This window comes from Adlercreutzia muris (genome assembly GCF_008831045.1).
GTDB lineage: Bacteria > Actinomycetota > Coriobacteriia > Coriobacteriales > Eggerthellaceae > Adlercreutzia > Adlercreutzia muris.
In genome coordinates this window covers 1-46,483 of record NZ_WAJS01000023.1, presented here as the reverse complement: position 1 = coordinate 46,483, position 46,483 = coordinate 1, and the positions used below count along the sequence as shown (strand labels likewise).

At 65.4% G+C, this 46,483-nt stretch carries 40 protein-coding genes and 1 other RNA gene; 12 read left to right on the top strand and 29 right to left on the bottom strand.

The features are described 5' to 3' along the window. The 4 genes from F8D48_RS08095 to arcA form a co-directional block, all read right to left on the bottom strand. On the bottom strand, window positions 1–761 hold a 761-nt coding region (locus F8D48_RS08095; RefSeq protein ID WP_151431077.1), incomplete at its 3' end, for a serine/threonine protein kinase. A 322-nt stretch (window positions 762–1,083) separates the two neighbouring features. Further along, the gene (gene arcC, locus F8D48_RS08090; RefSeq protein WP_151431075.1) at window positions 1,084–2,040 is read right to left on the bottom strand and encodes a carbamate kinase; all 957 of its coding nucleotides are present in this window, start codon (window positions 2,038–2,040) and stop codon (window positions 1,084–1,086) included. A 206-nt stretch (window positions 2,041–2,246) separates the two neighbouring features. Continuing rightward, window positions 2,247–3,245 (bottom strand): ornithine carbamoyltransferase, encoded by a 999-nt coding sequence (argF, locus tag F8D48_RS08085; RefSeq protein WP_135971391.1) that lies wholly within the window; start codon window positions 3,243–3,245, stop codon window positions 2,247–2,249. Window positions 3,246–3,439: 194 nt separating this feature from the next. Then, complete coding sequence (gene arcA, locus F8D48_RS08080; RefSeq protein ID WP_151431072.1) at window positions 3,440–4,663, bottom strand: arginine deiminase; 1,224 nt, start codon at window positions 4,661–4,663, stop codon at window positions 3,440–3,442. A gap of 704 nt (window positions 4,664–5,367) precedes the next feature. On the opposite strand from arcA, the gene F8D48_RS08075 reads away from it, so the two are divergent. Further along, on the top strand, window positions 5,368–7,050 hold the full coding sequence (locus tag F8D48_RS08075) for an amidohydrolase (RefSeq protein ID WP_151431069.1): 1,683 nt from the start codon (window positions 5,368–5,370) through the stop codon (window positions 7,048–7,050). On the opposite strand, the gene mazG is transcribed toward F8D48_RS08075, so the two are convergent. Further along, window positions 7,047–7,922 (bottom strand): nucleoside triphosphate pyrophosphohydrolase, encoded by an 876-nt coding sequence (gene mazG, locus F8D48_RS08070; RefSeq protein WP_170272777.1) that lies wholly within the window; start codon window positions 7,920–7,922, stop codon window positions 7,047–7,049. The two genes, F8D48_RS08075 and mazG, sit on opposite strands and share 4 nt — an antisense overlap. Before the next feature lie 345 nt (window positions 7,923–8,267). On the opposite strand from mazG, the gene mihF reads away from it, so the two are divergent. From mihF to F8D48_RS08055, 3 genes are all read left to right on the top strand, one after another. Beyond that, window positions 8,268–8,576, top strand: coding sequence for an integration host factor, actinobacterial type (gene mihF / locus F8D48_RS08065; protein WP_135971030.1), 309 nt, complete (start codon window positions 8,268–8,270; stop codon window positions 8,574–8,576). Between the two features lie 74 nt (window positions 8,577–8,650). Then, window positions 8,651–9,643: a TrmH family RNA methyltransferase gene (locus F8D48_RS08060; protein WP_151431065.1), complete on the top strand. Its 993-nt coding sequence runs from the start codon at window positions 8,651–8,653 to the stop codon at window positions 9,641–9,643. A gap of 105 nt (window positions 9,644–9,748) precedes the next feature. After that, entirely contained in the window at window positions 9,749–10,183 is a 435-nt protein-coding gene (locus tag F8D48_RS08055) for a hypothetical protein (protein WP_205717360.1), read from the top strand. Between the two features lie 417 nt (window positions 10,184–10,600). On the opposite strand, the gene htpG is transcribed toward F8D48_RS08055, so the two are convergent. From htpG to F8D48_RS07980, 16 genes are all read right to left on the bottom strand, one after another. Further along, window positions 10,601–12,589, bottom strand: coding sequence for a molecular chaperone HtpG (gene htpG / locus F8D48_RS08050; RefSeq protein WP_151431063.1), 1,989 nt, complete (start codon window positions 12,587–12,589; stop codon window positions 10,601–10,603). Between the two features lie 392 nt (window positions 12,590–12,981). Then, window positions 12,982–13,194: a response regulator transcription factor gene (locus tag F8D48_RS11990; protein ID WP_276490161.1), complete on the bottom strand. Its 213-nt coding sequence runs from the start codon at window positions 13,192–13,194 to the stop codon at window positions 12,982–12,984. 142 nt (window positions 13,195–13,336) lie between these two features. After that, window positions 13,337–14,704 carry a LuxR family transcriptional regulator gene (locus tag F8D48_RS11985; protein ID WP_240806283.1) on the bottom strand — a complete coding sequence of 456 codons (1,368 nt, stop codon included), beginning with the start codon at window positions 14,702–14,704 and terminating at the stop codon, window positions 13,337–13,339. A gap of 257 nt (window positions 14,705–14,961) precedes the next feature. Further along, window positions 14,962–15,852 carry a 4Fe-4S binding protein gene (locus F8D48_RS08040; RefSeq protein ID WP_151431059.1) on the bottom strand — a complete coding sequence of 297 codons (891 nt, stop codon included), beginning with the start codon at window positions 15,850–15,852 and terminating at the stop codon, window positions 14,962–14,964. 3 nt (window positions 15,853–15,855) lie between these two features. Next, window positions 15,856–16,482 carry a 4Fe-4S dicluster domain-containing protein gene (locus tag F8D48_RS08035; RefSeq protein WP_151431057.1) on the bottom strand — a complete coding sequence of 209 codons (627 nt, stop codon included), beginning with the start codon at window positions 16,480–16,482 and terminating at the stop codon, window positions 15,856–15,858. After that, entirely contained in the window at window positions 16,479–17,234 is a 756-nt protein-coding gene (locus F8D48_RS08030) for a TorD/DmsD family molecular chaperone (protein WP_151431055.1), read from the bottom strand. Before F8D48_RS08030 ends, F8D48_RS08035 begins: the two co-directional genes overlap by 4 nt. Window positions 17,235–17,312: 78 nt before the next feature. Beyond that, entirely contained in the window at window positions 17,313–18,125 is an 813-nt protein-coding gene (locus F8D48_RS08025) for a DmsC/YnfH family molybdoenzyme membrane anchor subunit (protein ID WP_151431053.1), read from the bottom strand. Window positions 18,126–18,138: 13 nt separating this feature from the next. After that, on the bottom strand, window positions 18,139–18,765 hold the full coding sequence (locus tag F8D48_RS08020) for a 4Fe-4S dicluster domain-containing protein (RefSeq protein WP_135971024.1): 627 nt from the start codon (window positions 18,763–18,765) through the stop codon (window positions 18,139–18,141). After that, window positions 18,755–21,466 carry a molybdopterin-containing oxidoreductase family protein gene (locus F8D48_RS08015; protein WP_135971023.1) on the bottom strand — a complete coding sequence of 904 codons (2,712 nt, stop codon included), beginning with the start codon at window positions 21,464–21,466 and terminating at the stop codon, window positions 18,755–18,757. Before F8D48_RS08015 ends, F8D48_RS08020 begins: the two co-directional genes overlap by 11 nt. A 60-nt stretch (window positions 21,467–21,526) precedes the next feature. Further along, window positions 21,527–22,252: a hypothetical protein gene (locus F8D48_RS08010; RefSeq protein ID WP_151431051.1), complete on the bottom strand. Its 726-nt coding sequence runs from the start codon at window positions 22,250–22,252 to the stop codon at window positions 21,527–21,529. 197 nt (window positions 22,253–22,449) lie between these two features. Next, entirely contained in the window at window positions 22,450–24,390 is a 1,941-nt protein-coding gene (locus F8D48_RS08005) for an MDR family MFS transporter (protein ID WP_240806282.1), read from the bottom strand. Window positions 24,391–24,600: 210 nt separating this feature from the next. Beyond that, a complete protein-coding gene (locus tag F8D48_RS08000) occupies window positions 24,601–25,596 on the bottom strand; it encodes an acyl-CoA dehydratase activase (RefSeq protein WP_016310504.1) in 996 nt (331 codons plus the stop codon). After that, entirely contained in the window at window positions 25,593–26,792 is a 1,200-nt protein-coding gene (locus F8D48_RS07995) for a hypothetical protein (RefSeq protein WP_240806281.1), read from the bottom strand. Before F8D48_RS07995 ends, F8D48_RS08000 begins: the two co-directional genes overlap by 4 nt. Continuing rightward, window positions 26,785–27,810: an acyl-CoA dehydratase activase-related protein gene (locus F8D48_RS07990; protein WP_151431047.1), complete on the bottom strand. Its 1,026-nt coding sequence runs from the start codon at window positions 27,808–27,810 to the stop codon at window positions 26,785–26,787. Before F8D48_RS07990 ends, F8D48_RS07995 begins: the two co-directional genes overlap by 8 nt. A gap of 93 nt (window positions 27,811–27,903) precedes the next feature. Further along, window positions 27,904–28,674 carry a DnaJ domain-containing protein gene (locus F8D48_RS07985; RefSeq protein WP_151431045.1) on the bottom strand — a complete coding sequence of 257 codons (771 nt, stop codon included), beginning with the start codon at window positions 28,672–28,674 and terminating at the stop codon, window positions 27,904–27,906. A 12-nt stretch (window positions 28,675–28,686) separates the two neighbouring features. Continuing rightward, window positions 28,687–29,895 carry a putative ABC transporter permease gene (locus F8D48_RS07980; RefSeq protein WP_151431043.1) on the bottom strand — a complete coding sequence of 403 codons (1,209 nt, stop codon included), beginning with the start codon at window positions 29,893–29,895 and terminating at the stop codon, window positions 28,687–28,689. Window positions 29,896–30,035: 140 nt separating this feature from the next. On the opposite strand from F8D48_RS07980, the gene F8D48_RS07975 reads away from it, so the two are divergent. Further along, entirely contained in the window at window positions 30,036–30,452 is a 417-nt protein-coding gene (locus F8D48_RS07975) for a hypothetical protein (protein WP_151431041.1), read from the top strand. Between the two features lie 89 nt (window positions 30,453–30,541). Further along, window positions 30,542–32,140, top strand: a complete 1,599-nt coding sequence (locus F8D48_RS07970; RefSeq protein ID WP_151431039.1) for a hypothetical protein — start codon at window positions 30,542–30,544, stop codon at window positions 32,138–32,140. 129 nt (window positions 32,141–32,269) lie between these two features. Here the strand turns inward: F8D48_RS07970 and F8D48_RS07965 are convergent, their stop codons facing one another. Together F8D48_RS07965 and F8D48_RS07960 are read right to left on the bottom strand one after the other, a co-directional pair. Beyond that, window positions 32,270–33,139 (bottom strand): DUF4013 domain-containing protein, encoded by an 870-nt coding sequence (locus F8D48_RS07965; protein ID WP_151431037.1) that lies wholly within the window; start codon window positions 33,137–33,139, stop codon window positions 32,270–32,272. Between the two features lie 323 nt (window positions 33,140–33,462). Further along, a complete protein-coding gene (locus tag F8D48_RS07960; protein ID WP_151431035.1) occupies window positions 33,463–34,794 on the bottom strand; it encodes an MFS transporter in 1,332 nt (443 codons plus the stop codon). Between the two features lie 232 nt (window positions 34,795–35,026). On the opposite strand from F8D48_RS07960, the gene map reads away from it, so the two are divergent. The 4 genes from map (at window position 35,027) to nrdD (ending at window position 39,382) form a co-directional block, all read left to right on the top strand. Beyond that, window positions 35,027–35,911, top strand: coding sequence for a type I methionyl aminopeptidase (map, locus tag F8D48_RS07955; RefSeq protein WP_151431033.1), 885 nt, complete (start codon window positions 35,027–35,029; stop codon window positions 35,909–35,911). Between the two features lie 364 nt (window positions 35,912–36,275). Continuing rightward, window positions 36,276–37,391: a helix-turn-helix transcriptional regulator gene (locus tag F8D48_RS07950; protein WP_170272776.1), complete on the top strand. Its 1,116-nt coding sequence runs from the start codon at window positions 36,276–36,278 to the stop codon at window positions 37,389–37,391. Between the two features lie 161 nt (window positions 37,392–37,552). Continuing rightward, complete coding sequence (locus F8D48_RS07945; protein ID WP_151431029.1) at window positions 37,553–38,437, top strand: hypothetical protein; 885 nt, start codon at window positions 37,553–37,555, stop codon at window positions 38,435–38,437. Between the two features lie 624 nt (window positions 38,438–39,061). Next, a complete protein-coding gene (gene nrdD / locus F8D48_RS12310; RefSeq protein ID WP_151431026.1) occupies window positions 39,062–39,382 on the top strand; it encodes an anaerobic ribonucleoside-triphosphate reductase in 321 nt (106 codons plus the stop codon). An 84-nt stretch (window positions 39,383–39,466) separates the two neighbouring features. Here nrdD and recR read toward each other — a convergent pair whose 3' ends face one another. From recR to ffs, 5 genes are all read right to left on the bottom strand, one after another. Beyond that, window positions 39,467–40,063, bottom strand: a complete 597-nt coding sequence (gene recR, locus F8D48_RS07935) for a recombination mediator RecR (RefSeq protein WP_151431024.1) — start codon at window positions 40,061–40,063, stop codon at window positions 39,467–39,469. Between the two features lie 24 nt (window positions 40,064–40,087). Next, on the bottom strand, window positions 40,088–40,396 hold the full coding sequence (locus F8D48_RS07930; protein WP_205717359.1) for a YbaB/EbfC family nucleoid-associated protein: 309 nt from the start codon (window positions 40,394–40,396) through the stop codon (window positions 40,088–40,090). Between the two features lie 55 nt (window positions 40,397–40,451). After that, window positions 40,452–42,854 carry a DNA polymerase III subunit gamma/tau gene (dnaX, locus tag F8D48_RS07925; protein WP_151431020.1) on the bottom strand — a complete coding sequence of 801 codons (2,403 nt, stop codon included), beginning with the start codon at window positions 42,852–42,854 and terminating at the stop codon, window positions 40,452–40,454. 3 nt (window positions 42,855–42,857) lie between these two features. After that, on the bottom strand, window positions 42,858–43,523 hold the full coding sequence (locus tag F8D48_RS07920; RefSeq protein ID WP_151431018.1) for a VTT domain-containing protein: 666 nt from the start codon (window positions 43,521–43,523) through the stop codon (window positions 42,858–42,860). A gap of 60 nt (window positions 43,524–43,583) precedes the next feature. Further along, window positions 43,584–43,677: signal recognition particle sRNA small type (gene ffs / locus F8D48_RS07915), an RNA gene on the bottom strand. A gap of 267 nt (window positions 43,678–43,944) precedes the next feature. On the opposite strand from ffs, the gene F8D48_RS11665 reads away from it, so the two are divergent. Both F8D48_RS11665 and F8D48_RS11980 read left to right on the top strand, forming a co-directional pair. Beyond that, complete coding sequence (locus tag F8D48_RS11665; RefSeq protein ID WP_170272775.1) at window positions 43,945–45,705, top strand: ICP22 family protein; 1,761 nt, start codon at window positions 43,945–43,947, stop codon at window positions 45,703–45,705. Between the two features lie 67 nt (window positions 45,706–45,772). Next, window positions 45,773–45,880 carry a tyrosine-protein phosphatase gene (locus F8D48_RS11980; RefSeq protein WP_240806280.1) on the top strand — a complete coding sequence of 36 codons (108 nt, stop codon included), beginning with the start codon at window positions 45,773–45,775 and terminating at the stop codon, window positions 45,878–45,880. Here the strand turns inward: F8D48_RS11980 and F8D48_RS07900 are convergent. Further along, on the bottom strand, window positions 45,834–46,483 hold a 650-nt coding region (locus tag F8D48_RS07900; protein ID WP_205717358.1), incomplete at its 5' end, for a chloride channel protein. The genes F8D48_RS11980 and F8D48_RS07900 overlap by 47 nt on opposite strands.

The following is a 46,483-nucleotide window of genomic DNA, read 5'->3' as shown; positions in this document are numbered from 1 at the left end:
GGGCGCAGCGGCACGAAGGTCGCGTCGATGTGGATCGGGTAGGGGTCGCCCGGGAAGTTCACGGCGTGCACGCGGAACTCGGGGTAGTAGCGCTGGAACCAGTCCATGGCGGCGCGGTTGGTGGTCAGGCCGTGCTGGATGAACAGGTCCTTGCCCATGCGCATCACGTCGGCGGCGTCCCACATGGGCTCAACCTCGGTGGTCACGAAGTCCTTGGCGGCGGTGCGCTCGAGGCGCTCCTCCAGGGTGATCTTCTCGTCGTAGTAGTTGTGCTTGTAGGACTTGTCGGTCAGGCGCGGGCGGGGGGCCTGGGTCCACTTGAAGTCGGGGTCCTGCTCGAAGTACATCTCCATGAGGGGCCAGTAGGCCAGGTACTCGAAGTAGCGGCAGCGGAAGGAGTTGGCGGCGGCCATGATCTCGTTGCCGATGGTCAGCAGGATGTCGCGCGGGGGCATGCAGGTCATCATGGAGTCGTTGCGGAAGTCCGGGGTGCCGATGGCCTGGTTCCACTGCAGCGGGGTCGGGCGGTCGACGACGACGCCGCGGTCCTCGAGGATCTTCACGAGGTTCTCGAGGCACTCGTTGCCGCGCTCGACGGTCTCGAGCGGGCGCAGGCCCCACATGCCGCGCATCTCGGAGTCAACGGGCACCTTCTCGGAGGTGGCGGGCTCCTCCGGCGGGATGACGGAGTTGTCGCAGCGGCCGACGATGACGCGCTTCAGCGGGTCCCAGTCGTTCCAAGAGCTGACGATCTTTGCCATGGTTCATTCCTTTCTTGAGCATGCCTTAACCATGCTCGCGACGATGAGGAATAGGATGAATCGGCAAAGCCAGAAAAGTGATCGGACTGTCTTTGCCGATGCCGTTAATATAGCACCATTTTTGTTCACCTGCAACAAAAAACTTCCCAGTTTGGGAGATATTTTTTTGTTGACTCGTTGTGCATACGAATAAAGCGAGAGAGCGCGTTTTCCACCCTCGCGGAAAACGCGCTCTCTTTCGCTCTTATGGTGGGTCGCGCCGAGGGAGCGACCCTATGGGAGGAGACGGCGAAACGCGGGGAGACGCCGTCTCCGTACAGCTTTAGTCGGCGACGATGACGGTGCCGGTCTCGCCGCGCAGGCCGGCGGCGGCGCACTCCAGCGAGGTGATGAGCGCCCTGCCCTCGGGGAACTTCTCCACGTACTCGATGCAGGCCTCCACCTTCGGCAGCATGGAGCCGGGGGCGAACTGGCCCTGCTCGATGTACTCGCGGGCCTGGCTCACGGTCATCTCGGAGATCTGCTCCTGCTCGGGGGTGTTGAAGTTGACGCACACCTTCTCGACGGCGGTGAGGATCACCAGCATGTCGGCGCCCAGCTCGGAGGCCATGAGCGCGCTGGAGCGGTCCTTGTCGATGACGGCCGGGGTGCCCACGTAGCCGCCCTCGGTCTCGAACACCGGCACCCCGCCGCCGCCGGTGGACACGACGATGTAGCCGCCGTCCACGAGGTCCTTGACGGCGTCGAACTCGACGATGCGCTTGGGGATGGGGCTGGCCACCACCTGGCGCCAGCCGCGGCCGGCGTCCTCCTTCACGGTGATGCCCATGGCCTCGGCCTTGGCCTTGGCGGTCTCCTCGTCCATGAACGCGCCCACGGGCTTGGTGGGGTTCTGGAACGCCGGGTCGTCGGCGTCCACCACGGTCTGGGTCACGATGCAGGCCGTGGAGCGGGGGATCTCGCGGGACTTCACGTCGTTCAGGATGGCCTGGGACAGCTGGTAGCCGATGTAGCCCTGGCTCATGGCGCCGGCCTCGGGGAAGGGCATGTCGGGGGTCTTGTCGTCGTTGGCCGCGGCGTAGGCGAACGCGTTGTTGATCATGCCGACCTGGGGGCCGTTGCCGTGGGACACGACGACGTTGGTGCCCTCCTCGATCATGTCGACGATGTGCTTGGCGGTGTTCTGCACCAGCTCCAGCTGCTCCTGGGGCGTGTTGCCGAGGGCGTTGCCGCCCAGGGCGATGACGACGGTCTTGCCGTTGCCCTTTTCGTAAGCCATTTACTTCACCTCAATCGTTTCGATGAACCGCGTGCCAGCCATAGGTTGCATGTAAGTGAGGCGAGACAGCGGTTACAAGATACATGGAACATGCAACGGATTCGATTCTACGGTGACACCACTTCGGGCATCGTCCCGTATGACGTCCGTTGGCAAACAGTAAGGAAGGGAACGGACCGCACAGGCCCGTTCCCCGCTTAAGCGATTTAGCCGCAGAGGGTGGCGTACATGACCGCCTTGATGGTGTGCATGCGGTTCTCGGCCTCGTCGAAGACCTTGGAGGCCTTGGACTCGAACACCTCGTCCTCCACTTCCATCTCGGTGACGCCGAAGCGCTCGGCGATATCGGCACCGATGGTGGTGTTGGTGTCGTGGAAGGCCGGCAGGCAGTGCAGGAAGATGGCCTCGGGGTCAGCCATGGCCATGACCTCCTTGGTCACGCGGAACTTCTCGAGGTGCTTGATGCGCTCGGCCCACACCTCGTCGGGCTCGCCCATGGACACCCACACGTCGGTGTAGATGACATGAGCACCGGTGCAAGCCTCGGCCACGTCGTCGGTGCACTTCACGGTGCAGCCGTTCTCAGCGGCGATGGCGGTGCAGGTCTCGACGAGCTCGGCGTCGGGCATGTTCTCCTTCGGGCCGCAGGCCACGAAGTTCATGCCCAGCTTGGAGCACACGACCATCAGCGAGCGGGCCACGTTGTTGGCGGCGTCGCCCATGAACACCAGGGTCTTGCCCTTGATGTCGTAGTTGAAGTTCTCCTGCACGGTCAGGATGTCGGCGAGCATCTGGGTGGGATGCCACTCGGTGGTCAGGCCGTTCCACACCGGCACGCCGGCGTTGGCGGCCAGATCCTCAACGTCGGTCTGGGCGAAGCCGCGGAACTCGATGCCGTCGTAGAAGCGGCCGAGCACGCGGGCGGTGTCCTCGATGGACTCCTTCTTGCCCATCTGGGAGGAGCCGGGATCCAGGTAGGTCACGCCCATGCCGAGGTCCATGGCGCCCACCTCGAAGGCGCAGCGGGTGCGCGTGGAGGTCTTCTGGAACAGGAGAACGATGTTCTTGCCCTCCAGGTAGCGGTGCGGGGTGCCGGTGCGCTTGAGGTCCTTGAAGTTCTTGGAGAGCTTCAGCAGGTAGTCGATCTCCTCGGTGGAGAAGTCCAGGAGGCGCAGGAACGGGCGACCGCTGAGATTGATAGGCATGTTGTTTCCTTTCCCGAGAAAAGAGTGAAAGTTATATCGCGCGGGCCCCCTGGGAACCAGGGGAACCCACGCGTCTTTTTCGGCCCAGCGCTGGCTGGCTAGACTGGGCCGGAAAAGCCGTTACAGGATGCGCCCGAGGGCGCGGGTGCACCGGACGTTGGCGCCGGCGCGGGGTGCGCGGCTGTGCGCTAAGCCTACAGGGCCTCGCGCCAGGCCGGCATGGACATGCAGCGCGGGCCGCCGCGGCCGCGGGAGAGCTCGGCAGAGGGCATCTCCAGGCAGTTGATGCCGTTCTTGTACAGCACGTCGTTGGTGACGTTGTTGCGCTGGTACACGACCACGGTGCCGGGGCGGACGCACAGGGTGTTGGAGCCGTCGTTCCACTGCTCGCGCTCCGCGGCGATGCGGTCGCCGCCGCCGCAGGGGATCAGCTGCACGGGCTGGCCGACGTACTCGGAGAGCACCTTCTCCAGTTCCTCATCGCGCTCGCGGATCTTGGTGCCGCCCTTGCCGTCGGGGGTGATCTCGAAGACGGTCAAAGGTCCCATGATGCCGGGGTGGATGGTGAACTTGTCGTAGTCGATCTGGGTGAACACCGTGTCCAGATGCATCATGGCGCGGTTGTTCGGAATGTTGAACGCCAGAATGGTGTCGATGGAGGAGGTCTCATCGTTGAACACGTTGTGGGCGATGGCGTCGATGGCATCGGGCTCGGTGCGCTGGGAGATACCGATGGCCAGCACGTGCTCGTTGATGTTCAGGATGTCGCCGCCCTCGATGTGGAAGGTGTCGTTGCGATCGTAGTAGGTAGGGGTGCCGGCGAAGTCCGGGTGATAGCGGAAGATGTAGTCGCCGTAGATGGTCTCGCGGTTGCGGGTGTGGGCGTACATGCGGTTGATGGACACGCCGTTGCCGATCATCGCGAACGGGTCGCGGGTGAAGTACAGGTTCGGCATGGGGGCGCACACGAGCTTGCAGCGGTCGGACACCATGTCCACCAAGAGGTGGGTGTCAGAACCGGGCAGCTCCTGAAGGTTGATGCCCGCCATGGTCTTCATGACCATGTCCTTGGTACCGGCGTACTCGGCGTTGATGTAATCCTTGATGATGTTCTTGTAGATATCGGTGCGAATGCCGGCCTCGAAGATCCACTGGTCGAGGAACTGCTCGCGCAGCTCGGGGTTCGCGTCGATAACCTCGGTCATAAGGTCCTCGAGGTACACGACCTCGGTGCCCTCGCCGCGCAGGATGTCGGCGAACGCGTCGTGCTCGGCCTGAGCAACTTCCAAGAACGGGATATCGTCGAACAGCAACTCCTCCAGCGTGTTCGGAGTGAGGTTGAGCAGCTCGTCGCCGGGACGGTGCAAGATGACCTTCTTGAGGTTGCCGATCTCGCTCTTGACGTTTACTCCTTGCATGTGACTCTCCAATCCGGCGCGTTGCTGCGCACCATCATAGTTGAGAAGCTGACGGCCTTGAGCCTCAGCCCATCGCGGTCGGCGCGACGGCGCATCCAATGTCTCAGAAACGTCGCCAAAGGGAAGAGGTAAAGTAGGATTAGATGAGGGTATAACTCGTGTTTACAGCCCCCGATGAATCCCTACACCTCGAATAAACGCCCCTTAGAACACTCCCCTGCCCCAGGTCAAGCAAAGCAACCCGAAGCAGATAGATCGGATGACAACCTTGCGCATCGACGATCCCCCGCAGCTCCCCTAGTCTTCTCGGCCGCAGTCGGATTTATCGACGGGTTCAAAGTAACACCATTTTTGTTCACATGCAATAAAAAAATCCCAATCACTTACTTATTCAATCAAATTCTACGAATGGAGCATATTTCCATCCGGCAATGGGGCGTTTGGAAGATATACCAGGTGAGCGGCACAGGCTGATTAACATTTCTCCAGGTCAAGACCGATCTTCCATAGATATAATAGAAATATGGTCATGTTTATTGACAGGGAGGCATTTTGTGAGAATGCATTATCTCGCCCTTCCTGTCTTGCTGCGGTCTTTTTCTTTTCCCAGCCCACAACGAAAAAAGTCGTAGTGCACGTGAACAATTTCGCGTGAGGGCGTATACTTCGTGCCGTAAGCCAGCGCGAGAACAGGAGCGTGAACCATGGACATTCCGTGCCAACCCGTCGACGCGGCCATCGAGAACCCCGCGACGGCGGCCGACTGCATATACGTGAGTAGCGCCGTGTTCACAGGCAGCGAAGAAGCCCCCGCCCGCAAGGCCGTAGCCGTGCGCGGCGACCGCATCTGCTGGGTGGGCAGTCCCGAAGCGCTGCCGGCGGAACTGCGCGGCGAGGAAACGCTCGTGGAGGATTGGGGCGACGCGCTGATCATGGCCGGCTTCCACGATGCGCACATGCACGTCTTCCATTCCGCCCTGTACCTCTCCCCCTTGGCCGAGCGCTTCGTGGGCGACAGCGAGGCCGATGCCGTGGCCCGGTTGGCACCCCTGGCGGCCCGGCGCCCCGCCGGCTCGTGGCTGCTCACTCAGGGCTGGCGCGATTACCTGTGGAGCCCGCCCGTCATGCCGAGCCGCGCCTCCCTGGACGCTGTCTATCCGGACCGGCCCGTGGCCATGTACTCGGGCGATGCCCACACCCTGTGGCTGAACAGCTGCGCCTTGGAGCGGCTGGGCATATCCGAGCAGAGTGAGCCGCCGGCAGGCGGTTCCTACGACCGCGATGGCGAGGGACAGCTCACGGGCATCGTGCGCGAGGCGGCGGCCATGGCGCTCATGCCCCGCATCGTGGCGGAGTTCACGCAGGAGGAGCTGCTGGATGCCTACCGCTCCTTCGAGGCCTACTGCAATGAGCACGGCATTACCGGGGTGTGCGATGTGTCGCTCATGGCCATGCCCGGGCTCGACTTCGTGCGCGACGACCTCTTCGCCGCCCTGGAAGAGGCCGGCGAGCTCACCCTGCGCGTGTCCATGTTCCCCACCCTGCTGGAAGACCGCGGGCGTCTAGCGGCCCTGCGGGAATCCCACACTGGTCCCTTGCTGTCGGCTCGGGGCTTCAAGCAGTTCTTCGACGGGGTGTCCAGCCAGCACACTGCCTGGGTGCACGACCCCTACAGCAACGCCCGCTTCGAGGGCGATTGCGGGCGCCCCACCGTGGATGCCGCGGTCATGGAGGGTCTGGTGGCGCCGGCCGCAGCCGAGGGGGCGCCTGTGCGCATCCACGCCATCGGCGACGAGGCCATCCACCGCTGCATCGACATCTTCGAGCGACACCCTGTGGCCGACGACGGAAGCGATGGGGTGCCGCCCCGCCACAGCATCGAGCATTTGGAGAACTTCCAACCCGCAGACATTGCCCGACTGGCCGCGGCCGGCATCGTGGCCAGCGTGCAGCCCCGCCACATCACCCTGGATCCGGGCGGCCCCGAGCGCGATTTGGGACCTGCGCGCGTACCCTACATGTGGCCTTTCCGCAGCCTGCTGGACGCCGGAGCCGTGCTGGCCTTCGGCACCGACTCCCCTGTTACCGACATCGACCCCATCGCCGCGGTGTACACCGCCGTCACCCGCCGCGACGCCGACAGCCACGAGCCTGAGGGCGGCTGGCTGCCCGCTGAGCGCATCACGCTCGCGGAGGCCCTGCGGGCCTACACGGCCGGCAGCGCCCTGGCGGCTCAGCGGGCCGACGAGGTGGGCCTGCTGGCCCCCGGCCTGTTCGCCGATATGGTGGTGCTGGACCCCAACCCCTTCGCCCTGGCCCCCGAGGACATCCAAAAGTCCCGGGTGCAAGCCACCTACGTGGGCGGCCGCAAGGTGTACGAAGCCTAGCCCTCCAGAGCCTTGGACATCTGCCAGAGACCTTCCATTTCCTCCATGGAAAGATCCTCCACGCGGCGGCCCTGGCCGGCGGCGGCTCCCTCCATAAAGGCCCAACGAGCGCGGAACTTGCCGCACGTGGCCCGCAGGGCCTCCTCGGCTTGCACGCCCATCTTGCGGGCCACGTTCACGAGGCTGAACAGCACATCGCCCATCTCCAGCTCCACGGCGGCCAGGGTCTGCGGGTCGGTGCTACCGTCCACCTTGCCGTTGGCGGACTTAGGAGCGGCAGCGTAGGCGGCCTTGAGTTCGACAATTTCCTCGTCCACCTTGGCCCACACATCGTCAACCGTTTCCCACTCGAAGCCGGCCGAGGCCGCCTTGCGCGAGATCTTCTGGGCCTGCTTCAGGGCCGGGAAGCTTTTCGGCACGCCGTCGAGCAAGCTCGCAGGGGCCGCCCCGGCAGCATCGGCGGCCTCCCTCTCGGCCATCTTGATCTGATCCCACACATCCAGCACCTCATTGGCGTCGCCGGCCTCCATCTCGCCGAAGACGTGGGGGTGGCGCCGCACGATCTTCTCGTTCACCACCCGGCACACATCATCAATGGTGAACTCCCTTGCATCGGCGGCGATCTGCGATTGCAGCACCACTTGCAGAAGCACGTCGCCAAGCTCCTCCAGCATGTGCGGGCCGTCGTCGGCCTCGATGGCGTCCACGGCCTCGTAGGCCTCCTCCACCATGTTGCCGGCAATGCTCCTGTGGGTCTGCTCCCGATCCCACGGACAGCCGTCGGGCGCCCGCAGCGCCTCGATGGTGGCAACGAACTCATCAAAGGCGGGGTGCGGCACAGCTTCCACCTCGGCAACGCGTTTCTCGGTCATGGGGTATCCTTTCCGGAGGGGTTTTCGCGCCATTATAACGCGACGCCGTGGCGCAGCGCGGCAACGAAGCACGCCGCCCAACGGGTCGTTCTTCTTGAAAAATTGTGGCCTTACGGTGTAAATCGAAGCCGATTCGTCACCAAATCCCCATTTCGGGGCCGCAAAAGGGCGCAAAATAGGAAGAAACGACGGCTTTACCGAGAAAAGGGGTGCACAAGCGGGCCTTTTCCTTTATTATCGTCTCTGCTAAAAGCGAGGAACGCTGATGTTGCCCCTGCAATGTCAGCGTTCCTCGAGTGAATGGCCTGGTAATCCTACCGGGACACGAGAAGAAAGAGAAGTGATATGCCCGCACCTACCATGACCCCTGAGCAGCGCGCCGCCGCCCTCGAGAAGGCCCGCATCGTCCGCGCCAAGCGCTCCGAGATCACCAACAAGCTCTCGATGGGTCTCACCACCCCCGCCGAGGTTCTCGACCAGATCGACGACCCGGTCATCGGCCGCATGAAGGTGAAGGCCTTCGTGAACGCCCTGCCCGGCTTCGGCAAGGTGAAGACCGAGAAGCTCATGGAGGAGCTGGGTATTCCGGCCGAGCGCCGTCTGCAGGGTCTGGGCTCCAACCAGATGAGCGCCCTGAAGGCCGCTCTCGCCTAACCTTTCGCCAAAGGCAAGCTTTCCCGTGCCCGTCTATAATGGACGGGCACTTTTGTTTTCCAGAAGGAGCCGGGATGCCCCTCATATACGTAGACACCCTCGACGATGCGCGGCTCGATGTCTTCGCGCGGCTGACCGAAGCGCAGCTGCGCTGCAAGCTGGAGCCGGAGCGGGCGGTGTTCATCGCCGAATCGGAGAAGGTGATCGAGCGGGCCTTCGCCGGCGGCATGGAACCTATCTCGCTGCTTATGGAGGAGAAGTGGCTCCCCGCCATGGCCCCGCTCATCGCGCAGATGGAAGAACGCCGCCGCGCAACAGCATATGCACCCGCCCGCCCGGCCACTAGCGCGCTTGCCTCGCAAAGCACGGCCGGGACATCCCTCGCGCATCTGCTCGACGACCCCGATAGCCTGCCGGTGTTCATAGCGCCTCGCGATGAGCTCGCGCGCCTCACGGGCTTCGAGTTGACCCGCGGGGCCTTGGGCGCCTTCCGTCGCCCCGCGTTGCCGAGCGTGGCCGACGTACTGGAAGGGGCGCGACTCGTGGCCGTGCTGGAGGACATCACGAACCACACCAACGTCGGGGCCATCTTCCGCAGCGCCGCGGCCATGGGGGTCGATGCCGTGCTCGCGAGCCCCGCCTGTTACGATCCGCTGTACCGCCGGGCCGTGCGCGTGTCCATGGGCACGGTGTTCCAGGTGCCGTGGACGCGCATCGGCGAGCTGGATGTGCCTAACCGCCCCGGCGAGGGCACCTGGAGCGCCGAGGGGATCGACCAGCTGCACGAACTGGGCTTCACCTGCGCTGCCATGGCCCTGTCCGATGATTCGATCACCCCCGATGAGCTTGCGGGGCTGCTGACCGAGCGAGAAGCGGCTACGGGCGCGCCCGCGAAGCTGGCGCTCTTGTTCGGCACCGAGGGCGAGGGGCTCGCCCCGGCCACAATCGACCATTGCGACCATACCGTGCGCATCCCCATGGCCCACGGCGTGGATTCCCTGAACGTGGCGGCATCGAGCGCTGTGGCCTTCTACGCCTTCCGTCATTTGAGCCAGCTGGGGAGGTAGCCCGTGAACGAGCCCCGCCCCTCTCGCTCCGCTACCTCCGCGCAAGGCGATGCAGCCACCCGAGACAGCGCGGGCAAGCCGCGCCGACGGAAACCTCCAACCTCCATGGTCGTCGCCACGTGGGCTGTGCGCGTGTGCTTCGCCTTCGTGTTCGTCGTGAACGTGCAGTGCGCCCTGGGATTCGCCCTGACACCCGAGGCCTACATGGGCGCCTACGAGCTGGCCGGCGTGCCGGGGCGCGTGGCCGCCCAGGGCATCGGCGTGGCCTTCCTCATGTGGAACTGCACCTACCCGCTGGTCATTTGGAAGCCACAACGGCATATTACACTCGCAGGCGTGGTACTGGCCCAGCAAGTCGTCGGGCTTATCGGCGAGTCCGCTATCCGCGCCACCCTGCCCGCCGGTCACGATTTGCTCGCCAGCAGCATCGACCTGTTCATCGTCTTCGATGCCGCGGGGCTTCTGCTCATGGGCATCTCGCTTGCCGTGTTTCTCTTCACAAGGAATTTGTGCAGCAAACGCCGCGAGATAGACTCCTGAGTTGAGCCGCAGGCATGTTTCTGCGCAGCCATATCCAACCCTGCCCCTTCTGAACAGGCGTTTCTTGAATAGCCGTTGAAATCATCGCGCCGCATGGCCGCCTGACATCTATTTCGCGGAGTTTACTGCACAGAATCAGCTCTTTCAGACGCAAAGGAGCCGCACCGACGCGGGGCAGCGAAGAAAGACACCGCAGGGGAGGCGAAGCGCAGGGAAAGGACCGGAAGCGCAAAAAAGGGCGGCGGAGGCGGAAGCGCAAGGGCCGAGGAGCAGGGGCCGAGGCGCAAAAAGAGGAGCGGCCCGTCCAACGAAAAGGGGCCGAGGCGCAAAAGAGGAGCGGCCCGCCTAACGAAAAGGGGCCGCGTCGCGGCCCCTTCGAGAGAATTCCCCGTACTCGTCGGCGTCTGTCGGCCACGCCTACTTCATCAGCTCGGCGACTGCCTGGGCGAAGGCGAGCGGGTTTTCGGGCATGATGCCCTCCACGAGCAGGGCCTGGTCGAACAGCAGACCCGCGTAGGTGCGCACCTTGCCGTCGTCGCCGGCCTCGTGGGCCGCCTGCAGGGTGGCGAACACCGGGTGCTTGGCGTTCACTTCCAGCACCAGGTGCAAATCGGGCAGGTCGTCGGCACCGGGCTGGCTCTTGAGCACCTGCACCATGGCCAGCGACACCCCGCCCTCGCTGGTGACCACAGCCGGGGCATCGGTGAGCCGGGTTGACACCACGACGCGCTCCACCTTGCCCTGCAGGGCCTCGCCCATGGCCGCGAACAGCTCGGCGTTGCTCTCGGTGGCCTCTTCGGCCTCCTTCTTCTCCTCCTCGGTGGTAAGCCCCAAATCCTCGGCACCTACGTTCTTGATGAAGTAGGGCTGCTTGCTCTCGTCGTCGCCGTCCACAGCGTGCTCGCCATAGGTGCCCATGGCCATCATGCAGAACTCGTCCACGTCGGCATCACACAGCAGCACGTCGTAGCCCTTGGCAAGCACCGTAGTCACGAGCGGCATGCTTGCCAAGCGCTCGCGGGAATCGCCGGCGGCGTAGAAGATGGCATCAGAGCCGGCCGGCGCATCGGCCAGGTACTCGTCCAACGTGACCATCTTCTGCTGCTTGGCAGAGTAGAACAGCAGCAGGTCGGCCAGGGTGTCCTTGGCCATGCCGTAACTCTGGTAGATGCCGAACTTCAGGGTGCGGCCGAACTGCTCGAAGAAGCGCTCGTAGGCCTCGCGGTCATCGTCGCGCATGCTCGCCAGGTCGGCCTTGATCTTCTTCTCGAGGCGCCGGGCGATGGCGCGCAGCTGGCCGTTGTGCTGCAACGTCTCGCGAGAGATGTTCAACGTGAGATCGGAGGAGTCCACCACGCCGCGCACGAAGCCGAAGTAGTCGGGCAGCAGTTCCTCGCACTTGTCCATGATGAGCACGTTGGCCGAGTACAGGGCCAGGCCGCGCTGGTAGTCCTTCGAGTACATGTCCCAGGGCGCACGGCTCGGCACGAACATGAGCGCGTCGTAGTTGAGCGAGCCCTCGGCATGCACTGAGATGGTGCGGGCCGGATCCTCGAAGTCATGGAAGTCGGTCTTGTAGAACTCGTTGTACTCCTCTTGGCTGACCTCGGACTTCTTCCGCTTCCAAATGGGAATCATGGAGTTGATGGTCTCCACCTCGGTGTAGCTCTCCCACGTCGGCGCGGCAGGCTGCTCGCCCTCCGCCGGCTCGGGAGCCTCTATCTTGCGGCTCTTCGTTACCTCCATCTTGATGGGGTAGCGCACGTAGTTGCTGTAGCGCTTGATGAGCTGGGTAAGGCCGTGCTCGGTGGCGAAGGTGCCGAAGGACTCCTCGTCGGTGTCGTCCTTCAGGTACACGATGACGTCGGTGCCGTGCTCGGCGCGCTCGGCCGGCTTGATGTCGTAGCCGTCGACACCGTTGGATTCCCAGGCCCAGGCTTCATCCGACCCGATGGCACGAGAGACGACGCGCACCTTGCCACCTACCATGAAGGCGGAATAGAAGCCCACGCCAAACTGGCCGATGATGTCCACGTCGGTGAGATCGCCGAGCCCCTTGGCCTCGCCGGGCTCGGTTTCGGCGGCAGCTTCCGCCTGGGCGGCCTTGAACTCGAAGGAGTCGGAATGGGCGATAGTGCCAAGATTGCGATCGAGCTCGTCTTTGGTCATGCCGATGCCGTTGTCGGACACGGTGACCGTGCGGGCTTCGGAATCGTAGCCCACGGTAATGGCCAAGTCATCGCGGCCCACGGCCACGGACGGATCGGTGAGGCTGCGGAAGTAGAGCTTATCCACGGCATCCGAGGCGTTGGAGATAAGCTCGCGCAGGAAGATCTCGCGGTTTGTGTAGATGGAGTTGATCATGAGGTCGAGCAGTTTCTTGCTCTCGGTCTTGAACTTGCGCATCGGGCATTCCTTCTTTCCTACGAGTGGGAGCGCATACCGCCTCAGTGTAGGCCGCGCACGGGCAAGGTCTCGCGGTGCTCAAGCGCTGAAAGGCAGTCGTTGACCTGCGGCGACATCCACGTTAGCAGTCTCCCGTTACGAGTGCTAATAGCACATTGTACGCAGAAGGAAACCTAAGTCAACCCATATCAAGTTTTCCCTACGTTTGGAAAGAGTCGCCACGGCTCAACCGACGGAAATGCGAACTGGGCAAACGGGAAACCGCGCCGCTTACACCGCTGCCTCATCCCGCATGCGGAGATAGGCGAGCATCGTACCCTTCTCATCGGCAACAGGAATAAGGCTTTGGCAGCATTGCCCGGGGCCAGTTACCCAAGCAATTGACAAGCCGGTTACTCTTCGCGGTCGAGAAGCTCCTGGAGCTCTTGGCGGGAATGGACGTCGGCCTTCACATAGATGTGGCGGATGTGGGACTTCGCCGTGTTGAAGGAGATAGTGAGGCTCTGGGCGATGTACTCGATGGAGCGGCCGCGCACGAGCAGGTCGAACACGTCGCGCTCGCGGGGCGAGAGCCCGTAGCGCTCCGCCGCCGCATCGCAGCGCAGCTGGTAGCGGCCGGGGCGACGCGGCTGGTCGATGCCATCCCCTTGCTCCTCCCCTGCAGCGCGCTCGCATCCGTCCGAGACGGCGCCGCCAGGGCAGCCGCTCGCATAGCCCCGTGAGCCCTGCGCGTCGTCGCACCCCGTCTCAGACCCCTCCGAAGCATGGGGGGGAGCCTTCGAGCGGGTAGTTTTCGGAAGCGAGCACGCCTGTTCCCAAATGCGCGGCCCCTCGCCCGGCGCCGACTGGAACGCTCCCGCCTTCGCCGCGGGCTCCACCGACGCGCAGGGCATCCCCAATGAGCCGATCGTTCAACACAAGCATCGAAACTACAAGCAGGGCAAACACCATGGCTACCGAGATGACCTCCAGCGACAGGCTGCCGTCGCCCTGGCTGCGCACGATCTCCAAGCCGCCCATCCAGCCGATAGTTGTACCAAGAGCCGAGGCTCCGCGCCCAAGACCGAACACCAGAATGGAAGACAGGCCCGACGAGTAGCCCACATAGGCAAGCAGGCACCAGATGACGAGCACGAAGCAGTTGTAGGCCACGGTGACGAACTGGCTGCCGAACCCGTTGCCACCCAACAGCGGCGTCACGAGGATGCCGGCGGCCACAGCGATGATGATGGGATAGTACAGGCGACTCACATCGAATTGACGGCGCATGAGGCCCACTATGGCGAACAGGACCGCAGCGACCATGCCCGTGCTGAAGATGACAAGCGAGCCCTCGTCATTGAGGGCGGCGATAGACGAGTGGGGCACCGCGAAGCCGCGGGAAACGCCTACGACGACGGAGAAGACCGCCACCGCTATGAGCAGGCGAACGAAGAACCCCCTGAGCACCCGCGAACCCTCGGGCCGCATCGCAGATCCGATGCCCGCATACTCGGGATTCGTCAACGTGGACAGCACGGCAAGCGCGGGGAGCGCGGCCGTGAACCCCACCCCCACAGGATCGGGAAGCCCCACGGCGACGAAATAGATCATCATGGCGAAGACGAAGGAGGCTGCCGTGTACATGGTCGCCTCGCGGGCCGGCACCTTCGCGTAAATCACACCGAATCGCAGCACGATTGCCGACGTGCCGATGCCGGTCAGCGCCGCGCTGGCGATGAGGAGGGGGTTGCCCTCGACGCCCAAACTCGACGAGGCATACGTGCCCACCGTAGCCAGCCCCACCACCACGGCGATGATGCCCAAGGCACCGTTGCTCGCCACCGCCCTGCGGGCGGCATCGCGGGCGAGGGCCAGCGCGATGAGCGACAGGCCCAGGGCCAGCGTGGACACCAGATAGGTGAGCGACAGGGTGTCGGGCGGCAAATCGTAGGCTGCCGCGGGAGACACGAGCACGTTGCTGTTGTAGGAGACCCAAATCCAGGCGTAGTAGAAGCCGAAGCCCACAAGTTTGAACGCGGGCCATTGCTCCTCGACAGCCATGCCGAGGCGCGTCGGCGCGAGTTCGCCGCTCGAGGCGAAAGCCTCCTGATTATCGCTGAACCGTTTGAACATCTGCCCTCTCAACGACCGGCGGCGGGCAGACCGCCCGGCCGCAACCGTACCCGAGTGGGCGCCCGTTGAGCGCTCCTCCCGCGGCTCCCATTGTATACCCTCGACGGCTGCCACAGCCCCTCCCCTTCTCGTTTTTCAGGGCGGACCGGAAAACCGACCGGCCGCCTTCGACGCTTCTTTTCCGTTGGACGGAATACACGGACGCATAGGGGCGACCGCGCCGCAGATGCCGGCGGATCCCCCCCCCCGACGCCAACCTAGGCCAGGGCCACGGGCTCCTCGTCTTCCGAAAGGCATGCCTCCGCAGTCGAGGGGGATGCGGCCGGCAGACCTTCCGACACCGGCGCCTTCTTACGTGCCAAGAAGGGGAAGCTGATGGCATGGGCCGGGCAGACGTCCTTGCACTCGCCGCATTTGGTACACTCCGCCAGAGAGACCGACTCGGCCGGGTGGTGCAAATCGATACCCTCGGGGCATACCTCGGCGCAACGGGAGCAGGTGCCGCCCGCGCACTGCAGGCATGCGTCTTCGGCCACGGCCGGCCTGAAGGTGCGGTTCAGTCGCGAGATGAGACCGAGCAGGGCCCCCAGGGGGCAGAAGCGATGGCACCATTTGCGCAGCAGCACCACCTCCAGCACCAAGATGAGAGGGAACACGAGAAGCGACAGCGTCACCTCGCTGAACTGGAACACGCGCCACAGGGCGACGAAGGTGGCTACCGTGAGTCCCACCGGGCAGATGAGGCAGAACACCGGGAACCCGAAAGCTGCCGTCGTGAGCACCGTGGCACCGAGAACCCAGTTGCGCGAATCGTTCGCCCCATCGCGCTCAGCCGGCCGGGGTTTGTCAGCCGGCCGCTCCTTCACCCCGAAAACCCGGCGCAGAAGCGGCACCGGGCAGCCCCAAGCGCAAAATGCGCGCCCCACCAGGGCAACCAGGGCCACCACAACGGCAAGGCCGATCAGAAGCGGTGGCACGATGGTACGCGAGGCGATGACCGCCTCGATGCCACCCAAAGGACAGATGGCCGCGATGTCGGCAATGCCCCAGGCAGAGGGCGTCCCCGTACCCGTATGCACCGCCAGCCCCACGCCCACCAGCCCCAGGACGCCGACAGCCGCCAACGTCCGCTTCGTTGCGAGCTTCATGGCCTATACCTCCATCTCGCTGCCGTCTTCCACGACCGTGCGGCCCAAGGCCCCGGCCACATCGGGGGGCACCACCACAATGCCCCGGCGCGTACCGCCGGCGAACGTGCCGTACACGAGCGCGGTGCACTCGAACTCGCACTGCCCGCAGCCGTTGCACAGCACTCCATCCACAACGGGATGCCCATCCACAAACGCAAGGGCCCCGAAAGCGCAGGAGCCCTCGCACACGGTGCAGCCCTGGAACCACGACAGGCAGCGGTCCTTCTGCACCACAGCCACGCCCAGCTTCTCGCTCTCCTCGTTGAAGGGGCGCAGGGCGCCGGTGGGGCAAACCTCGATGCACCGGTCGCAGAAATCGCAGTAGCCCTTGTGGAAATCGAGCACGGGCGTGCGGGCCCGCAGGAACCCATCGCCCACCGAAGCCACGGCGATGGCGCCGGTGGGGCACGCGCTGCGGCAACGGTCGCACTTCAGGCAGGCCGCCGCCAGGTTCCGCTCATCCTGGCCGCCCGGAGGCCGCAGAAGCTCCCCTTCGCCGGCGAAGGCCACGCCGACCCCGCCGACGCCAGCGCAGGCAGCGCAGGCGACGGCAAGACCCACGAAGCTGCGGCGGGTGAGGGCGCTCACGACGCGGCCTCGCCTTCGGCCGCCCACGACGGGCGAACCTCCTCCACCGCATCGCCCAAGTCCAAAAGTTCCGTGATCTCAGCGAAGAACGCGCTCTCGGATTCAACGTAGCCGCGGGTCATGGTTGCCACGGCGCGATAGAAATCCGTCTGGGCAAACTCGTCGACGGCGTCGCAGAATGCCGGCAGCCAGTTGGCCTGATGATGCACGAAGAAGCTGCGCCCGAGATCGACGACCTCGGTCAGGGCCCCTGCATCATCGGCGGCGATGGCCGCGTTCGCCCGGTCCGCCAGCTCGGCGACGAACTGCAACTCGAAACCGAGGTGGTCTTCAGGCGTGGTGTTGTCGGCGGGAAGATCGAGGCCGCCACGGCGATAGTAGCTCACGGCCCCATCGCGAGCATCCTGCATGAGGATGCGTTCTTCGCTGGTGAACACCGACTCGTAGGGCGGCGCCAGGATACGATCGTAGCTGCCGGCGCCGAGGAACACCCGAGCATAGTCGACGGCAAGCTCCTGACGCGTACCGCCATGGCGATGGCGCAGGTACTCGCGGATGACGGCGAGACCCTCGTCGATCGTCGATCCGTCGCCGGCCGGCTCTACGGCGGCGAAGGCCTCGACCTGATCGTCGGTCAGCTCGTAGAGGAACAAGCTGGCAAGGAAGCGGGCGAAAGCGGCCCGCGCATCGTTGGCCGCGCGCATCTCGCGCACCTCGGCGCGCTCGCAAAGCGGGATCGTCATCTCTTCCATAGGACAACTCCTCTTGAAACCTCGGTGACCGCCCGGCCGGATGAGGGAAATGCGGCCGGGCGGCGGGAAACAGTGAGACTAGATGCCCACGCCGAACAGCGACATGAGCGCGACAGATGCCGTCCACATGAGCACGCGGTAGGCAACCGACCCGATGAGCGCGCCGGCGGCAGCCACAACGGCCAACGGCAGGGCGCCCTCGGTCTTCTTCAGGCCCGTCACAGCGCAGGCCAGGGGGGCCACACCGCCGCAGATTACGACGCCCAGCCAGAACAGCACCGAGGCGTCACCGCCCATGACGCCGGAAGCGGCGCCGTAGACCAGAGCCGTCACCAGAGCGGCAACGGAGCCGACGAGGGTCTCGAGGGCGGCGAAGGAGAGGGCCTGGGCCTCTTCGCGGCGCACGGCACACAGCACGTACCACAGGGCGGTGCCGGAGGCCATGGCGCCACCGAGGTAGCCCAAGGGCAGCGCCACGGTGTTCCAGGCCAGCTGCGAGGACATCATGTAGGACGACCCGCAGGAATAGCTGAAGATAGCGGCCATGGCCACGGCCACGACGCCGAGAACCTTGAGCGCCCCAGCTGAGGCCTCGCGCTTGTACAGCACGAGAAACACAGCGGCCACCACCACATCGATGCCGAGGAGCAGCGCCTCCAGGAAGATGCCCGGAGCCGGGTGGGCTAACACGGCCATGATGCGGTCGACGTGGGACAAATGCGTCGCCGAGGCGATGCCTCCCACAATGATGAGCGCGATGCCGCAGATGACGGCCGGAACGACGGTCTTTCTGGCCAAGCCGCGGAAGGCATCGAGGCCGGCGCAGGCCACAAGCCACGCCCCTGCCCCGGAGAGAGCGGTGAACAGTACGAGGGACCATTGAATTTCCATGGGTGCTCCTAACTTACTCGGCCACGGGAGAGGCGGCCGTGTGCGGGTGGCCCTTGGGCTCTACGCGCTCCTGCCACTGCCCGATCATGCTGGTCATGATATAGCGGGTCGCCGGAGCGTTACCCACGTCCTGCAGAGTGTGGATCTCGGCTGCATCGTACTTCGCCAGCTCCTTGGACGCGTCGGAATTCGGGTCGTCCAAGTCGCCGTAGAAACGGGCGCCGGCCGCACAGCTCTTCACGCAGGCAGGAAGCTTGTCTTGAGACGTGAGGTGCCCGCACAGGGTGCACTTCTCGACGCACTTCTCGGCCGTGTTCCACGAGCGCACGCCGTAGGGGCAGGCCATCATGCAGTACTTGCAGCCGATGCACTTCTCCTTGTCCACCAGCACGACGCCGTCCTCGTCGCGATAGCTGGCACCGGTGGGGCAGACCGACACGCAGGGGGCGTTCTCGCACTGCTGGCACATGGTGGGCAGAGCGTAGCGGGTCATGTCGGGATACTCCCCCACAGGCCCCACGGTGAGCACCTTCGACCAGCGCTCGCCCAGGGCCACGCCGTTTTCCATCTTGCAGGCCACCTCGCACCCGAAGCACCCGGTGCAGCGGTCGAGGTTCACAACAATACAATTACGCGCCATAGTCGAACACATCCTCCGTCGCATCGCTGGGGGCGGGCATCCAGGGCTGGAACTGCTCGGGCCTCACCCACACGCTGTCCAAGATCTCGTCGTCGCTGGGGCTCACCTTCACCTGGAAGCCGCGCAGGGTGTAGGTGCCGTACTCCGGGTTGTAGGGCGGGTCGTTCTTAGTGAGCACATTGATGTTCATCACCTTGTAGGCCTGGGCCGGATCGTCGGAATCCAAAAGTTCGGGAGCCCAGAAGCGCTCCTGATACACCACGCCCTTGGCGATGGCCGTGGTCACGTGGGCCATGCCATGGGTCTTGCCGCGTCGGCTCTCGATGTTGACCCACTGGCCATCGGCGATGCCGTACTTCTCGGCATCGGCGGGATGGATCCACATCTCGGGCACAGGGTAAATCTCGCGCAGGTAGGGAATGTTGCGCAGGGTGCCGTGGTGGTACATGGGCAGGCGCCCCTCGGTGAGCACGAGCGGGTACTCGGTATCGGTCAAGGGCGACTCGGCCGGCTCCTCGTAGTAGCACAAAGGCTCGTAGTCGGCGCTCGCCGGAGGCAGCACGAGCGGCTTCTCCTCGGCGCACTGCGACCAGGGGGCACCGGTGCGACCCAAAATGATGTTCGACTCGCAGTACACTTCCAGTTTCTTGGAAGGGGTTCCGAAGCCCTTGGGCTTGCCGGGATTCTCCGGATCCTCGGCCAGATAGGTCTGGTAGGTGCGGTACTCCTCGGGCGTGGCCCACTGGATAACGCCCTGCTCGCAAGCCTCCTCCCAGCTCATCTCCAGCTTGTTCAGGTGCTGCTTCTGCTTCTCGTACTCGTTTTTGTAGAACGGGGTGGTCATGCAGGCCGCCTCGTCGAAGGCCTTCGGGCAGTGCTCATTGCCCAGCTCGGCGCACTTCTGCACAATCTGGGTCCAGATGATGCCCTCTTCCACGGTCTCGAACAGATGGGTGACCGCCTGGCGCATGACGATGGTGTTCAGCTGCGGAATGGTGAGGTTGGTCTCCAGCCACTCGGTGGTGGGAAGCAGCAGGTCGGCGCAGAGCACCGAGAAGGCGGTGGGGTACATGAAGCACTGCACCACGTAGTCCAGCTTCGGCACGATCTCGTCGAGACACGACGAGTTGCCGAGCACCACGTGCTTGTTGCCCGACCGCTCGATCCACATATGGATCTGGTACGGGTCGCCATCCTTCATGGCCTTGAACACCGAGGGGATGTGCGCCATATCCCAGCACAGGATGCCCTTGTGCTCGATGGTGCCGCAGCGCTTCATCACCTTCTCCTTGGAAAGCAGGCGCGGCGTGTTGCCCAGCTGGTCCTTGCAGGGGGCCGGGGCGAACTTCTGGAGCATAGTGCCGGGCTTTTCCACGTTGCCCATGAGGAACTCGAGGTTGAGGGCGCCCAGCGCGCACTGCTGAGACTGCACGTACTGGTCGATGCACACGCCCTGCATGATGCCGGACTGGCCGTTCGGGTCGGTGTATATCTCCAGGGCGCGCTCGATCTGGCCCGCGTCGAGCCAGCAGATCTCGGCGCCCTTCTCGAGCGTCCACTCCTCGCAGGACTCCTTGAGCAGCTGGCCGCCCGTGGGGCACTGCATCCCGTTTACCTCGAAGGTGCCGAACAAAGGTGCGGCCACGCCCTCGTTGAACGGATAGGTCACCACTACCGGCGCGTTGCTCGCCGGATCCCAGATGACATAATCCTCGTCAGTACCGGGAAGGCCGGCCTCGGTGGCCTTCAGCGTGAGACGCGTCTCGGGGTTGATGAGATAGGGCATGTTCGTCCAAGTACGGCAGAACTCCTCGTCGTACTTCTCATTCTCCAGAATCCAGCGCGTCCAGGTGAGCAGCAGGGCGGCATCGGTGCCGGGGCGGATGGGCAGCCACACCTCGGCCTTGGCGGCGTCCAGGGTGTAGCGCGGGTCGATGACAACCGTGCGCAGCCCCTCCGGACGGTTGCGCAGCTCGGCCAGGGCGCGGCCGCCCGTGGCCACCGAGGAATTGGACGGATCGGTACCCCACAGCACCAGGGACGTCACGGGGCTGTCGGTGTAATAGTAGTCCCAACCGTTGGAGTCGGAGAAGGACAGGTTGTTGGGCTTGCCGGCGCCGTAGGCCAGAAGCGATGCGCCCATGCGGGGCAGGTAGCACTGCGAGCAGCCGGGCTCCCACACGTTCGGGGTGTTGATGGCCTCGCCGAAGCGCTTCACGTTCGAGAAGTGCGGGTTTCCGCCGCCGCCCGTGGACACGGAGATGGCCTCAGAGCCGTATTTGTCGGACACCTCGTTGATCTTGGTGGCCACCTCGGTAAGCGCGTCGGCCCAGGAGATGCGCTCCCACTGGTTGGTGCCGCGCTCGCCCACACGGCGCATGGGATACTTGTTGCGGTTGGGATGGTAGAGCGCCTGGATGCCCGCCAGGCCCTTGGCGCACACGCCGCCCTGGGACATGGGGCTTTCCGGATTACCCTCGATCTTCACCACACGGCCGTCACGCACGTGGGCGAGCACGGCGCAGCTGGCAATGCAGGCGCGACACGAGGTCTTGATGATCTTCACCTCGCCGGCCTCATCGGCGTGGGCCGGATCAACCGCCGTCAGGCTGTCGGCAGCGCTGATGCCCAGCGCCGCCACCGCGCCCATGGCTGCCGATGATTTCAAGAATCCTCGGCGCGTAAGCGTGGCTTGGCTCATAAGCCTCCTCCTTCTACTCTCTCTTCTCTCTTGATCTATGTCCCAGAAACGGTGGCGCGGCTAGGCCAGCAGCGCGCGCATGCGCTGGCCCGCCTCAGTCGTGCGCCAGACGCCGTCCCATGAGATACCGTCAACGGTCTCCAGCTTGGAGATGAAGTAGCCGGGATAAACCTGCTTGGGAAACGCGAGGGCGGGATGCCCCGCCAGAGCCGTCTCGATGGCAGCCTTGGAAGCACCCTCCTCGCAGCAGGCGAGCACCGTATCGTAGGCGCTGCGATAGCCCTCGGGCTCGCCGGCCAAAAGCTCGCCGAAGCGCTTGGCAGGCTCGAACTCATCGAGGGCCGCCCGGCCCAGGTCGGTGATGGCCAGCAGGTAGTCGGTGGGCTGGTCGGGAAGATCGCCAGCTTCGGCATGGGCGTCGGCTGCCGCGGCATCGTCCACGGGCGCCTCGGCAATCGCAGTATCGTCCTCGGGCACCGGGATGGATTCCACGGCTCCGCACTTCAGCAAGATGGCGTAGAGCGCATGGGGGTTCTGCATGGTGAGGGCCATGGCGCGCGAGCCTTCCACAGCCGCCTCGGCCTCGCGGAAGGGACGGGCCTCAAGCACCTCGCGCAAGCATCCGAGCAAGGCGAGCGTGTTCGCGCGATTGGCTGTCACAGCCGTGCGCACCTCGGCATAGGTATGGACAACCTCCTCGGCAGTCTCGGCCGGTCGGGCCGCATCGGCGGCAACGGCCTCGGCGGCCCGAGCCTGCGCTTCGTCTATCGTCGTGTTCTCGTTCATGGGGCTCTCCTCGCCTCTTGTGCGTTGCCTGCACTCTACCGAGAAACAATCGGGCCCCGAAACGTCCGCTATTGATGAAAAAGCGGGAATTCATTGGTGAGGGAGACATCAGAAGGGCCATCACCCATGGTTGGTGATGGCCCTTCAAAATGCCTGTTCAAATACTTTAATCGAGGTGAATAACCTCGCGGGCGACCCTACTTCTCCAAAGCGTCGATGGCCTCCACGAGGGAGCGCATGATGTTGCGGCGGGACAGGGTGCCGACGAGCTTGCCGTCCTGCACCACGGGCACCTTCTTGATGCGCTTGGCGGCGAACAGCGAGCACACCTCGTCGATGGGCGTGGCGGCGTCCACGGAGATCACGCGCTTGGTGGCCACGGCCATGACGTTCAAGGCCAGAAGGTCGCGCAGACGGCTGGCCTCTGTCTCGTCGTCGATGTAGCGGTAGCCGTTCAGCAGCGTGGAGTCCAACAGCGCGATCTCGGTCTTGCCCAGATAACTGGCCACGTCGCCGTCGGACACGAAGCCCACCAGATCGCCTGCCGCATTCACCACGGGAAGGCCGCTCGTCTGGTTGGCATCCATCAGGCGAATGACCTCGGCCATGGCAGCAGTGTCCCGTGCGCACACCGGCTCGCGGTTCATCACCTCGGCCGCTGTATAGGTGTGATCCGGATCGAGGGCATCGTCCTCGATCGCATCCACGGTCACGCCGTCGAAGCCGGCAGCGTAGTCGACGGGCTCCTGGCCGCGCTCGGCCGCCGTCGCGGCCACGGCCCCGGCCGCGCGCGCCTTGTCGCGCACGAAGAACAGGATGATCAGCGCCGCCACGCACATCAGCGCGAAGGTGGTGATGAAGGCCATGTGGTCGCCCAGATACGACTGCTCCAGCGCCGGGGCGTCGGGAGCCACGGCCGGGGCAAGCGCGGAAATGGACACGAGCACGGCCGTGCCCATGGAGGCGGCCACCTGGTTCAGGGTGTTCGACACGCCCTGGGCGTGCTGGATGACGCTGTTGGGCAGCGAGTTCACACCCCAGGTGTTCAGCGGCGTCATGGTGAACTGCAGGCCCACCACGAGCACCGTGTAGGTGAGCGTCAGGGTGATGAATCCGCTGTCGATGCCCAGGCGCACCAGGCCCGAGGCGCCCAGCACCGCCACGATCACGCCGGGAATGACCACGCGGCGCACGCCGAAGCGGTCGAACAGGCGGCCCGACACGAGGCCCATGAAGGCGCCGATAAGCGCTCCGGGCAGCATGGCCACGCCCGACATGGTGGCCGAGAAGCCGAGCACGCCCTGGATGTAGAGCGGCGTGATGACGCCCGTGCCCATAAGCGCCGCCTGCACGATGACGATGACGATGACCGAGGTGGCGTACTTGCGCGTGCCCAATATGCCCACCTGCAGCATGGGCTCGGGCAGCTTCAGCTGGCGGCGCACGTACAGCAGGCACAGCGCCAAGCCCGCTACCATGAGCGCCACGGTGACAATCATGTTATCGGAGGAAGCAAAGGTGGAAAGCCCGTAGAGCAGGCACACGAGGCCAGCCGTAGATAGCACTACCGACAGCCTGTCGAAGGGAGCGCGAGCGAAATCGCCGTAGTTCTTCAGCACTGCCACGGCCAGCACGATAACCACGACCGACAGCGCGGTCACAATGGCGAACAGGGCGCGCCAACCCACCGAGTCCACCAGCAGGCCGGCCACCGAGGGGCCCACAGCCGGAGCGAAGCCGATGATGAGGCCGATGACGCCCATGGCCGTGCCGCGCTTCTCGCGGGGGAACACAAGCAGGATCACCGTGAACACCATGGGCATCGACATGCCCGTGCACGCCGCCTGCAACACGCGGCCGAGCAGAAGCACCCAGAAGTTCGGCGCGATAGCGGCGGCCAGACTGCCAGCCGTGAACAGCGCGAACGCCGAGATGAACAGCTGGCGCGTGCTGAACCGCCCGATCAAGTAGGCCGACAGCGGAATGACGACTGCCTCCACGAGCGAGTAGCCGCTCGTCAGCCACTGCACCGTGGTGGCGTCCACCTGCAAGTCGGCCATAATGGCCGGCAGTGCCGGCGACAGCAGCGTCTGGTTCAGCACCGCCAGCAGCACGCCCACCAAAAGCACGCCCACCATAACCAATTCTTTTCTCTCCACGCCTAAAGCCATGCTCGCCCAACCTCTCTCGTCTCGTCCGTGAAAAAAGCGAATGTTCTGATGCTACCGACTCTCCCGAAAAAGAGAAGAGGCCGCTCGGCAAGCGGCCTCTTTGCAATCGGCGGAAATCAACGAGAGAAGATGCGGGGCTCGGACAGCGGTCCCGCCACCCCGCAGATGCCCGCCCGTTTAAGCGGTGGTCTTCACGGCGCCTTTGTCGCAGCGGTTGCCCCAGCTGTCGATGATGTCCTTGTCGCGGTAGACGCAGATGATCTCGCAGTGGTTGGCGCACTTGTTGCACTCCACCTCGCGGGTCTTGAAGTCGAAGTCGAGCATGGCCTCGAAGTCGAAGGTGCCGCTCGCGAACGGGCCCGACTCGGCGCCCTCGATGGGGCCCGCATCGGCCGCCAGAAGCGCCGCGCCGAAGGCGCCCATGAGATGCCCGTCCGGGTCCACCGCCACGGGCATGCCCAGCTGCTCCTCGAAGGCGTGCACCACGCCGGCGTTCTTGGACACGCCGCCCTGGAACACCACGGGCGCGGCGATCTTCTTGCCCTTGCCCACGTTGTTCAGGTAGTTGCTGGCCACGGCGTTGCAGAGCCCCGCGATAATGTCCTCACGGGCGTAGCCCACCTGGATCTTGTGCACCAGGTCGCTCTCGGCGAACACGGTGCAGCGGGCGGCGATGTTCGCCGGCTTCTTCGAGGTGAGGGCCACGTCCCCGAACTCCTCCACCTCCACGCCCAGGCGATGGGCCTGGGAAGACAGAAACGAGCCCGTGCCCGCGGCGCACAGGGTGTTCATGGCGTAGTCCACGGCGATGCCGTCCGATACGCAGATGATCTTGGAGTCCTGGCCGCCGATCTCAAGGATGGTGCGCACATCCGGATGCAGATAGGTGGTGCCCACGGCATGGGCCGTGATCTCGTTCTTGATAACCGAGGCGCCCAGCATGGCGCCCACGAGCCGCCGTGCGCTGCCCGTGGTGCCCGCGCCCACGATCTGGAAGTCATCGCCAGCCTCGGCCAGCTGGGCCTCAAGCTCGCGCACGACGTTCTTCGACGCCTCGGTGGGGTTGCCCTCGGTCCACAGATACGACCGCGCGATAATGGTGCGGTTCTCGTCGATGACGACGCCCTTGGTGGAAATGGACCCGATGTCGATGCCCAGGTAAGCCTTGGTCATTTTCTCTTCTCCTTTTTCATGGCGAGCATGTCGTAGAACGCCTCGAGGCGCGTGTCCAGGCCGGTATCGGAGGTCTGGGAGTCGTAGGTGAGGTACAAAATGGGCACGGCGAAGTCCTCGCTCACCTTCTGCAGCACCGGGATGCAGTCGATCTCGGGGGTGCAGCCCGCCGACTTCGCGTGGATGATCCCGTCGAAGCCGCCCTCGGCGTACTTCTTCGCCGCGAGCACCGTCAAGGTGGAGGTGGGGCCCATGTCGTAGGTGAGGTAGTCCTTCGCGCCCACGCGCAGGTTCGGCTCGTTGTAGCGCAGATAGCGGTTGGTGAAGTTCAGCATGCGGTGCACTTCCACGCCCATGGCCACAAGCTTGTGGTCCAGCCCCAGATTGCTGCGCTCATCGATGGCGGTGAACATCTCCCCCACAATGCCGATGCGGATGGGATCGGCCGGCTTGTCCAGCGGAACGGCACGCATCTCGCCCATGGCGTCGCGATAGGCCTGGGCGATGTCGCGCTCGTCGGTGCAGGCGCGCATGGCATCCATGGCGCGCGCCCAGGCGACGTCGAAGGCCCCGCGCTCGCGTTCGAAGCCGGCATTGGCCAGGTAGAAGTCGCGCAGACTGTCCAGATGGGCAATCATGCGGGCCAGAGCCTTCATCTGCACCACGCCGTGGGGAATGTCCACATCCGGGTTCACGGTCTTCAGCACTTCCTTGGCCCAGCCGATATAGCCCTTCTCGATGCCATGGGCGAAGTTCAGCATGATGAAGTCGTAGCCCATGTCCCGCAAAATGGAGTCCTGCAGCTCGCCGTAATAGCCGAGCCGGCACGGGCCGCCGAACTGGATGAGGATGTCGGCCCCCAAATCGAGCGCCTCGGCGAAATCGCCCAAAATGTGCTTGAAGGGGGTGCACACGTAGTCGCTGGAATTCTGCACGCCCACCTCGCTGGCGGCGCGGGTGGCCTCGGGCAGGGGCAGGTAGTCCACATCGAGCACCTGCTCGCAGAAGAACTTGAAGGCCGGATCATAGTAGCAATAGCGGAAGAAGGCCGCCTTGGTGTACTTGTGGTGCTTGGCCTTGTGGCGGGCGCGCTTGGCCGCCTTGCGGTCGGCGTGCAGGCTCGGCGGACGCAGCCGCTCCCGCTCGACGGACACCTTCGAGCGCACCTGCTCGATCATGGTCTGGGGCTTAGCCACGGACGTAGCCTCCCTTCTGCTGGAAACGCAGGATATCGACGAAGCTCTCCACGCGCGTCTCCACGCCGGCGGTGCCCGACTGCGCATCGATCATCAGGTTCAGGATGGGCGTGCCCTGGATGCAGCGCATGATGGCGTCGTCGGTCATGGAGTCGGGGCCGCAGGGGAACGCGCTGATGAGTACGATGCCGTCGATGTGATCCTCCAGCATGAGGATGGCCCCGATAAGCTCGCGGTTGATAAGCCACGGCATGGTATCGGAGAACTCGAAGCTTTTCTTGTAGGCCTTGTCGTGGTCCACCGCGTCGGCGTAGACCACCGTGGCGCCCAGGTCGGAAAGTGCGTCCACCACCGCGCCCGACAGGTAGGGGTCGTGGGTGATGTAGGGATGGGCCACCACGAGGATACCCAGAGGGGCCGCATCGGCCGAAGCCGCGCCCGCGCCCCCGGCGGCCCCGCGCGCAGCCGCACGGCGCTCGTCCAGGGAGCGCATGAGGCGCACCTGCGCATCGGAGAGGGCCTTGTCGTGGGCCTCCTGGGCATCCCAAGCCGCCTTGAATGCCCGGCGCCCGTCGCGGGGCGACACCCCCATGCGCGCGGCCATCTCCTCGAAGGGACGGCGCACGTCCTTCATCTTGCGGGCGTCGCGCACCTCGCAGGAGACAACGCGCAGGTGCTGATCGCGAAAGGTGCTCTTCACCATATCGGTCGCCGACTGGAACTTCGTGCAGAAGCCGGCGCGATGGTCGCCCGTGGGATAGCTCGGCACGAACACGGCGTCGCAGCGGCCGACAAGGCTCGCCACATGCCCGATGAACACCTTCGACGCCAAGCAGCACTCGTCCACCGACAGGCGCTCGCCCTCGTCGGCGATGGCCTTGTCGGTGGCGTCGCTCACTACGACGGTGCGGCCGATGCCCTCGAAGAACGTCGTCCACAGCACGCCGAACCGGTAGAACAGAAGCGCCCGCGGAATGCCCACCACGCGGACGTCGGCCCAATCTGTCGCTTGGGGCACGAAAACCTCCTCACACGGGAAGCGCCGCGAAGGCGGCGCATATTTCAGTCAATCGCTCATCTTAACACAGGGAAAACAGCCCGAGAACACGCCCTACAGGCAGCACAGAAACGGCTGGCAGAGGGTGGGACCGCATACGGCGCAGCAGCACAACGTGGAGGGATCGCATCCGGCCGAGAAGCCTCGCCGCTCGCTCTCCTGCTGGTAGGCCCGGGCCCGTGCGCCGATGACAGCCTCGGCTTGGCGGTAGTCGGCGTTGGTGGGCTCGGCCTTGCGGGCGGCGCGAATCTGGTCCACGGCGGCCACAGCGTTGCCGGCCCCGTAGTTCGCCAAAGCCGCCAGGTAGTACCACCGCCCGGTGCGCTCGGTCAGGGGCAGAGCCGCCAGCACGGAGAGGGCGGCCTTGTAGTTGGCCGCATCGATGAACAGCACCGCCTGGCGCAGCTCGGCCGAATCGGTGGCCGACACCTCGGGCCGTGGGATGGAGCTCGCCCGCGCCCAGCTGTTGAAGATATCGTCCCAATCCACTTCCACCCACTGGTACTGGTAGCCGCCCGGCCCCGTGCCCGCACCGCCCGCGCCGCCGGCGAAGGGGTTGCCGCCCGCGCCTCCCGGGCCGCCCCAGCCATAGCCGGGGTTGTAGGGCGCGCTATAGCGGCGCCGGGCGTCTTCCCGCGCATACTTCTCAGGGTTCGTGATGCGGTCGTAGGCCTCGTTGATCTTCTTCAGGCGCTCCTCTGCCTGCGGATCATCGGGGTTCAGGTCGGGATGGTTCTCGCGGGCCTTCTTGCGGTAGGCCTTCTTTATCTCGTCGGCCGAGGCGTCGCGCGCAACCCCCAGCACCTTGTACGGGTCGTCTACCATGGTCGTGCGCTCCTAGGAGGACCGGTGGGCCGCACCCGGATCGATGCTCATCGACTCGAAGCGGTGCTCCATCCATTGGTTGTCGAAATGCTCGGCGCAGAACTGCTCGAGCGCGTTATCGGGCGCCGCACCCGCCAGGCGGGAATACCAGCAGTCGAGCGCCACCAGGGTCATCACCCCGTTGAAGATCATGAGCGCGGCGCACACCGCCGTGATGGAGTAGCGCCAGCGCCAGGGAATGAGATTCACCGTATGCAGCAGGGCCGGCAGGGCCAACTTCACCCACACCACCCCGAGCGCGCCCCACATGCACATGAACATGAAGTTGGTGCGCCCGTTGATATTGAGGAAGGTGCCGGTGTAATCCCAGGCCACCGCGCCGAAGGCATATTCCATGAACCAGCTGACGAAGTACTCGAAGGCCCCTCCGATAAGGGCGCTCACCAGAAACACTACGGGAACGGGAGCGTTGTGGAACCGATTGAGCGCAAGCGTCATAAGCAGCGCCCCGAAGCCGTAGATGGGCGAGAAGGGGCCCCACAGAAGCCCGGCGCGATCCTCGTAGTGGCCGAAGTCTACCACGAGCACGTGGTAGATGGACTCGATCACCACCCCGGCCACGCTGGCGATGACGAAGATCCAGAACAAGTTGAAGAAGTCCAGCTCGATGAAGCCGGCCCCTGACTTATCCAGGCCGAGGGTGCCCTCCTCCATTTCCTCCCGCGTTTCCATGAGGCGCAGCCGGCGCTGCAGCTCGCGCTCGTCGGACAGCGACGGATCCACGAACACATGGGCCGCCACCAAGATGAGCGCCATGACCCCGATAAACCACAGGCTCTCGTTCACGCCGTACAGCATAAGGTCGCAAGCGAACGCCACGACTAGGGCGATGGCCATGGCCTCGGCGATGAGCCGCGCCCGGCGCCGGCGCCCGCGCAGCAGACGCACTCCCAGCACCACAGCTGCCACTACGGTGAAGGCCAAGGCGATCACCAAAGCGGCCCACAGCACCATGGTTAGCACCGAGTACTCCCGGCCCGAGCCATCCACGAAGGCCTTGCCCGTGGCGAAGAGCACCACGAGCGTCGAGGGGGCCGACACCAGGCCGCCCACGATCAGCAGCACGCCGAACACCTTCAGGCCCAAAGGCGTGTGCGCCCGACCGCTCCCAATGCCGGGGTCGGGCTGCAAGGGGGTTTGTTGAAGAAGCGTGGAATCCATGGCGCTATGGTATCATGACCCCCGAATTCAGGCCCTAAGCCCACAACATGCCCGCAAGATGCCACCGATTTGACACTCGGCCGATCCGATGGACAGACAGCTCGGGACCGCCCTCCACCCCGAAAGAAGGGAGCCCGCCGGTGACCACAGAGCCGAAGGATACCGCCGTCTGGTATCTCCGCATGTTCTCCTACCTGCTCATCCTCTGCGGTCTGTTCGGCCTCGTCACCGGCGCCGTCGTGCTCTACCAGGCCGTCGCCGATGGGAGCGTCGACGGGATCGTCCTTTCCCTCGGTTCCGTGGCGCTGGGACTCTCCCTCATGGCGGCCAACGCCATCACGCTCGCCGCCGGCCTGCTCGGTCGTGCGACCTCCCGCAACCCACGCCGTACGCCCTCGCTCTTCACCGTGGCCCTGGCCGGCATTGCGGCCACGCTCCTGGGGCTCGGCCTCTGCTCGGCCACCGGAGCCGGCATGCCCACCTCGCTGCTCTTCAACGGCCTCATCATGATTATCGGCGCCGTTATCGCCCATAATCTGCGCAACGGCGCGGAATAAGCGGCAAGACCTAGCCTTTCGCCCCCTCCGTCGGGTACAATGCGTCAATAAGGCCGCGAGGGGTTGCGGCCCGTCATCCAGGAGGATTCATGACTGACCACGATTCGCAGAAGGCCGCACGCGAAGCTGCCGCCGCTTTCATCCAGAGCGCTGCGGAGGCCGCGCCCGAGGGTGCCGGCGCCGCGGCCGCAACCGATACCGTATCGGCCCCCGAGGCCACCTCAGCTGACATGAGCCGCGATGCCGCGGCAGTCCCGGGCGACGACCGCCCCGGGAACGCCCCCGCAGCTTCCACCGTTGCCGCAGCGGCCGCCGATGGTGGCGTCGCGGCCGCGGCCCCCAGCCAGAGCGCTCCCAGCGCCGGCGAGGCTTCCGCGGCCACGGCGAGCGGCCCTGCTCCCGCGGCCCCGATCGCGCCCGAACCGCCCCTGCCCCTGACATCCCCCGCCGTGGCCTACGGCACCGTGGATGCGGCGAAGGCCCAGGGGGGCAAACGAGGCGGTGGTGCCCTGGCCGTGGTCATCACCTTGGCCATCATCGCCCTCGTTGCCACCGGCGCCGTGGCCTACCTCTTCACTTCCGGCTTCTTCGCCCAGGAAGCGCCGACGCAGACCCAGCGCGTCGCCCTGGCCGACAACCGCGTCGAGGCGGCCTTCAACGAGCTGGCCCTGGAGATGCCGGACATCTCCCGCTTCGCCTACGTCTCCCAAGATTCCCTCATCGGCCCGAAGTTCAGCGACATCGCCATCGGCGAGCCGGTCAACCTCGGCGTGAGCGGCCAGACCGTCGTGCAGTGTACCGCCACCGCCACGGCCACCTACAAGAACAAGGGCGTGGAGATCACCATGCCCGTCACCCTGCCCTTCGAGTACTCCGAGACGAGCGAGACCTGGATCCCCGGGGAAGCCACCTGCGGCGAGCAGACGGCCACGCCCCTCACCCCCGCCGCAGCCGGCGACATCATGGACAACCTGAACGCCATCCTGGCCGCCCACGACGCCACCTACAGCGAGGCCATGGCCGGCGCCTCCGTGGTGAAGACCTCCACCGATCTCACCACCGACGGCGGCCCGCTCACCGTAACCCTCTCGAAGCAGGCGCAAACCCAGGTTGACGGGAAGACGGTCAACGAGCAGCGCACATCCGTGGTCACGCTGAACGTGTCCTGGTCCAACAACGAAGGCTGGCACGTGAGCGTCCACAATGCGGGCCAGATCGACTATGACACGGAGCAGCCCGCCGACAGCGAGAACAAGGACGACGAGGATAAGGACAAGGACGATCCCACGGCCGGCAACAGTCCTGCCTCAGTGGACGCGCGGGCCAATACCGCCCCCGACAAGCTCGGCGAGGTGTACTACGGCGACAGCGTGTCGCTGTCCGGCACCCTGCGAGCCCTTGGCTCCTCGAGCGCTCTGGCCCAGGGCAACGGCCACAGCAACGGCAGCCTCAGCGCCGATGCCGACGGCCGCGTACAGCTCGTCCTGGAGCTCGCCCGTCCTCTCGAGCTGAGCATCAACGGCACCGCCTACCGCCTCTCCTATGTGGCCGTGGCCGTGGCCGGTCTCGACGACAACGGCCAGGGCCTCGTCGGACGCAGCGCCGATGTGCAGGGCCCCCTCGAGGAGTCCTTCGCCACGAGCTGGTCCCCCATCGGCATCAAGGCCCTGGAGATCCACGTCGAATAGCGAATAGATCGGCGCTTAAAGCGGGAGCCCCTCCCGCCAAACTCCACCTATTCCGGCACCGAACGAGAACGGACCCGCTCAATGGCGGGTCCGTTCTCGTTCATCCCCGAGGGAAGGGCGCGCCCTTCCCTACTGAAGGGGCGTGCCGGGATTCTGGGGGTAACCGGGGGTGGGCTGCACCGGGGCCGCCGGCATGGCGAGAGCGGTCCACTCCGGCGCGTAGCGGGCCACCCAATGGCCGAGACCGCGCAGCGTGAGGGTCGAGGCCAGCGCCTCCGCAAAGCAGGCGAGCACGCACACGATGAGCGCTGCGAACAGGGTCGGTCCCGCAATAACGCCAAGCAGACCCACTACCTCGCCAAAGGAGGGATCGGACGCCGCCGAAGCGGAAACGGCCATCGGCATCGCAGCGCCCATGGCCAGCAGCATAGCGAAGAGCAAGACCACCATCGACACCACCGCCGCGATGAAGCCGACCGCTACACCGGGCACGAGGGTCACCAACAGCAGCTGGCCCCAGTTGCGCTGAGCCACCGCCCACAGGTCCTTCACGGCGAACCCGTCGCCGATGGTGTAGCCCATGATCATGCGCATCTGCATGAGGCTCGCCGCCACTGCACCGGCCAGGCTCAGCGCCAACGAGACAAGGACACCGAGCAGCGGGATAAAGACCAGGATCATTCCCGCCACGCTGACGACAATACCCACCACCAGACTGATAACGAAGGCATAGAAGCCGTATTCGAAGTTCTTGCCCGTCACATACTTCGGTGGCATGGGCGTACGGCCGCCGAAAGGCACCTCACGCGCCCAGTGCAGCAGATAGCCCGCAACCACGAAGTTCAGGATAGGCACGCACATGATAAGGCCGAGCACCACCAGTTTGCCGACGTAGCCCGGCGTCGCCTTGATGTCGGCCCAGGCGGCGCCGAGGCAGCCCTGGGCGTACACCGGCTGCGTCGGCTGCGGCTGAGGAGCCGTGTAGTTCATTTGATCCATGACGATCCTTTCTCTTCTGCGGGCAGCGCCCGCCTCACCAGGGCGGCGGTCAGCTCGTTTCGCGCGAGAATGCGTCCGTCCGCGTCGTCGCGCCAAATGGCTGGCATCGTCGCGCCCCCATTGTGACAGCCCGAACTTACTGACGCCCAATCAGTAGCGGAATCGTCATCTTTTTATCAGAGAGCGGGGATCGCGGGCGAGCTGAAGCCCGCGGCCCTACGGAGCCTGCCGAGTTCCGTGTCCATGCCGGATGCCAAGCACTTGCAGGGGCGGGTTTCAGCCCGCCCGCTCAACCGCCCGTCGGCCGTCCGCTCGGCCTCCCCTTACGACAGCTCGCGCCTCTCCATAACCGTATAGGCGGGGCGAATGTTGCGCTTCACGATGCGGTAGCACAGAAGCGCGGTTAAGGGCATCCCCAGGCACAGCACGGCACCCACCTTGAAGGAGGCCATGGTGCCGAACAGGTCGATAATGGCCCCGGCCGTAGTGGGCCCGAAGGCCGCGCCGCAGGTGTAGCCGGCATTCAGCCAGGTGATGGCCTCGGTCAGACGGGCGTCGGGCACGGCTCGCTCGCACACGCCGTTGGCCACGATCAGCAGCGGCGAATAGGTGGCCGCCCCGATCAGCGCCACCACCATAAGCGAGGGTGCCGAATTGATGAAGAACATGGTGCCGAAAGACAGCCCCAAAGCGCAGGCGGCCACCACCAGCTGCTTGGCCAGGGGCGCCCGCAAGCGCACCATCCCGAACAAGAACCCCACAACCATGGACACCGCACCAGAGGCCATGAGCACGGCCCCGGCAAAATCGGGGCTGTGCAAATCTTCAGCCAGCGACACCGTCGCCGTGTCGAACAGACCCAAGAAGGCCCCGGCGAAGGCATAGATGATAAACAGCACCCGCACCGCCGGCGACGTGCGCATGAGGCTCTTCTTGGGCACCGAGCGACCCGCCCCCGCGCCCACCGCCGCCGGCTCGCCCTCCACCTCGGCGGCAGCAGCCTCCGCGCCCTCGGCCAGGTTGTCCGACCAGCCGGGCACCGGCTCGGTGGACTTCGACGCGCACAAGAGTGCTACGCCCACGGCAAAGGCGGTCCCACCTGCAATCATGCCCGCCGTCGGCACGATGGCCGCCGCCAGTGCGATGGAAATAGACGGGCTGAAGATGAACGCCATGTCGTCCAGCACGCTCTCGTAGGAGAACATGGTGCGCAGATCGGGAGCCGCCTCGCCCAGCTTCCCCGACCGAATCAGATAGGTCCACCGCGCACGGGCCATGGCCTGGGGGCTCGGGTAGAATCCCACGAGCAGCGCACCCACGAACAGCGGCCACACCGGTCCGTGCACTGCCGTGTTCCCCACCAGAATGACCAGGCCGAGCAGCGACACAGCGGCCGCCTTGGGCACCACGGCCGACTGCCCGCGCTCGTCGATGCGCTTGGACACCCGCGGCGTTACCACGAAGATGGACAGCGCGATCAGCGACGAGGCCAGCCCTGCCGTGAAAAACGAGTACCCCGACAAGGTGAGCATGGTCACCACGCCGATGTTCAGCATGGCGCCGAAGAAGCGCATGAGCAGGCAGGCGATGTCGAAGGCGTAGGCCGATCGCACCTGCAGCACCTTCTTGTACACACCGGGACTCACCGCCGCCATGACCTTCACCTCGCTTTCGTCCGTGCAATCCTCGACAAGAGACGCCCGGCCAACCAGCCGAGCGCACGTTATCAGGGTACCACGCCGCCCGCACCTCGCGGAAGGGAGAACCCGCCAAGAAGCCGGCCGCCCCGTTGGACGCCCCCACAAGAGGACGATCCTAGCCGCCAACTTGTAGTACCATAGGCGGCGAACTTTTCACCGAGCAAGCCTATTTCAAGGAGCATCACCTATGTACGATGGACTGACGAGCCCCGGCCGCAACGACGAATGCTGGTGCGGCAGCGGCAAGAAGTACAAGAAGTGCCACCTCGATTTCGACGAGCGCCTGGAAGGGCTCTTCGAGGCCGGCGAGGACGTGCCGAGCCGCGATCTGCTGAAGACCGCCGCCGACATCGAGGGCGTGAAGCGCTCGGCTGCCGTGAACGTGGGCGTACTCGATTACGTGGCCGAGCGCATCGGGCCCGGCGTGACCACCGAGCAGATCGATACGTGGGTGCACGACTACACCGTCGAGCACGGCGCCATCCCCGCGCCACTCAACTACGAGGGCTTCCCGAAAAGCGTGTGCACCTCCGCCAACGAGGTGGTGTGCCACGGCATTCCGAGCGCCGACGAGGTGCTCACCGAGGGCGACATCGTGAACGTGGACTGCTCCACCATCCTGGACGGCTACTTCTCCGATTCCTCCCGCATGTTCTGCATCGGCAAGGTATCGCCCGAAGCCGCCGACCTGGTGCGCGTGACCAAGGAAGCCGTGGAGGAAGGATTGAAAGCCGTGAAGCCCTGGGGGCATTTGGGCGATGTGGGCGCCGCGGTGAACGAGTACGCGAAGGCCCACGGCTACACGGTGGTGCGCGAGTTCGGCGGCCACGGCATCGGCCTGGAATTCCACGAGGATCCCTTCGTCAGCTTCGTCACGGAGCCGGGAGAAGGCCCCATCATGGTGCCGGGCATGATGTTCACCATCGAGCCCATGATCAACGCCGGCGCCCAGGAGATCGACATGACCGACCCCAACGGCTGGACCGTGCGCACAGCCGATAGGTCGCTTACGGCCCAGTGGGAAGTGCAGATCGTCGTCACCGAGGACGGCTACGAGCTCTTGAGCTGGTAAGGGCCACCGTCGAGCGCGACAGAGGGACGCGATTCCGGGGACGTCTGAGCGCCCCCTGGAGAACGCGATTGCCAGGCAATAGCTTCCACTTCAGCATCAGCGATTACGGGATGGTACCGAGATGCGTGCGTCGTCTTCGCTATTGCCATGATCGCGTTCGGAAGGGGATGAGCGCGAAGTCGGCCACGGAATCGCGTCCCTCTGTCGCGCTCGGCACCGAGTCGCTAGCCTGACCTGGGGTTGGCAACCGCAGGGCGCTTGAAAATGATGCCGCAAGTTGGTGGATTCGGCTCGCCGGCTACCGTAGAGTGGAATGCGTCGATACCGCCTGACCGATCGCATATTCACCCCGAGAGGACCCGCTATGAGTTTCCGAGACAACCTGCAGTATCTGCGCGCCACCCACGCCATGACCCAAGAGCAGCTGGCCATGATGGTAGGCGTGAGCCGCCAATCCGTCACCAAATGGGAGGCCGAGCGCGCCTACCCCGAGATGGACAAGCTGTTGAAGCTGTGCCAGATATTCGACTGCACCTTGGACGAGCTGGTGACGGGCGACCTGACTGCCACCTCCCCCACCCCGCGGGCCCAGGCCGCCGCTGCCGCCATGCGTGAGAACGCCGGCGGCCCACCCCTGGACGTATGCGGCTACGACGAGCATATGCGCGCTTTCGCCACGAAGATCGCCGCCGGAGTCTTCTCCATTCTCCTGGGCGTGTCGCTGCTTATCTTCGTGGGCACCGCCGCCGAGCGCTTCAATCCGAACCTGGAGGCCCTTACGCTCATTCCGCTATTCGTCGGCATCGGCGTCGGCACCGCCCTCATTCTCACGGCCTCGTTCCAGCATGCAGAGTTTCAGCGCAGCCACCCCTACGTCCAGGACTTCTACACCGCCGACGACCGCCGCGCCACCCAGCGCTCCTTTGTGATCAACCTCGTCGCCGGCATCTTCCTCATCTTCGTCGGCATCGTGGGAGCGAGCCTCACCGATGGGAGCGGGAACTTCGTCGAGGGTATCGCGAGCGGCTTCATGATGGCCCTCATAGCGATAGCGGTGTGGCTCATCGTGCGCGCCTCCATCCTGCTGTCCCGCGTGTACGTCGCCAACTACAACGAGGCCCGCGAGCAAGCCATGGCCGAAAGCGACACATGGAAGTACCTCCGCGAATCGGACGCAGCCCAGCTGCGCGGCTTGTACACCGACGAGCAGATCTGCGAGCTGTTGGGCATACCGAACGCCTCGGATGCGGAAATTGCCCGCGCCCGGGCGCGCCTGGAACGACGCCATCGCAAGAGCCAGCTCACGAGCGGCCTGTGCGGCATCATCATGATCATTGCCACCATAGTGGGCATGGCGCTGCTGCTCGTGCCCCAGTGGCACACGGCCTACTTCTGGATGGCCTGGTTCGTCGGCGGCCTTTTGTGCGGCGTGGCCAGCATCTTCGTATCCACCTTCGTGAAGGACGATCCGACAGCGTAAGGCCGGACAACCACCGCGCCCGTCTTCGTCAGAGCGTTTTGCGAAACGGTGGCGGAAATCCTACGGTCGCCATACGATTAGCGCGCCGCTCCGTTTTCGGGGCGGCGCGCTCCTTATGCTGACAGGTGTTCTATCGTCCCCATCCCTGAGAGGAGCTTTCCATGGCTGAGAACACCCATCCTACGCCTGGCACCTCTGCCGGCTACGCCGCCGAGGGCCGCGAGCTCGAGCGTGACTCCCTTGCCCCCACCTACCCCATCGAAGGATCCGATAGCGCCGTCACGGCCGACGAGGTCGTCACCGAGACGATTGCAGTGGCCGATGAGGGCCCCGGCACCATCGACGGTGTTGAGATGGCCGCGGCGGGCGATAGCAGTGAGATGCTCGGCGAGGTCTTGCAGTCCCAGGAGCTGAACCCCGACGAGCCCGCCGTTACCAACGAGCCCGTGTCCCTGGAGGGGGCAGCCCCCGCAGCGCCCGCCACCCCCGTGTTCGATGCTGACGCAGGCCATACCGTGGAAGGCCGGGCCATGGAACGCGAGAACCTCGCCCAGTCCTATCCCGACCAGCCCGCCGCTATTCCCGGTGCAACCGGAGCCGTCGCTAGCCACCAGGCAGCCTACCAGGCGGCCTACGGCGCCCCCCATGCGCCCCAGCAACCGGCCCCCGCACCGCGCCAACCGGAACCGGGCCATGCCGGTACCTACGACCCCCACGCTGCCGTCCAAGCCGCAGCCCTCAAAAAGCAGGCCACAAGCCTCGATCCCGAGCGCGCATTCCTTATCGGCGGCATCGTCGTCGGCTGCATCGTCATCGTGTTCGGCCTCTGCATGCTCGCCTTCTACACGCCTGCCGAGGTAAGCGAGCTCTTCGATGGCTACCGCATGAACGGCGGCCAGGCCTTCTCCGGCACGGGCGCCACGGCCCAACAGATCCTGAAGGCCGGCTTCTCCATGCTGCTCATTGCCATCGGCGCCACCGACGTCTGCGCCTTCGGCGCCAAGCTCGCCCGCAGCCGCAAGCACGACCGTCGCACTCAGCAGTAGGCACCGTCCCCATCCTCTCAATGCTCAGCGCCCTCCCGCCATCAGGCCGGAGGGCGCTGGGATTGTCCCGCGATTCGCTTCTCCCCGACTCCGTGCGGGAGCAGGAACCATTCTATTAGTTAATCGCAGAGACCCCTGCAGTTTACCTCGGTTGAAAAGTAACAGAGAAAGCTTTCGTTTTGCATTTTTTGTGGGGGTTGCTATAATAGTCGGCGACTTACGAGGAAGCTCACCAGCTTCGCATAGATGAGGGTTCTGTTTTTGGAGGGGACAGGACCCTTTGTCTTTTTCTGGAGTGCCTGACACCCTCCGGCTTTTCGCGCCGGGGCCACCCCGGTCGCACCGAGGGCTCAATGACAAGGGAAGCCCCACGATCTTCGCCACACAGCGCTCCTCTTTCACAAAAGCTACCGGCAATCATAGCTTCTGGCCACCAGAAGCCTTGAGGAGCTCGCACTCAGATTCCCCCGAGGCTCCCTGTGTGGGCGGCATATTTTCAACTTCTTGAAAACATGCCACTATTCACCTACATATTGTGGTATCATTCCCATTCGCTAACTAGATATGGTGAACTTGGGAACGTCCGCATAGTCGGAGCCCCACGAGATGCAAGGAGCAACTGCCATGGAGAACAAGATGATCGACGGCGTGAAGGTGTCCGTGAACTACGCCCAGGCCGACGACGCCCCCGTGTCCGACGCGGAGATTCAGGCCTATATCAAGCGCGCCCACGAGAAGTACCCCCACGGCCAGCTGGAGTCCCTCACCCTGGATGTGGACGGCGAGGATGTGGGCATCCACTACGGGCTCGCCCCGGTGAAGTTTGACCGCATCCGCCGCATCACCGGCTATCTGGTGGGCACGCTGGATCGCTTCAACGATGCCAAGCGCGCCGAGGAGCACGACCGCGTGAAGCACGAAGTTCCCTCCTGCTGCATCAAATAGCATCCTTGCGCGAAAAACGCGAGAGACCCGCTGCGGAATCGCCCGCAGCGGGTCTCTTTTTCCGTCCGGTGGAAAAGGCGCGACCTACAGGGGCAGGCGCCCCTCCAGAGCGCGGCCCAACGTCACCTCGTCGGCGAATTCCAAATCGCCGCCCACCGGCAAGCCGCTGGCGGGCCGGCTCACCTTCACGCCCAAAGGCTTGATAAGCCGGGCCAAATAGGCGGCGGTGGTCTCGCCCTCGATGTTGGGGTTCATGGCCAGCAGCACCTCGTCCACCTCCTCGCGGCCCAGACGGGCCATGAGATCGGCGATGCGCAGCTGGTCGGGACCGACGCCCTCCATGGGGGCCAGGACCCCGCCGAGCACATGGTAGACCCCGCTGAACACGGCGGTGCGCTCGATGGGCGGAATATCGCGCGGCTCGCTCACTACGCAGATGACCGAGCCGTCGCGCTTCGCACTCGCGCAGATCTCGCACAGGTCGCCCTCGGCGTAGTTGAAGCAACGTGTGCAGAAATGCACGCCGGCCTTCACCTCGCGGATGGCATCGGCCAGGCGCAGGGCCTCGGACGCATCGGTGTTCAGGATCCAGTAGGCCATGCGCTGGGCCGACTTCGGGCCCACGCCGGGAAGCCGTTCCAGCTCGTCGAGGAGCTTCTGTATGGAAGGTGCCGCCTGCACGAATATCGCCTCGGATCGCGCCGATTACATCAGGCCGGGAATCTTCATGCCGCCCATGATGGCGTTCATGCGGCTATTGGCCGCCTCGGAGGCGGAGCGCAGGGCCTCGTTCACCGCGGCCACCACCATGTCCTGGAGCATCTCCACGTCCTCCGGATCCACCGCCGTCGGGTCGATGACGATGTCGGTGACCGTCATATCGCCCGTGGCCGTGGCCTTCACCATGCCGCCGCCGGCAGAGGCCTCGAAGGTCATGGCGGCGATCTCCTCCTGGGCGAGGGCGGCGTCGCGCTGCATTTTCTGGGCCTGCTTCATCATCTTCTTCATATCCATGGGGTGCACTCCTTGGTTCTCGGGAATGAGCGGAACTATTGTAGGCCATCGGGCCCTAGGACACGGGCTCGAAAGTCACGCCGTCACCGAATCCGAAGGCCAGCGAGGCGTTCAGATCGGTGTCGTCGGGCTCGGAGGAGGGGTTCGGCGAGGGGCCCGACACCGTATCGGGCTCCGGCGGCAGCTGCGTCGAGGGCACCATGGCCGGCGCAGCCTGGGGCGCCGCCGGCTGTGGCGCCGCCGCGGCATCCGGACCAGGCTGGGGCGACGAGGCCGCAGGACGAGCCGGGGCGGTCTCCCAGGGCGGCACCTCGCTCGGAGGGACGTCCCCATCGTCGTAGGGCACGTAGTCGTCGTAGGGAGGCTGATCGTCATCAAGAGCGGGCGCCGGGGCGGGGCTCGGAGCCGAGGCAGCCGGAGACGGCGCCGCTCCGGCGGTCTTGGCCGGGGCGGGGGCCGAAGCGCCGCTCGGACCGGCGGCCGGGCCGGCAATCACCGGAGCGGCCGCAGGAGCCGGCGCGGCCGTCGGGATGCTCGCCGCTGCCCGCGCCGCCGCAGCGGCCACGGGATTCGGCGTCGCGATACCGCCGGCCGCAGGCGCCGATACAGCCGCCGCAGCTGCGGTGCCGCCGGCCTTGCGCAGGGCGAAGGGCACGTCGCAGCGGGCCTCATGGCGCAGGGCCGCCCCCAGCTCCTGCTGCACGTCGGGCTTCTGCACGGCGCGGAACGCGAAATCGTTCTCTGCCGGAAACTCCACGATGAGAGACGAGCCGTCGAAGATGGCCTTGGTGTTCATGAACAGGACGCCGTAAGCGGCCTTCGACTTCTTAAGGGACGCGAGCACCCCGGCCCACAGGCGCTGGAGCGCTGCCGCATTGGCCAACGTCGCCGCCATCTCGGGGGACAGGCTGCCGCCCGCAGCCGGAGCCGAAGCCACCGCCGGGCTCGCGGCCGATGCGGGCACCGGGGCCGCCTGAGCGGGATTCGCCGCAGCACGCGCGGCCGGGGCGCTCTCGCTGGGCGCAGCCGCGGCGGCGGCAGCCGGGGCCATCGTCGGGGCGGAAGCCGGCGCAGCGGCCTGGGGAGCCGTCGCGACCCCCATCGGAACCGCCGATGCGTCCGCTATGCCCTCGGACACCGCCGGCGCAACAGGGGCGCTCGGCACTGAGACTGCCGGGGCGGCCGCACCCAACGGCGCCGCGACAGCCGAGGGCACAGCCGGGACCGTCGCCGCAGGCTCGGGGGCAGCCGACCCGACCGCGACCGGCGCCGAAGCCCCGCCGATTGCGGGAGCCGCCGTCACCACGGCCGCACCGGCCAGCTGGCGCTCGAGGGATTCCACCCGCTCCGCCAGGGCCGCCAGGGTCATATCTGCCTCGGGCCGCACCATGCGGGTCAGGGCGATCTCGAAGGACAACCGCGGGTTCGTGGAGGTCTTCAGCTCCGCCGACACATCCCCCAGCACCGCCAGCAGGCGCGCCAGGCGATCGACGCCGAACAGCGGCAGCTCCTCGGTCAGTTCCCGCCGCGTGCTCTCGCTCACTTCCAGCACCACGCTGTCGCCGGCCACGGCCATCACGTACATGTTGCGCACATGGGCCGCCAGGTCGCCCACGAACTGGGCCAGGTCGGCACCGGTTTCCATATATTCGGCCACCCACTGGAAGCAGGCCGCCGCATCCCGAGCGCCCACGGCCTTCACAATCTCGGCCAGATCCGTGTGATCCACCGACCCGAGCATGCGCTCGGCCACCTCCATGGTCACGGCCCCGTCGCCGAAGGCGATCAACTGCTCCAGGGAGGTTAGGGCGTTGCGCATGCCGCCCTCGGCCCGGTGGGCGATAAGCTCCAGGGCCTCTCCCTCGAACTCCACATCCTCGGCCGTGCAGATGGCTCCGAGGCGCGACACCATGGCCTCAGTGGAAATGCGCCGGAAATCGAAGCGCTGGCAGCGCGAGTGAATGGTCTCGGGCACCTTCTGCGGGTCGGTGGTGGCCAGGATGAACACCACATGGCTCGGCGGCTCCTCCAGCGTCTTCAGCAGTGCGTTGAAGGCCGCCTGGGAAAGCATGTGCACCTCGTCGATGATGTACACCTTCGAGCGGCCCCGGGTGGGGGCGAACTGCACGCGCCCGATGATCTCCTCGCGCACGTTCTCCACGCCGGTGCGGCTCGCGGCGTCCAGCTCGTAGACGTCGGGGTGCTCGCCGGCGGCGATCATCGCGCAGTCCTCGCAGGTGCCGTCGGGCTCAGCCGTAGGCCCGTGCTCGCACAGCAGCGCCTTGGCCAAAAGGCGGGCCGTCGTGGTCTTGCCGGTGCCGCGCGGGCCCGTGAACAGGTAGGCGTGGCTCACCTTGTCCTGGGCGATGGCATTCTTGATGGTGCGCTCGATGTGCTCCTGGCCGACCACATCCTCGAAGATCTGCGGTCGGTACTTGCGATACAGTGCCTCGGCCATGGCCTATTCCCCGCCTTTCCCCTTACGCCCGTTCATCGCCGCCTTGATGACGCCGATGAACGCCGGCGCCACCGACACGGCCACGATACCCAGCACGATTACCTCGAAGTGCTCTTGCACGAAGGGCACGCCCCCGAAGAAGTAGCCCACCAGAACGAACAGACTCACCCAGGTCACGCCGCCGATGACGTTAAAGAACGTGAACTTGGCGAAGTTCATGTGACCCGTGCCCGCAATGAAGGGGGCGAAGGTGCGGAAGAACGGCATGAAGCGCGTGATGACGATGGTCAGGCCGCCATAGCGCTCGAAGAAGTGATCGAGCTTAGCCATGCGCTCGGGAGTAAGGGCCTTCACCTTCCCCGAATCGATGATGCGGCTGCCGAACAGGCGGGCGATCCAATAGTTCGAGGTATTGCCCAAAACGGCCGCCAGATAGAACACGATGAGCGTGGCCCACAGGTTCAGGCCGCCTCCATCGGCGGAGAACACGCCAGCGGCGAACAGAAGCGAGTCACCGGGCAGAAACGGGAAGAACACCAGGCCCGTCTCCACGAACACGATAAGGAACAGCGGCGTGTACACCCATATCGGACCCAAGGCCACGATCCAGCCGGCAATGAAGCCGCGCGGGTCTTTCAGCAAGTTGACGAAGAAGTCGATAATGCCCATGAAGTCTCTAAACCTTTCATCAGGACGCCGCGAGCGGCGCGTCATGCCATGAAAAAGTGCCCCGAATAGGTATGGGCGCTCGTCAGCGGTCCCTTATGGCTGCTTCCTCCCGGACCTGACCAGGTTCGGAACTTGTCGCCGCCCATACCCATTCGAGGCACTCGAACTCGTAGGCCACCAGTATAGGCGAAACGGGCAAAACCGAGCGCGCCCGCAGCGCCGCGCAACCAAACTTCCACAGGGAACGACACGGCTCGGGCGGGGGCCTGCCCCTTCCCGGCGCGGGATCCCGGGCGTTCTCTCGTCATTTTTTGCCGTTCGCGTTAAGGAATTTGTAAGAAGTCGCCCCCGAGAAACCGTGAATTGCTACTATGGGCCTGCTGAGAAACAACGCTTAAACGCCACACCTGCGAAGGAACGTATGTCCCGATCCGACTACAGCCGCTACGACGACGAGCCGCGACGCCCCCAAGGCGGCCTCTCGCTTTCCACGGGACGGCTCGAGGGCCGGCCCCGCTCGGCAGCCGACGCGCGACGCACCCGCCATAACCCTCTGCGCGACGATTGCGCCAACCGACGGGCGCCCCAGAGGAGCTCCGCTCGCGCCGGCGCATCTTCGACCCGACAGCGGCCCGCAGGGGCACCGAACCGGAGCCGGGGCGCCTCGCGGGGCCATGGCGCGCCGACCGCCCGCGGCTCGCACCGAGACGGTGCGGCCGCATCTCCCCACGGGAGTCGTACACGCCATTCCGGCCTCGCGAAGGCCATCTTCGCCGGCGCCGCATCGCCCTTCACGCCTAAGGCCCGCACCATCGGCAGCCATGGGAGCGTCCCGGCCGGCGTCTTCGCCGGTGGCCTCGACGTGCGCCGCATCGGCGCTGCGGCCCTCGTCGTCGCCGTGGCCGTCATCTTCGTCATGGCCATCGCCCATGTTGGCCCCTTTGCCCCCGATACGCCCCGGGACGGCGCGAAGCACGTCGGGGTTCAGGGCCTCAACGCCGTGCAGGGCACCGGCGCCGCAATCAGTCAGAACGTAGCCACCCAGGTCAGCCTCGCGCGGCCCGTAGAACCCGATCTGGCAAAGCTTCCCGCCCACACCCCCACCCGCGAGGAGATCACGGCCCTCCCCGACCAGGCGACCCCCTTCGCCTTCGCCCTAAGCGGCGACGGGGAAACGGCCGCGCCGGAGCTGTCCGACCGCTCGCTCGCGAGCCTCGATCACGCGCTCGCCTACTACAGCGACAACGGCTACGAGGCCGGTTACCTGCTCATGGACCTCGGCACGGGACGCGGCATCGCCGGCAACCTGGACGCCTCCATCTACGGGGCGAGCTCCTTCAAGGGACCGTACTGCGCCTATGTCGTGAACAAGGAGTTCCCCAACGACATCAACCGCACGAGCTCGACGCGCCTGGCGCAGGTGGAGAACACCATCGTGTGGTCGGATAACTCCTCCTACGGCAAGCTGCGCCGCACCTACGGCACCGACGGCATGGAGGAGTGGCTCTCAGAGGCCGGAGTGAGCACCGACCTGGTCAACGACACGTACTTCCCCCATTACACCACCCGGCAGTCGGCCCTCATGTGGCTGAAGATCTACGACTACCTCACCACCGCCGACACTTCGGCCGCCCAGTGGCTCTCGGACACCTTCGCCAGGACCGAGGTCTCGTTCCTGCGCAACGGCGCCTCGGGCACCACGAGCGAGGGGCACACCGGCTACCTGCCTGAGGAAGGTTCCGGCACCGAGGAGGGCGTGGATGAGGATGCCGGGGAATCGGAAGCGGAAACCGACGCCGAGGGCGATGGTGCGGCAGAGACCGATGCCGAGGAGAGCGCGGCGGATCTCAGCGAGGCACTCATCTCCGCCACCGGCGCAAGCGGCACTGCGGGCGACCTCGCCGTGGCGGTAGCGGAAGAGCCCGACCTCGAGACAGGCGAGGCCAGCTCGCCGGACGAGGAAGGCGTGGCCTCCATCGGCAGCAACATCACCGTGCGCAACAAGGCCGGCTGGATCAACGGCGAGGAAGACGACGCGGTCTGCGACTCGGGTATTATCACCATCAACAACCGCGACTACCTCATGGTCGTCATGACGAACGCGCCGGACTCCGCCGAGGGCGAGCAGGCCTTCGCCCGCCTCGCCCGCACCCTCTTCGAGATTCGCGGCGATCTGGTGTGACGGAAGACGGCGAGCCCTCCCCCTCGTGGCCGGCGTCATCGGGAAACACGGAGCGCCCGAGGAGCGCATGAGCGCCAACTACCGCCGCTACGGCAGCTTTTCCGCCTACCTTCGCAATGGCCTGCGCCTCACCGACAAGGCCGGCGCCCGCCTGAAGGTGCTGGCGGGAAAGTAGGCGTCGTCGACCAGTGCGGGAGGCTCGTCGGGTAAAGGCTCGTGGAGCGGGCAACGAGAAAGGCAGCAGTCACGGCGGGTACGGAAACCGCCAGTGCCCAAGGGCCGAGCAGCTCGAGAACGAACATGCCGGCCGTAAGCGGGCAGTTGGTGCAGCCGGCAAAGAACGCGGCCATAACGGCCACAGCGAGCACGCCCCGCGCAACCTCCGTCGCACCGAGAGCCGCCGCCCCATCGGCCAAGGCGACTCCCAAACAAGCCCCTATGGCGAGAACCGGCATGATCTCGCCGCCCTTGAAGCCGCCGGCCAACGTGAGCAAAGTAAGGGCGGCCTTCATGGCGAAGGCCCACCACGGCAGATCGCCCCCGGAAAGGGCCACGGATATCTGGGCCGCTCCCGTGCCGCAGAAGGCACGCAAGCCCTCGTAATGAAACAGCTCCGCATAGCCCAAAACGAGCGCCGTGGCCACCCCTCCCACCGCCAAGGCGAACACCGGGGCGCCCAGTCGCGCCAGTCCCTTGCGCAAGGCTAGCAGGACCCTGCAGAACAGCAGGGCGAGCAGGCCGGCGGCGAGCCCTGCTGTTCTGCAGGGTCCTGCTAGCC

Excerpts from the sequence above, each read along its gene's own strand:
- F8D48_RS11985 (WP_240806283.1), bottom strand. The coding sequence starts at position 14,704 with ATGTTCAAACGGTTCAGCGATAATCAGGAGGCTTTCGCCTCGAGCGGC.
- F8D48_RS07960 (WP_151431035.1), bottom strand. The coding sequence starts at position 34,794 with ATGGCGGCGGTGAGTCCCGGTGTGTACAAGAAGGTGCTGCAGGTGCGA.
- F8D48_RS07970 (WP_151431039.1), top strand. The coding sequence starts at position 30,542 with ATGACTGACCACGATTCGCAGAAGGCCGCACGCGAAGCTGCCGCCGCT.
- nrdD (WP_151431026.1), top strand. The coding sequence starts at position 39,062 with ATGGAGAACAAGATGATCGACGGCGTGAAGGTGTCCGTGAACTACGCC.
- F8D48_RS08005 (WP_240806282.1), bottom strand. The coding sequence starts at position 24,390 with ATGGTGGGCGTGCTTTTGGTGGGCGTGCTGCTGGCGGTGCTGAACCAG.
- F8D48_RS07950 (WP_170272776.1), top strand. The coding sequence starts at position 36,276 with ATGAGTTTCCGAGACAACCTGCAGTATCTGCGCGCCACCCACGCCATG.
- F8D48_RS07985 (WP_151431045.1), bottom strand. The coding sequence starts at position 28,674 with ATGGTAGACGACCCGTACAAGGTGCTGGGGGTTGCGCGCGACGCCTCG.
- F8D48_RS08060 (WP_151431065.1), top strand. The coding sequence starts at position 8,651 with ATGCCCCTCATATACGTAGACACCCTCGACGATGCGCGGCTCGATGTC.
- F8D48_RS07980 (WP_151431043.1), bottom strand. The coding sequence starts at position 29,895 with ATGGATTCCACGCTTCTTCAACAAACCCCCTTGCAGCCCGACCCCGGC.
- arcA (WP_151431072.1), bottom strand. The coding sequence starts at position 4,663 with ATGCAAGGAGTAAACGTCAAGAGCGAGATCGGCAACCTCAAGAAGGTC.
- argF (WP_135971391.1), bottom strand. The coding sequence starts at position 3,245 with ATGCCTATCAATCTCAGCGGTCGCCCGTTCCTGCGCCTCCTGGACTTC.
- F8D48_RS11665 (WP_170272775.1), top strand. The coding sequence starts at position 43,945 with ATGTCCCGATCCGACTACAGCCGCTACGACGACGAGCCGCGACGCCCC.
- F8D48_RS08055 (WP_205717360.1), top strand. The coding sequence starts at position 9,749 with ATGGTCGTCGCCACGTGGGCTGTGCGCGTGTGCTTCGCCTTCGTGTTC.
- mazG (WP_170272777.1), bottom strand. The coding sequence starts at position 7,922 with ATGACCGAGAAACGCGTTGCCGAGGTGGAAGCTGTGCCGCACCCCGCC.
- F8D48_RS08075 (WP_151431069.1), top strand. The coding sequence starts at position 5,368 with ATGGACATTCCGTGCCAACCCGTCGACGCGGCCATCGAGAACCCCGCG.
- F8D48_RS08010 (WP_151431051.1), bottom strand. The coding sequence starts at position 22,252 with ATGAACGAGAACACGACGATAGACGAAGCGCAGGCTCGGGCCGCCGAG.
- F8D48_RS07965 (WP_151431037.1), bottom strand. The coding sequence starts at position 33,139 with ATGGATCAAATGAACTACACGGCTCCTCAGCCGCAGCCGACGCAGCCG.
- F8D48_RS07945 (WP_151431029.1), top strand. The coding sequence starts at position 37,553 with ATGGCTGAGAACACCCATCCTACGCCTGGCACCTCTGCCGGCTACGCC.
- F8D48_RS08030 (WP_151431055.1), bottom strand. The coding sequence starts at position 17,234 with ATGGAAGAGATGACGATCCCGCTTTGCGAGCGCGCCGAGGTGCGCGAG.
- F8D48_RS08020 (WP_135971024.1), bottom strand. The coding sequence starts at position 18,765 with ATGGCGCGTAATTGTATTGTTGTGAACCTCGACCGCTGCACCGGGTGC.
- dnaX (WP_151431020.1), bottom strand. The coding sequence starts at position 42,854 with ATGGCCGAGGCACTGTATCGCAAGTACCGACCGCAGATCTTCGAGGAT.
- F8D48_RS08025 (WP_151431053.1), bottom strand. The coding sequence starts at position 18,125 with ATGGAAATTCAATGGTCCCTCGTACTGTTCACCGCTCTCTCCGGGGCA.
- F8D48_RS08040 (WP_151431059.1), bottom strand. The coding sequence starts at position 15,852 with ATGAAGCTCGCAACGAAGCGGACGTTGGCGGCTGTCGGCGTCCTGGGG.
- htpG (WP_151431063.1), bottom strand. The coding sequence starts at position 12,589 with ATGCGCAAGTTCAAGACCGAGAGCAAGAAACTGCTCGACCTCATGATC.
- F8D48_RS07920 (WP_151431018.1), bottom strand. The coding sequence starts at position 43,523 with ATGGGCATTATCGACTTCTTCGTCAACTTGCTGAAAGACCCGCGCGGC.
- F8D48_RS11980 (WP_240806280.1), top strand. The coding sequence starts at position 45,773 with ATGAGCGCCAACTACCGCCGCTACGGCAGCTTTTCCGCCTACCTTCGC.
- arcC (WP_151431075.1), bottom strand. The coding sequence starts at position 2,040 with ATGGCTTACGAAAAGGGCAACGGCAAGACCGTCGTCATCGCCCTGGGC.
- F8D48_RS08000 (WP_016310504.1), bottom strand. The coding sequence starts at position 25,596 with ATGACCAAGGCTTACCTGGGCATCGACATCGGGTCCATTTCCACCAAG.
- F8D48_RS07930 (WP_205717359.1), bottom strand. The coding sequence starts at position 40,396 with ATGGATATGAAGAAGATGATGAAGCAGGCCCAGAAAATGCAGCGCGAC.
- F8D48_RS08015 (WP_135971023.1), bottom strand. The coding sequence starts at position 21,466 with ATGAGCCAAGCCACGCTTACGCGCCGAGGATTCTTGAAATCATCGGCA.
- mihF (WP_135971030.1), top strand. The coding sequence starts at position 8,268 with ATGCCCGCACCTACCATGACCCCTGAGCAGCGCGCCGCCGCCCTCGAG.
- map (WP_151431033.1), top strand. The coding sequence starts at position 35,027 with ATGTACGATGGACTGACGAGCCCCGGCCGCAACGACGAATGCTGGTGC.